General features: G+C 36.6%; 51 protein-coding genes (2 of these 51 only partly in view). 23 read left to right on the top strand and 28 right to left on the bottom strand.

Going from position 1 to position 57,671, the window contains the following annotated elements; genetic code table 11:
• Positions 1-302 carry the final stretch of an OmpP1/FadL family transporter gene (locus OQZ33_RS11995; RefSeq protein WP_265799262.1) on the top strand. 1,222 nt of this gene lie to the left of the window's left edge, so the window shows 302 of its 1,524 coding nt (coding positions 1,223-1,524); its start codon lies off the left edge, out of view; it ends in the stop codon at positions 300-302.
• A 49-nt stretch (positions 303-351) separates the two neighbouring features.
• Here the strand turns inward: OQZ33_RS11995 and OQZ33_RS11990 are convergent, their stop codons facing one another.
• The 3 genes from OQZ33_RS11990 to OQZ33_RS11980 all read right to left on the bottom strand — a co-directional run bounded on the left by OQZ33_RS11990 (position 352) and on the right by OQZ33_RS11980 (position 5,242).
• The gene (locus tag OQZ33_RS11990; RefSeq protein WP_265799261.1) at positions 352-2,688 is read right to left on the bottom strand and encodes a hypothetical protein; all 2,337 of its coding nucleotides are present in this window, start codon (positions 2,686-2,688) and stop codon (positions 352-354) included.
• A gap of 132 nt (positions 2,689-2,820) precedes the next feature.
• Positions 2,821-4,656 carry a UbiD family decarboxylase gene (locus OQZ33_RS11985; protein ID WP_265799260.1) on the bottom strand — a complete coding sequence of 612 codons (1,836 nt, stop codon included), beginning with the start codon at positions 4,654-4,656 and terminating at the stop codon, positions 2,821-2,823.
• Positions 4,657-4,762: 106 nt separating this feature from the next.
• Positions 4,763-5,242: a Dps family protein gene (locus tag OQZ33_RS11980; RefSeq protein ID WP_265799259.1), complete on the bottom strand. Its 480-nt coding sequence runs from the start codon at positions 5,240-5,242 to the stop codon at positions 4,763-4,765.
• Between the two features lie 282 nt (positions 5,243-5,524).
• Between OQZ33_RS11980 and OQZ33_RS24215 the strand changes: the two genes are divergently transcribed.
• Both OQZ33_RS24215 and OQZ33_RS11960 read left to right on the top strand, forming a co-directional pair.
• Positions 5,525-7,066 carry a LysM peptidoglycan-binding domain-containing protein gene (locus OQZ33_RS24215; protein WP_322975046.1) on the top strand — a complete coding sequence of 514 codons (1,542 nt, stop codon included), beginning with the start codon at positions 5,525-5,527 and terminating at the stop codon, positions 7,064-7,066.
• 2 nt (positions 7,067-7,068) lie between these two features.
• Positions 7,069-7,713 (top strand): uridine kinase family protein, encoded by a 645-nt coding sequence (locus tag OQZ33_RS11960; protein WP_416338750.1) that lies wholly within the window; start codon positions 7,069-7,071, stop codon positions 7,711-7,713.
• A 57-nt stretch (positions 7,714-7,770) separates the two neighbouring features.
• Here the strand turns inward: OQZ33_RS11960 and OQZ33_RS11955 are convergent, their stop codons facing one another.
• The 4 genes from OQZ33_RS11955 to OQZ33_RS11940 form a co-directional block, all read right to left on the bottom strand.
• Positions 7,771-8,430 (bottom strand): CoA transferase subunit B, encoded by a 660-nt coding sequence (locus OQZ33_RS11955; protein WP_265799257.1) that lies wholly within the window; start codon positions 8,428-8,430, stop codon positions 7,771-7,773.
• Between the two features lie 46 nt (positions 8,431-8,476).
• Complete coding sequence (locus tag OQZ33_RS11950) at positions 8,477-9,181, bottom strand: CoA transferase subunit A (RefSeq protein WP_265799256.1); 705 nt, start codon at positions 9,179-9,181, stop codon at positions 8,477-8,479.
• Between the two features lie 473 nt (positions 9,182-9,654).
• On the bottom strand, positions 9,655-12,033 hold the full coding sequence (locus OQZ33_RS11945; RefSeq protein WP_265799255.1) for an endonuclease MutS2: 2,379 nt from the start codon (positions 12,031-12,033) through the stop codon (positions 9,655-9,657).
• A 1-nt stretch (position 12,034) separates the two neighbouring features.
• Positions 12,035-12,592, bottom strand: coding sequence for a DUF4296 domain-containing protein (locus tag OQZ33_RS11940; protein WP_265799254.1), 558 nt, complete (start codon positions 12,590-12,592; stop codon positions 12,035-12,037).
• A 70-nt stretch (positions 12,593-12,662) separates the two neighbouring features.
• On the opposite strand from OQZ33_RS11940, the gene OQZ33_RS11935 reads away from it, so the two are divergent.
• The 4 genes from OQZ33_RS11935 to OQZ33_RS11920 are packed head-to-tail and all read left to right on the top strand — an operon-like array spanning position 12,663 to position 16,311.
• Positions 12,663-13,361 carry a YggS family pyridoxal phosphate-dependent enzyme gene (locus tag OQZ33_RS11935; protein ID WP_265799253.1) on the top strand — a complete coding sequence of 233 codons (699 nt, stop codon included), beginning with the start codon at positions 12,663-12,665 and terminating at the stop codon, positions 13,359-13,361.
• Complete coding sequence (locus OQZ33_RS11930; protein ID WP_265799252.1) at positions 13,361-13,828, top strand: GNAT family N-acetyltransferase; 468 nt, start codon at positions 13,361-13,363, stop codon at positions 13,826-13,828. Before OQZ33_RS11935 ends, OQZ33_RS11930 begins: the two co-directional genes overlap by 1 nt.
• Before the next feature lies 1 nt (position 13,829).
• Entirely contained in the window at positions 13,830-15,110 is a 1,281-nt protein-coding gene (locus OQZ33_RS11925) for an aspartate kinase (protein ID WP_265799251.1), read from the top strand.
• A gap of 16 nt (positions 15,111-15,126) precedes the next feature.
• Positions 15,127-16,311, top strand: coding sequence for a class I SAM-dependent methyltransferase (locus OQZ33_RS11920; protein ID WP_265799250.1), 1,185 nt, complete (start codon positions 15,127-15,129; stop codon positions 16,309-16,311).
• A gap of 63 nt (positions 16,312-16,374) precedes the next feature.
• Here the strand turns inward: OQZ33_RS11920 and OQZ33_RS11915 are convergent, their stop codons facing one another.
• From OQZ33_RS11915 to OQZ33_RS11900, 4 genes are all read right to left on the bottom strand, one after another.
• Complete coding sequence (locus OQZ33_RS11915) at positions 16,375-16,572, bottom strand: cold-shock protein (RefSeq protein ID WP_056849985.1); 198 nt, start codon at positions 16,570-16,572, stop codon at positions 16,375-16,377.
• Positions 16,573-16,780: 208 nt separating this feature from the next.
• Positions 16,781-17,416, bottom strand: a complete 636-nt coding sequence (locus OQZ33_RS11910) for a peroxiredoxin (protein WP_265799249.1) — start codon at positions 17,414-17,416, stop codon at positions 16,781-16,783.
• A 157-nt stretch (positions 17,417-17,573) separates the two neighbouring features.
• Positions 17,574-18,722: a S1C family serine protease gene (locus OQZ33_RS11905; protein WP_265799248.1), complete on the bottom strand. Its 1,149-nt coding sequence runs from the start codon at positions 18,720-18,722 to the stop codon at positions 17,574-17,576.
• Entirely contained in the window at positions 18,683-19,249 is a 567-nt protein-coding gene (locus OQZ33_RS11900) for an RNA polymerase sigma factor (protein ID WP_265799247.1), read from the bottom strand. The genes OQZ33_RS11905 and OQZ33_RS11900 overlap by 40 nt, the downstream gene beginning before the upstream one ends.
• A gap of 202 nt (positions 19,250-19,451) precedes the next feature.
• Between OQZ33_RS11900 and OQZ33_RS11895 the strand changes: the two genes are divergently transcribed.
• The 5 genes from OQZ33_RS11895 to OQZ33_RS11875 all read left to right on the top strand — a co-directional run bounded on the left by OQZ33_RS11895 (position 19,452) and on the right by OQZ33_RS11875 (position 22,467).
• A complete protein-coding gene (locus OQZ33_RS11895; protein ID WP_265799246.1) occupies positions 19,452-19,649 on the top strand; it encodes a hypothetical protein in 198 nt (65 codons plus the stop codon).
• A gap of 132 nt (positions 19,650-19,781) precedes the next feature.
• Complete coding sequence (locus tag OQZ33_RS11890) at positions 19,782-19,979, top strand: hypothetical protein (protein ID WP_265799245.1); 198 nt, start codon at positions 19,782-19,784, stop codon at positions 19,977-19,979.
• 138 nt (positions 19,980-20,117) lie between these two features.
• Positions 20,118-20,315, top strand: a complete 198-nt coding sequence (locus OQZ33_RS11885) for a hypothetical protein (RefSeq protein ID WP_056849980.1) — start codon at positions 20,118-20,120, stop codon at positions 20,313-20,315.
• 166 nt (positions 20,316-20,481) lie between these two features.
• Positions 20,482-21,828 carry an adenylosuccinate lyase gene (gene purB / locus OQZ33_RS11880; RefSeq protein WP_265799244.1) on the top strand — a complete coding sequence of 449 codons (1,347 nt, stop codon included), beginning with the start codon at positions 20,482-20,484 and terminating at the stop codon, positions 21,826-21,828.
• Between the two features lie 87 nt (positions 21,829-21,915).
• Positions 21,916-22,467, top strand: coding sequence for a NifU family protein (locus OQZ33_RS11875; protein WP_010601945.1), 552 nt, complete (start codon positions 21,916-21,918; stop codon positions 22,465-22,467).
• A gap of 70 nt (positions 22,468-22,537) precedes the next feature.
• Here OQZ33_RS11875 and OQZ33_RS11870 read toward each other — a convergent pair whose 3' ends face one another.
• The 6 genes from OQZ33_RS11870 to OQZ33_RS11845 form a co-directional block, all read right to left on the bottom strand.
• Entirely contained in the window at positions 22,538-23,329 is a 792-nt protein-coding gene (locus tag OQZ33_RS11870; RefSeq protein ID WP_265799243.1) for an inositol monophosphatase family protein, read from the bottom strand.
• Positions 23,330-23,389: 60 nt separating this feature from the next.
• Positions 23,390-24,538 (bottom strand): prolipoprotein diacylglyceryl transferase, encoded by a 1,149-nt coding sequence (locus OQZ33_RS11865; RefSeq protein ID WP_265799242.1) that lies wholly within the window; start codon positions 24,536-24,538, stop codon positions 23,390-23,392.
• 433 nt (positions 24,539-24,971) lie between these two features.
• Positions 24,972-26,294 carry a tRNA (N(6)-L-threonylcarbamoyladenosine(37)-C(2))-methylthiotransferase MtaB gene (gene mtaB / locus OQZ33_RS11860; RefSeq protein WP_265799241.1) on the bottom strand — a complete coding sequence of 441 codons (1,323 nt, stop codon included), beginning with the start codon at positions 26,292-26,294 and terminating at the stop codon, positions 24,972-24,974.
• 123 nt (positions 26,295-26,417) lie between these two features.
• Positions 26,418-26,990, bottom strand: coding sequence for a UbiX family flavin prenyltransferase (locus OQZ33_RS11855; RefSeq protein WP_265799240.1), 573 nt, complete (start codon positions 26,988-26,990; stop codon positions 26,418-26,420).
• A 375-nt stretch (positions 26,991-27,365) separates the two neighbouring features.
• Complete coding sequence (locus tag OQZ33_RS11850; RefSeq protein ID WP_265799239.1) at positions 27,366-27,995, bottom strand: Crp/Fnr family transcriptional regulator; 630 nt, start codon at positions 27,993-27,995, stop codon at positions 27,366-27,368.
• A 187-nt stretch (positions 27,996-28,182) separates the two neighbouring features.
• Positions 28,183-28,377 carry a hypothetical protein gene (locus tag OQZ33_RS11845; protein WP_265799238.1) on the bottom strand — a complete coding sequence of 65 codons (195 nt, stop codon included), beginning with the start codon at positions 28,375-28,377 and terminating at the stop codon, positions 28,183-28,185.
• Positions 28,378-28,632: 255 nt separating this feature from the next.
• Here OQZ33_RS11845 and OQZ33_RS11840 point away from each other — a divergent pair, with 255 nt between their 5' ends.
• Positions 28,633-28,830: a hypothetical protein gene (locus tag OQZ33_RS11840; RefSeq protein WP_265799237.1), complete on the top strand. Its 198-nt coding sequence runs from the start codon at positions 28,633-28,635 to the stop codon at positions 28,828-28,830.
• A gap of 11 nt (positions 28,831-28,841) precedes the next feature.
• Here the strand turns inward: OQZ33_RS11840 and treY are convergent, their stop codons facing one another.
• The 4 genes from treY to OQZ33_RS11820 form a co-directional block, all read right to left on the bottom strand.
• Positions 28,842-32,885: a malto-oligosyltrehalose synthase gene (treY, locus tag OQZ33_RS11835; protein WP_265799236.1), complete on the bottom strand. Its 4,044-nt coding sequence runs from the start codon at positions 32,883-32,885 to the stop codon at positions 28,842-28,844.
• Positions 32,878-34,752 carry a malto-oligosyltrehalose trehalohydrolase gene (gene treZ, locus OQZ33_RS11830; RefSeq protein ID WP_265799235.1) on the bottom strand — a complete coding sequence of 625 codons (1,875 nt, stop codon included), beginning with the start codon at positions 34,750-34,752 and terminating at the stop codon, positions 32,878-32,880. The genes treY and treZ overlap by 8 nt, the downstream gene beginning before the upstream one ends.
• An 11-nt stretch (positions 34,753-34,763) precedes the next feature.
• A complete protein-coding gene (locus OQZ33_RS11825) occupies positions 34,764-34,997 on the bottom strand; it encodes a hypothetical protein (RefSeq protein WP_265799234.1) in 234 nt (77 codons plus the stop codon).
• Between the two features lie 172 nt (positions 34,998-35,169).
• Entirely contained in the window at positions 35,170-36,033 is an 864-nt protein-coding gene (locus tag OQZ33_RS11820) for an OmpA family protein (protein ID WP_265799233.1), read from the bottom strand.
• 434 nt (positions 36,034-36,467) lie between these two features.
• On the opposite strand from OQZ33_RS11820, the gene OQZ33_RS11815 reads away from it, so the two are divergent.
• Positions 36,468-36,788 (top strand): RNA recognition motif domain-containing protein, encoded by a 321-nt coding sequence (locus tag OQZ33_RS11815; protein ID WP_056849966.1) that lies wholly within the window; start codon positions 36,468-36,470, stop codon positions 36,786-36,788.
• Between the two features lie 75 nt (positions 36,789-36,863).
• Here OQZ33_RS11815 and galK read toward each other — a convergent pair whose 3' ends face one another.
• Positions 36,864-38,015 (bottom strand): galactokinase, encoded by a 1,152-nt coding sequence (gene galK, locus OQZ33_RS11810; protein ID WP_265799232.1) that lies wholly within the window; start codon positions 38,013-38,015, stop codon positions 36,864-36,866.
• A 156-nt stretch (positions 38,016-38,171) separates the two neighbouring features.
• Between galK and OQZ33_RS11805 the strand changes: the two genes are divergently transcribed.
• From OQZ33_RS11805 to OQZ33_RS11780, 6 genes are read left to right on the top strand one after another with little or no spacing between them, the layout of a single operon-like run.
• Positions 38,172-38,873 (top strand): NUDIX hydrolase, encoded by a 702-nt coding sequence (locus OQZ33_RS11805; protein WP_265799231.1) that lies wholly within the window; start codon positions 38,172-38,174, stop codon positions 38,871-38,873.
• 47 nt (positions 38,874-38,920) lie between these two features.
• Positions 38,921-39,598 carry a response regulator transcription factor gene (locus tag OQZ33_RS11800; RefSeq protein WP_265799230.1) on the top strand — a complete coding sequence of 226 codons (678 nt, stop codon included), beginning with the start codon at positions 38,921-38,923 and terminating at the stop codon, positions 39,596-39,598.
• Complete coding sequence (locus OQZ33_RS11795) at positions 39,598-40,947, top strand: HAMP domain-containing sensor histidine kinase (RefSeq protein ID WP_265799229.1); 1,350 nt, start codon at positions 39,598-39,600, stop codon at positions 40,945-40,947. Before OQZ33_RS11800 ends, OQZ33_RS11795 begins: the two co-directional genes overlap by 1 nt.
• Before the next feature lie 56 nt (positions 40,948-41,003).
• Positions 41,004-42,275: a TolC family protein gene (locus OQZ33_RS11790; protein ID WP_265799228.1), complete on the top strand. Its 1,272-nt coding sequence runs from the start codon at positions 41,004-41,006 to the stop codon at positions 42,273-42,275.
• Positions 42,276-42,280: 5 nt separating this feature from the next.
• Positions 42,281-43,378, top strand: coding sequence for an efflux RND transporter periplasmic adaptor subunit (locus OQZ33_RS11785; RefSeq protein ID WP_265799227.1), 1,098 nt, complete (start codon positions 42,281-42,283; stop codon positions 43,376-43,378).
• Between the two features lie 26 nt (positions 43,379-43,404).
• Positions 43,405-46,533 (top strand): efflux RND transporter permease subunit, encoded by a 3,129-nt coding sequence (locus OQZ33_RS11780; protein WP_265799226.1) that lies wholly within the window; start codon positions 43,405-43,407, stop codon positions 46,531-46,533.
• A gap of 275 nt (positions 46,534-46,808) precedes the next feature.
• Here the strand turns inward: OQZ33_RS11780 and OQZ33_RS11775 are convergent, their stop codons facing one another.
• Positions 46,809-46,964, bottom strand: a complete 156-nt coding sequence (locus OQZ33_RS11775; protein WP_265799225.1) for a hypothetical protein — start codon at positions 46,962-46,964, stop codon at positions 46,809-46,811.
• Positions 46,965-47,232: 268 nt separating this feature from the next.
• Here OQZ33_RS11775 and OQZ33_RS11770 point away from each other — a divergent pair, with 268 nt between their 5' ends.
• From OQZ33_RS11770 to OQZ33_RS11760, 3 genes are all read left to right on the top strand, one after another.
• Positions 47,233-50,160, top strand: coding sequence for an ATP-binding protein (locus tag OQZ33_RS11770; RefSeq protein ID WP_265799224.1), 2,928 nt, complete (start codon positions 47,233-47,235; stop codon positions 50,158-50,160).
• A 122-nt stretch (positions 50,161-50,282) separates the two neighbouring features.
• The gene (locus OQZ33_RS11765; protein WP_265799223.1) at positions 50,283-50,660 is read left to right on the top strand and encodes a hypothetical protein; all 378 of its coding nucleotides are present in this window, start codon (positions 50,283-50,285) and stop codon (positions 50,658-50,660) included.
• Positions 50,661-50,670: 10 nt separating this feature from the next.
• Positions 50,671-51,621, top strand: a complete 951-nt coding sequence (locus OQZ33_RS11760; protein ID WP_265799222.1) for a cytochrome-c peroxidase — start codon at positions 50,671-50,673, stop codon at positions 51,619-51,621.
• A gap of 52 nt (positions 51,622-51,673) precedes the next feature.
• On the opposite strand, the gene msrA is transcribed toward OQZ33_RS11760, so the two are convergent.
• The 5 genes from msrA to OQZ33_RS11735 all read right to left on the bottom strand — a co-directional run.
• Positions 51,674-52,165 carry a peptide-methionine (S)-S-oxide reductase MsrA gene (gene msrA, locus OQZ33_RS11755; RefSeq protein ID WP_265799221.1) on the bottom strand — a complete coding sequence of 164 codons (492 nt, stop codon included), beginning with the start codon at positions 52,163-52,165 and terminating at the stop codon, positions 51,674-51,676.
• 22 nt (positions 52,166-52,187) lie between these two features.
• Positions 52,188-52,982: an SDR family NAD(P)-dependent oxidoreductase gene (locus tag OQZ33_RS11750; protein ID WP_265799220.1), complete on the bottom strand. Its 795-nt coding sequence runs from the start codon at positions 52,980-52,982 to the stop codon at positions 52,188-52,190.
• An 83-nt stretch (positions 52,983-53,065) separates the two neighbouring features.
• Positions 53,066-55,144, bottom strand: coding sequence for an FUSC family protein (locus OQZ33_RS11745; RefSeq protein ID WP_265799219.1), 2,079 nt, complete (start codon positions 55,142-55,144; stop codon positions 53,066-53,068).
• A gap of 128 nt (positions 55,145-55,272) precedes the next feature.
• Positions 55,273-56,337 carry a metallophosphoesterase gene (locus OQZ33_RS11740; RefSeq protein ID WP_265799218.1) on the bottom strand — a complete coding sequence of 355 codons (1,065 nt, stop codon included), beginning with the start codon at positions 56,335-56,337 and terminating at the stop codon, positions 55,273-55,275.
• A gap of 30 nt (positions 56,338-56,367) precedes the next feature.
• Positions 56,368-57,671, bottom strand: partial view of an FAD-binding and (Fe-S)-binding domain-containing protein gene (locus OQZ33_RS11735; RefSeq protein WP_265799217.1) — the final stretch only. It continues 1,522 nt past the right edge of the window; 1,304 of the gene's 2,826 nt are visible here — the last part of the coding sequence; its start codon lies off the right edge, out of view — the gene reads right to left on this strand; the stop codon is at positions 56,368-56,370.

Below are 57,671 nucleotides of genomic sequence, written 5' to 3'. Positions count from 1 at the left end.
AAGAAGCTATAAACTATAGAGTTGGTGCAGAAGTTAAAGTAAGCAATGAAGTAAGTTTGAGAGGCGGTTATGGTGTAAATGGAAATGGTATTCAAGGTGGATCGAATTCTTTTTACCAAGGCCAGTTTTTAACAGGCGGTATTGGTTACCGCGTTGATAACTACTATTTCGATTTAGCTTATCAAAATTATAAAACGAATTTCAACTCTAGTCCTTATTTACTAGATGATTATTCTGAACCTGTTGCAGATGTTAAGAGCAATAGAAACAATGTATTCTTAACTTTCGGAGTTAGATTTTAAGAATAGATAACATTTATTAAAAGCTCTCGATTTGCATCGAGAGCTTTTTTTATGGCCGCTTGATGGTGATGTAATGCTCACCATAAATTGGACCATTGGCAGTAACACCTTGAACTACAATTTTGAAACGGCCGGTTAAATCACCAGTTGTAAAATTTAGAACAGCCTTTCCTTCAGAATCTAAAACTTGTTGGTAATTCCAAAATATAGTTGACATGTTAATAGGTTCATCCTTATTATCCAACTCGAATTTATAAAACTCCTTCCCGAGTTTTATCCCCCTTAAAATAGAAATATTGGCATCTTTCTTATGCTCTACACAACCATGATAAATGGTAACTCCACCGTTTTGATTCCGATACTGACCTCCCTCTTTAGGGCTTTTGTTCTCAGAATTTCCAAAATGGTTTACACAATTTAAAATGTTATTAGGACAGACATAATCACCACAATTATTCATATAACCATTATTGGCAAAATCAATTTTTTCGCCTTTATCACTCTTGATCACTACTTCTTTTAGATTTATACCACGAGGATCAGTAAACGCTTGATTAATTACTGGTTTTGATAAGTTAGCAACTACTTCTTCATAATGCTGCGCTTTGATATTTTTTTTCAGCTCTTCAGCCGGATCATGAATTTCTAATGTATAATCGGATGCGTTTTTACGGTTAAGGTTCACCCATACGTCGTCTTTATCATCGGTAATTAAATTCGAGTAAGGGATTTTGAATTTCCCGGTACTATCTGATGAAATGGTATGAACACTACTCTTCGCTATGGTAAATAATTCCATAGGTAGCATTACGTTTTTCTTCCCTTTTCTGATCTGGCCGCTAACTTCCTCATTAATTATTTTCTTTTGCGCAAATAAGCCATCCCTTAACAGTGGCCAATGATACCGCCTCCACCCTTTCACCAGGAGAATATTATTTAAATACTCACGATCCGTAACTTTGATTCCCATCGGGTTAGCTGGTAAGTGTATCAATTCCCTTTCTAGCAATGCATAGTCTACAATATTTTTATTGTCTAATTCAGAGAATCGGTTAGCTTGTGTACACGAAATGGATACCAAACCTTGGAGGGAATTTTTGCTTCTAGTAATCGTATGGATATCCAATCTAACACTATCCCTCGTACCATATACATCCTTATCAGTTGAAATTTGCAATTGGTTCGTTTGATCGTAGTGGCTAAAAAAAATCCGTTCGGCAAGAGGCTTGAAATCACTATCTAATAAGGTTATGGCATTTAACCCCATCGGTACAGAATCTAGATCAAGTCTAACATTTTGAGTGACACCATCCTTCAAGGCGATCTCACTGTGCAAATAGAGATCGTTATAATTATGAACCACAACATGAACTGGAGTATCAAAACTACTTTGCAATTTTAAACGAAAGTCCTTTTCAGCGATTACATTATTGGCATGCATCGCCACACCCGCACTCAAAATAGGTGGCAAATCATAATGATCTACTTCAATATCATCAGTTAATATTTTTAGGCTGTATTTGAATTTGATATTGGGTATGATAGAGAAAAAACCAAGCCCAGTAGAATTCGTACTAACTGTATCGATAGCTTTCTCATTTTCATACAAAACTGCCGTTGTAAGAAGAGGAGTACGGATTAGGTCTTTAATTTCAATCCCCACTTTACTAAACAATCCATTAACCAAATAGCCACTTTCAGGATAGAAATTAATTTGAAATTTTTTCCCGTTGATTATTGGCAATTCGTGCTTGAGGTATTTAACCTGGTCATCTTTTTTTATAGCAATGCTTAATAAATTGTTCTTCGCGTTAATTTTGTTTACCGGGAAATCAATCATTAGTTCTCCAATCACGCTCGTTTTTGACGAAGCTTTTTTCCAAATCGAATCACGACCAATGGTGTACTTCACTTCAGCATTTTCAACAAAACGATTATCACTCGTCAAAACTTTAAGCAACATGGTGCCATTTTGAGTTTTATCATTGTGAGATTTAAAAAGGGAAATACTGGGTTGCAAAAGACTTTTTGTGGTCGATTTTATAGTAATGGGCTGAATAAAATCAGAAACGTTAAAGCCAGCTACCCTAATATTGGTATTCACTACAAAACGGTAAGATCCTCCGGGCAGCGAATCTGGCAAAACTAAATCTCCGAATGCAAAACCTTCATGAATCAAAAATTTCTTTTGAAGGACCACCGAACTATCAGCATTGTTTACTAATGTAAGATGTAAAGTATGGTAATCGCCTATTGGTGCAATACCTTCGAGTAAATATCCGGTAAACCAAACCTGATCGTTATTGGAATAAACGTTTTTATCAAAGTGAACAAATATGCTGGAGGTCGCATTTCTCTTTCCATACTGACGAATTACCTTTATCAAACTATCAACCTGTTGAGCGGACAACCTCATCGAGCAACAAAGTATCAATAAAGTAATGGCGAAGGCACGCGAAAGTTGAGGTAAAATGCAAAACATGTACCTAAAAATGGCTAAATATTTTCAAATATTCAACTAAATTATTCCATGTAGCGGCATTCCTGGCTTAGCCAATGTATCAATCTTTTCCTCCACATTTTTGTCTTTAAGAAGTTCAGGAGCATGATGAGGTTTTTTTCTTGCATCAATAATCATTGGGCCTTTGCAGCCCCAGTGTTTATTGATAGTAAAATCATTAACGCCATAAATATCGGCAGCGGGATTACTTCGGGTAAAAGTAATCCAAACTAAATTATCAATATTTGCTGCTGTAAATTCAGAATCATCGGCCAGTACAATCAATGGTAATCCGGAAAGATCCTGATCAGTTAAGGTAATGTTTAACAAAGCAATTTCTGCCGCTGTTTTTTCCGCACTGATATATTTGTCGCATTCAATAACTAAAACACCAGGGATAGCCAGATGAGATTGATAGCAACCATCCCCTAACTTTAAGCCTTCAGGCTTTTTATTCCACAAATTTCGCTTCTTCTCCCCTGCTGCCGCAATAACAACCTTCGATCCACTATTTAAACCATCGCCACTGTAATCCAGGGTATCGATTGTGGTGTTGGTATAGAAATGGATATCTCTGGTTAAATCTACCCTTTCCAAAATATGAGTAATAAAATCCTGAATGTGATGTGTACTTAATTTTTCATCATCCTCTTTAGCGGCGATGAAAACATATTTAGCTAAACTGAGTTGATTTTTACCCAGGATATGGTTGGCTATCGTTAAGATTTCCTGTGGTCTTCGCTCCTTTAAATATGGCGTGTAACGTTCGCTTCCGATTGCAAACAGCAAAGGATGAACACCTGCTGCATCAACAGCATGTACCTCTTTCAATCCATGAATTTCTTGTGGAATGGCCGATCCTGTAATTTCGTGAATTAATGCACCAAAGCTTGTGTCTTCCTGCGGCGGCCTTCCGACAACTGTGAATGACCAGATGGCGTCTTTTTTATGGTATACGTTATGCACCTTCATCAAAGGAAAAGGGTGCGTAAGGCTATAATAACCTAAATGATCGCCGAAAGGACCTTCTGGCTTATTTTCATTTGGATAAACAGTTCCCGTGATAATAAAATCGGCATCAGCAGAAATGCAAAATCCTTCATCATCGTAAAAGTAGCGGAATCTCCTATCGCCTAATGCACCGGCAAACGTCATTTCTGATAAACCTTCTGGCAATGGCATTACCGCAGCCAGAGGATGAGATGGAGGACCACCGACGAAAATGCTCACCTTAAGTGGTAAACCTGCTTTATTTGCTTTAGATTGGTGAACACCAATGCCCCGGTGAATTTGATAATGGAGACCGATCTCCTTGTCTTCAATATAATCGTTCCCGCCCAATTGAATGCGGTACATCCCTAAATTTGCATTTAGAACTCCAGGCTTATCAATGTCTTCAGTATAAACTTGAGGCATCGTTACAAAAGGGCCTCCATCCATGGGCCAGTTTACAATTTGTGGCAATTTACTGATAGAGGTTTTCAGAAAGTTATTTTTCGCAGATGGTGTTTTCATGGGCAACGACGACAATGCCGACATTGCTGATCCTGCATACTTGAAAGGATTTTTCAATGCTTTTATTGGATCATTTCTCAAAGAAACCAATTGCTGCACTTTTGGCAAGGTGTCTCTGAATATGAATTTCGACCGCTCCAAAGTTCCAAACAAATTAGAAACCGCCGGAAAGGGACTACCCTTCACATTCTCAAACAACAAAGCAGGTCCTTGTTTCTCATAGACCCTTAAATGGATGGCGGCCATTTCTAAATGAGGATCTACTTCTTCTTTAATCCTTATTAGATGACCGTGTTTTTCAAGGTCGGAAACACACTCTGCTAAACTTTTATATGCCATGCCCAAAGATAAATAAATAGCTATTCTATACCACAAAAAAGCCTCAGATAAACAGATTTGACAATTCATCCATTTAACTGAGACTTTTAAAACCTACTTCAAAGTATTATTTCTTTCCAGCGAAAGAACGTAACATCCAGGTATTTTTTTCTTTAAACTGCATGAACCGATTTACCATATCATTCGACCCATCATCGCCAGCTTTATCCGTAGCTTCTAATAGTTCTCTTTCAATTTCAATCAATTTAGCCATATCATCCAATACCGCATCAACCATATCTAAATCTTTCATACCAATTGTGTCGATTTCTTTGATTTCAGATTCACTTATATAATCTGCAAAACGACTATGAGGTGGTTTACCTAAGGTTAAAACACGCTCGGCAATTTCATCAATGGTGAGTTGTGCATTGGTATATAATTCTTCAAACTTAACATGAAGCGTAAAAAAATTCTGACCTTTTATATTCCAGTGACAACCTCTTAATTTCTGATAATGAATATGATAATTTGCCAAATAATCGTTCAAAAGATCAACCACTGGTTTTACTTCTTTTTCATTTAAGCTTATTTCTTTAGCGTCCATTTTATTAATTTTTATGTGATGTTAATGTGTACGTAACAACCCAAATTTATAAATGTTTTAATCTAAATTCCCATCTGTACAATACCTTATTTATTAGTTCGTTTATTAATCAACACGAAGCCAATTGTTTTCTTTCACAAGATATTGTGAATGAATATCATGACCATTTTTTTGAAATAAAGTTATCTTATTTTTACTCAAAAACGGGTTGATTAACTCGACAGGGTTAAATATTTTATTCGTATAATTGCTTCCTTTGACTAAGAAATTTATAGAAAATAAATGCACAAAATATACTTATCTGCTTTTGTTCTATTTGCTCTAAATATCGCAAATGCTAAAGCAAACACACTTAGAGACTCTATCGGCGTTGAAAATAATAACGGAAAGAAACTTATCGTTCATCAAATTGTAGCCAAAGACACGTATTATTCTGTTGGAAGAAGATACAACGTTTCGCCAAAAGATATTATGAGCTACAATGAGAACAAATACCTTCAAGTTGGCGTCATTATAAAAGTTCCAACCAATATTCCCTGGGGAACAACAAGCAGCACACCCCTTGTTTCTTCGGGCAAAGACGGCGGCATCATTGAGCATACTGTTAAAGCAAAAGAAAATTTAAATATGCTCGCCGAAAAGTATGGAACAACTATTAATGAAATTAAAAGGCTGAACAACCTTACCGGAAATAACTTAAGTATTGGGCAGGTTTTAAAGATCGCTACCAAAAACAATACAGATGTTCCTGCTACGAGCGAGCCAGTAAAACCAGCTAAAACTACGGTAACCACTCCTGCTATTGAAAGTACTGTTGCAGAGCAAACCATGATTGAGCATACCGTAGCGCCTAAAGAGTTTCTTGGGAAAATAGCAGAAAAATATGGCACTACCGTAGAAGAGGTTAAAAAGGCAAATAATTTATCAAACAATAATCTTAGAATTGGTCAGAAATTAAAGATTCCGGCTACAAAGAATGTTGATGAAAATAAAGTAATCAGCACTGCTGAACAACCCACAACCGAAGCAGCCAAAACCCCAGCCGAAGCAGCCAAAACTTCAGATGCTGTAGGTACCCATACGGTTTTGCGTAACGAAACCATCTTTACGGTTGCCAAGCAATATGGTATTACTGCTTACCAATTAAGGAAATTAAATAATTTGCCAGATAATGCGATTACGATTGGGCAAGTATTGAAAGTGCCCGGAGGAATAGTTGCTGAAGTAGAAGTGCCGAAAGAAAAACAAGCTGAACCGGTTAAAGCCTCATCTGCTTCACCTTCAAAAGAAGAAAGTTTTATTCATACTGTAGCAACTGGAGAAAATATTTTTAGCATTGCGAAGAAGTATAATTTAACGGCTTATCAAATCAGAACAGCTAATAAATTGGATGATAACGCCATTAAAGTAGATCAGAAATTAATTATTCCTAAGCCACCTCAACCAAAATCTGTAAATGAGGCATCTAAAGAAGAGCAGGAAAGTGAACCAGATAGCACAATGGTTAAAGATCCAAAACTTCGTCGCGACCCAAGCGTTTATGGCCTAAGCCAAATCGAAGAAAAAGGTGCAGCCGTTTGGATTGCTGACGCAGATTTAGACGGCTCGAAAATGCTAGTTTTACACCGTACAGCACCAGTAGGCAGAGTAATAAAAATTACAAACCCAATGACTAACAAAACAACATTCGCAAAGGTTGTTGGTAAATTTACAGAGAACGAATCCACAAAAGACGTTATCATTGTAATGACTAAAGCGGTAGCCGATTCATTAGGTGCTTTAGACAAACGTTTTTTCTGCAATCTAACATATAGTGCTCAATGAGTTTGAATAAAAAACCTTTTATAATTGGTATTGCCGGTGGAAGTGGATCGGGTAAAACATTCTTTTTAAACTGCTTTTTACATTACTTTAAGCAAGATGAAGTAACTTTGGTATCCCAGGATGATTATTACATTCCTGCAGGCGATATGACCCAGGAAGAAAATAAACTATACAATTTTGATCTTCCATCAACCATTGATAGTGAGCAGTTTTTAAGGGATATAAAACAACTTACAAGCGGAGAGGTTGTCTATAAAAAGGAATATAATTTCAATAATCCCCTTGCTGTAGTTAAAATTTTAGAAATTAAATCAGCACCTATAATCATTGTTGAAGGCCTTTTTATTTTGCATTTCAAAGAAATTGCAGCCTTGCTAGATCATACCATTTTTGTTGATGCTGATGAACAAGTTGCTTTAGATCGCCGGATAAAAAGAGATGGCCTGGAACGTGGATACCCCGAAGATGACGTACTTTACAAGTGGCATAACCATGTGGTTCCTGCCTACAAGGAATATTTGTTACCTTATCGAGAGCAATGTGATAAGGTGATTATGAATAACACCAATGAGCCTGATGAAATCATCGCCATCACCGAGAATATTTCAAATGACTTGAGGAACAGTATTCTTGTTGATATAAATTAAAATAATAGTTATCAACAAAATGGGGTCAAGCTTTAAAAACTTGACCCCATTTTTATTTTAATCCAATCGCATTTCCGGAATATCGCCTTCAGCAATTAATCTTCCTGCTGTAGATTGTTTAATAAAATCAACGCTCACCCCGGGCGCTCGTTCTAAAAGTTTGAAACCTCCTTCGGGCAGAATGTCTAAAACAGCTAATTCAGTAACAATTTTTTTAATACACTTTACCCCAGTCAATGGAAGCGTACATTTGGATAGCAACTTGCTCTCTCCCGCTTTATTTACATGCTGCATGGCTACAATGATATTTTTTGCTGATGCCACTAAATCCATTGCACCACCCATTCCTTTAACCATTTTGCCAGGAATTTTCCAATTGGCAATATCGCCATTCTCAGAAACCTCCATTGCACCTAAAATGGTTAAATCAACCTTTTGCGCCCTCATCATTCCAAAGCTCATTGCCGAATCGAAAATTGAGGAGCCAGGTAATGTAGTGATGGTTTGCTTACCCGCATTAATTAAATCGGCATCTTCTTCGCCTTCAAATGGAAATGGTCCCATTCCAAGCAGTCCATTTTCGGATTGCAATACAACATTTATTCCCTTTGGAATATAATTGGCCACTAAGGTTGGTATACCAATGCCAAGGTTAACATAATAACCGTCTTTTATTTCTTGCGCTATACGTTGCGCTATTTCTTCTTTAGTAAACATATATATTTGATGTGATATTGAGAGGATATACTACAGACTAACGACTTCAGACTCCGGACTTTCTAACCGTTCTTTGCTCAATTCTTTTCTCGTAATCTTTACCCTGAAAAATTCTGTGAACATAAATTCCTGGTGTATGAATATAATCTGGATCCAGTTCACCTGCCTCAACCAATTCTTCCACCTCTGCGATGGTTATCTTGCCAGCCATTGCCATTACTGGATTAAAGTTTCTACTGGTCGATCTAAAAATCAAATTCCCTGCGGTATCGCCCTTCCAAGCTTTTACAATAGCAAAGTCAGCATCGAAGGCATATTCCATTAAATAATCTTTACCGCCAAAGTTTCTGATTTCTTTTCCTTCTGCAACTTCTGTTCCTACTCCTGCTGGTGTAAAAATAGCAGGCATTCCATATCCAGCCGCTAAACATCTTGTCGCTAAGGTTCCTTGCGGAATCAAATCGACCTCTAATTCACCACTTAGTAATTGCCGTTCAAACTCTGCATTTTCGCCGACATAAGAAGAGATCATTTTTTTAACCTGACGCTGTTTTAACATCAATCCAATGCCAAAGTCATCAACCCCAGCATTATTCGAAATACAGGTTAAATCCTTTACTCCTTTTTCTACTAAAGCGTTTATACAATTCTCGGGAATTCCGCAAAGTCCAAAACCACCAAGCATTAAGGTTGCGCCATCTGATACATCATCAATCGCCTCTTTAGCGCCTGATACCACTTTATTAATCATTTTATGAATTTTTGGTTAGTTCGCTAATTTACAAATTGCGGTTACAAACCTAGCATGAAATCAGTTTAAATCTTCTACGAATAACTTTTAATTGGAATTGATCTAAACAAGCATTACCTTTGTACTGCAATGATTTACGAGAGAGAAGAAAACAATTTTATCCTACCTACCGATCCTGAGTTTCAAAAGGGAATGGGTTTCATTTTAAGCTGCACTGCGGAACATAAGAAATGTTGTGAGAAGTTTAAAAAAGGTAAACGTTGTAAGAAATGTCCTGGGAATAAAAAGTAATAATTTTTCATTCCATCATTTACAAAGCTCAACTTAACAATCCTTCCAGCAATTCACATTAGCGTGAGCATACCAAAAATATCAGCGATGAAGAATCGTAAAATGTTTTCGTAATGACGGCAAGAGAGTGGTATTAAAACTTCAAAATCTACCTTCTTCATATAAGAAATTTAAGAGAAACCTTAATTCAGATAAACATAGGTTATCCCATCACCGCCTCTATCTGCGTGTTCATCTTCCATCCTATTCACCTGACTATATTTCCTCAAATACTCCCGAATCATTTTCCTCAATATCCCATCTCCTTTACCATGAATAAGTTTGATAGATGGAAAGCCCAACATAATCGCTTTATCTAAATATTTCTCTACTTCGAATAAAGCATCTTCCGTTCTTTTTCCGCGAAGATCTAATTCAGCTCTAAAGCCCGACACAGCATCATTCATTCTCCCCGCAAACGAACCAGCACTGCTTTGAATCACTTTTTTCGCTTCCTTATGGCTGATTTTTTGAACACGATTTTTTTTCACGTTCGAGCGTAAATCGCCGATAGCCAAAACAAGTTCGTTTCTGTTAATTTCCAGCACTTGCCCGGTTGTTTCGCTGTCCGTAAATTTCACCCAATCTCCAACCGTAATTTCGCCACCAACTATTACTTGAACAGGTTTTGGCTTTTCTTTTGGAACGGTGTTCTTAACTAACTCCTGATGCAAATTTTGCCTTAGTTGTTTGGTTACTTCTTTATCAGCCTGCTTTTCTTTAATTTCAGCAATCGTATTTTCTACCAGTTTATTGGCATTTTTAATGATGTTTTGCGCTTCTTGCTTTGCTTCTTTGATTAAAACCCTTCTGTTTTCATCCAAAAAAGCTCTTAATTTTTCATTTTCGGCAACTAAATTTTTAGCCTTATTTTGTTGATTCGCCAGGCTCACTTTTGCATCGTAAATCGTTTTCTTTTCACGCTCTAAATCTACCAACATGGTATCGACGCGATTTTGATTCGAACCGGTTTTTTCCCTGGCAAGCTGAATCACTTCTTTAGGCAAACCGATGTTTTGAGCAATTTCAAACGCGTAAGAACTTCCGGGTTTGCCCATCTCTAGAATGTACAAAGGTTTCATTTTAGCGTTATCGAAAAGCATTGACGCGTTTTCTAAACCAGGCGTGTTGCCAGCAAAAAGTTTCAAATTAGAATAATGTGTGGTAATTACGCCACGCACTTTTTTATTGTTGAGTACTTCCAATACTGCCTCGGCCATTGGTCCTCCAAATTGTGGATCAGTACCCGTACCGAATTCATCAATCAAAACCATCGTTTTTGGCGAAGCATGCTCAACGAAATAACGCATTTTCTTTAAGTGGGCACTGTAGGTACTCAAATCACTTTCTATCGATTGATCATCACCAATATCAGCAAATATATTTTCAAAAATACCCACTTCACTATTGGCATCAACCGGGATTAGTAAGCCCGTTTGCAACATAATCTGGAGTAAACCAACCGTTTTCATGCAAACTGATTTACCTCCAGCATTTGGCCCAGAAACTAAAACTACACGTGTTTCAGCATCAATATGGATATTTAATGGCGTTACTGTCTTTTTTTCGGCTGCGAAAGAAATAGATAATAGCGGGTGCCTAGCATTTATTAATTTGGTTTTTGGTTCTTTTAATAAACCAGGCATTTCGGCCTCAATATCCAAAGCAAACAAAGCCTTGGCCCTAACAAAATCAAGTTTGGTTAAAAAACCATGATAGGAAAGCAATAGTGGCGAATAAGGACGTAATTCATCAGTCAATGAAATCAGAATTTTAATAATTTCTCTGCGCTTATCAAATTCCAAATCACGAAGTTTATTGTTAAGGGTAAAAACTTCTTCTGGCTCGATATAAACAGTTTGACCAGTGGCCGACTCATCGTGAATAAATCCCTTAAGCTTCCTTTTATTTTCGGCTAAAACAGGAATACACATTCTGCCATCGCGAATGGTTAAGCTACCATCGGCTACCCAATTATTGGCAATAGCTTGTTTGTAAATCGAGTCCATCCGCTTGCGCACATCTTGCTCGGCTTTAGCAATAGATGAAGTGATTTCTTGCAATTCTTTAGATGCATTTGGCTTAATTTTACCTTTCGCATCAATAACTGTCTCTATCTTTCGAAGGATATTTTTCTCAATTGGCAAATGTTCAAATAAGGCCTCGAGTGTTGGATACACTTCTGCTCTTTCCTCAAAAAAACGCAAAACAGAAAAAACGGTCTGCAGGGAAGTATAAACCTGAAACCACTCATCTTCCAAAAGGTAAGTGCCTTCCACTCTAATCTTTTCGACAAGCGATTTGATATCAAAAAAAGTATTGATTTGTAGCGGTTCCTGATGTTGCAGGATGCTTTTAAATTCGTTGGTTTGGCGTAAAAATTTATCGATCTGGTCAAAACGACTCATCACCTGCATCTTTTGCACCATTGTCTGACCCATTGGGCTTAAGCAATGTTTGCTAATCAGCTGTCTTATCTCTACAAATCCTAAACGTTCTAAACAATTATCAGGGTATAACATATTATTGTACTGCAGCGGGCGCTAGTTGTAACGCTCCGCTAAAATTTCTTTTTGAGTTTAATACCGAATCAGCCTTCGCTTTCTTCTTTTTAATTTGGTTTTCTGCTGACGCTTTCGATGCAGAATCCGGTTTCATTTTTTTTCTGATGGCCACAGAGTCAGCTTTGAAGGCTTTAGTAATTTTAACAGAATCTTTTACAAAGGCTTTTCGTACCATTAACGAGTCTACTTTTTTTAAGCTTACTTTTTGATTCTCCAATTTTTTTGAAATCGCTTTATAGATCTCCTGCAATTGATCGGGGTTGCTGTTGTAATAATTTAAGCTTTTCGTATATTGAACAGAATCCGTATTGTACTTTTTATAAATGCCGCTATAATACGCTGCGCCAACTTTTCTTGCTGAATCTTGTAAGTAAATGGTCGATAGATAGCCATCTACCAAATGTACATCATACAATATCTGCTCCATCGTTTCTCTATCAATAATGCCCTCTGGCGCTTTTGGCTTGCAACCGAACATAAAAAACAGGACTACTAAAGTCCAGACTAATCTCCTCATTATTAATTTAACATTATTTTTTTGCCCAAATTGCAGCAAGGTTGTTAATTTTACCCAAAAATAGTTATAAATGAGCATAGCTGATAATCTTAAACAATATAAAAGCGAAGTAGAGTCTGGTGGAGTTAAGCTAATTGCTGTTTCAAAAACCCAAACGGTAGAAGTTGTCCAAGAGGCTTACAATGCTGGACAACGTATTTTTGGCGAAAACCATGTACAGGAAATGGTGGAAAAGGAAGAAAAACTTCCAAAGGATATTGAATGGCATTTAATTGGTCATCTCCAAACCAATAAGGTGAAATATATTGCACCCTTTGTAAAGATGATACACGGTGTGGACAGTCTTAAACTTCTCCAGGAAATTAACAAGCAGGCTTTGAAGAACAAGCGAGTAATTGATTGTTTATTACAAGTTTACATTGCTGATGAAGATACTAAATTTGGTTTGGGCTATGATGAAGTGATTGAACTATTGAGGTCTGATGAATATCAGCAGCTCAAAAATATTCGCATAGTTGGTTTGATGGGTATTGCTACAAATACCAAAAACGAGAAACAGATCACCATCGAATTTCATGAACTTAGGGTCTTTTTTGATGGCCTTAAGGCTAGTTTTTTTCCGAACGAAGATTCTTTTAAGGAGATCTCGATAGGCATGAGCGCCGATTACAAAATTGCCATACAAGAAGGGAGTACAATGGTTCGTATAGGAAGCAGTATTTTCGGTAAAAGAATAATCAAGCATTTTAAAAATATCTCACCAAACTAATGAACTTAAATATTAGAATAGCCAAAGCAGATGATTGCCCAAGGATTTTGGAATTGATCCATGAATTGGCAGTATATGAAAAAGCTCCTGAAGAGGTAACCGTAAATATCAATCACTTTATCGATGCTGGTTTTGGAGAAAATCCTGTTTGGAAAGCTTTCGTTGCAGAAGTAGATACGGAAATCGTAGGTTTCACCTTATTTTACACGAGATACTCTACCTGGAAAGGCTGTAGATTGTACTTAGAAGATTTTATCGTCACAGAAGAAATGCGTGGCAAAGGTATAGGTAAAGTACTTTTTGAAAAGGTGATTGAAGAAGCCAAAAGTGAAAAATATACCGGAATGGTTTGGCAAGTATTGGATTGGAATGAGCCGGCAATAAATTTTTACAATAAATATGCAGCACATTTAGAAGGTGGCTGGTTAAACGCAGCACTTTCTAAAGAACAAATAAAGGCATTTTAATATGGATATTTTTAAGTTTGGGGGTGCATCGGTTAAGGATGCAGCAGGAGTAAAAAATTTGGCCAATATTGTTCGCGATTATAGAAAAGGGAACCTTTTGATTGTGGTTTCTGCAATGGGAAAAATCACCAATCAACTGGAAGATTTAACCAAAGCCTATTTAGCACAAAGTGATGAAACACATGCTATTTTCGACGAGATAAAAAATTTTCACTTTCAGATAATAGAAGCGCTTTTTGAAGGCAAAGCAAATCCGGTTTATGATGACGTAGCAAATTCTTTCGTAGAAATTGATTGGTTGATTGAAGATGAACCAGATAATGACGTCGACTATATTTACGATCAGATTGTTTCCATTGGCGAGGTGGTTTCAACTAAAATTGTAGCGGCATGGTTAAATGAAACCGAGAATAAATCACTTTGGGTGGATGCCAGAAATTATATTCAAACCGACAACACCTATCGGGAAGGAAAAGTAGATTGGCTGAAAACGAATCAAATTATCCAGCGTGACTTGGTGCCGATATTAGCGGATAATATAGTGGTTACCCAAGGTTTTATCGGTGGAACAAGCGAAAATTATACGACCACGCTAGGTAGGGAAGGCTCTGATTATTCTGCTGCAATTTTTGCATCCTGCCTTGATGCCGCTGCACTAACCATTTGGAAAGATGTACCTGGGGTTTTGAATGCTGATCCTAAATGGTTTGATGAAACAGAGAAAATTCCGCAATTGTCTTATCATGATGCGATTGAACTGACTTATTATGGCGCAACTGTTATTCATCCAAAAACCATTAAACCATTACAAAATAAAGGGATTCCTTTATTGGTTAAATCATTTATTCAGCCGGAAGGATTAGGTACTGCGATTACGGGCGAGAACAATCCCCTACCCATCCCCTCTTTTATTTTCAAAGTAAATCAGGCGTTAATTTCCATATTTCCGAAAGACTATTCATTCATTATTGAAGAGAATTTGAGCAACATTTTCGAACTCTTTCATAAGCATAAAATCAAAATCAACACCATGCTGAATTCCGCTATTAGCTTTTCTGTTAGTGTTGATGATCATCCGGCCCAGATTGAAAAACTGATTAAAGACCTATCAGCAGAATTTACAGTAAAATATAATAAAGGCCTGGAATTAGTTACCATCAGATATTACAACCAAAATACGATTGATCGGGTTACGGTTGATAAAGATATTTTATTAGAGGTTAAAAGCCGTCATACCTGCCAAATGGTAATGAGGGGCAAAAATAAAATTGACTCAATTTAAGTGCTACTGAAAAAGAATGAACAAGAATATTTTAGATGATGCAATTCAAAAATACATCGATGCAAACCTGAATGCTGATGTAAATAAAATTGTTTTGGCTAAAAGTAGTTTTGAAAAAATTTCTTCCGTTGAATTGGCTCAACAAATTAGTGCAAAGAAAAAAGCACAAAAGAAATTGTCTACCTGGTACAACACACCAAAAATTTATTATCCAGCGCCACTCTCGATTGAGCAAACCTCATCTGAAGTTACCGCCAAATACAAATCAAAACTTGCAAAAGGCAATACTTTAATCGATATAACTGGAGGTTTTGGTGTAGACGTGTATTACTTTGCGCAAGAAATCAAAGAGGTAACGCATGTTGAATACAATGAAGATCTATCGCAAATTGCTGAATACAATGCCTCGATTTTAAATGTTAGAAACATCGGTTTTTATGCTGGAGATGGAATCGAATATTTGAGAACAACGCCAAAAAGTTTCGATACCATTTATGTAGATCCAGCAAGAAGAGCTGATAGCGGCAAAGTTTTCATGCTGAAAGATTGTACGCCTGATGTAGTTAGCAATATTGATTTATTGTTATCTAAATCATCAAGGATTATCATTAAAACCGCTCCACTGTTAGACATTTCTGCAGGTTTATCAGAATTAAGAAACGTAAGTGAAATACATATTGTAAGTGTAAAAAATGAGTGTAAAGAATTGCTTTGGGTTATCGACAGCAACTCGGATAAAGAAGTAAAAATCCAAGCTGTGACAATAAACGATACTGAAAAAACCTTTTCTTTTCTAAAACATGAATCAAACATCTCCGCCACTTTTATCGAAAGTGTTTTACCACAAGATTATTTATATGAGCCTGATGCCGCATTACTTAAATCAGGTGCCTTTAATCTGATAGGAGAAAAATATGGCTTAAAAAAGCTTCATCCGCAAACACAACTCTATACCTCCGCAAAACTAAACACTGATTTTCCTGGAAGAATATTTATGATAAATGAAATTTTATCACCCAAAGATTTGAAAAAAGGCGCAAAATTAATTGGAAATATTATTGTAAGAAACTACCCTGCAAAACCGGAAGATTTAGCTAAAAAGTATAAAATAAAAGCGGGAAAAGATGAGTTTCTTATTTTCACTAAAGATATCTTAGGAAATAATATTATCCTAAAATCAACTATTCTTCAATACTACTAAGATGCAAAAAGCCTCTCCATAGAAAGGCTTAGTTTGAGGATGATTAAGTTTATATATTTTCGCTTAAATCTTTTTAACGTTTACTGCTTGTAAACCTTTTCTGCCTTCAGCTACTTCAAATTCTACTGTGTCATTCTCTTTGATGCTTTCAATTCCGCCCAAAACATCTTTAAAATGGACAAATAAATCTTTATTGTCTTCTTGAACAATAAATCCAAAGCCCTTTTGTGTGTTGAACCATTTAACTTTTCCGGTTGCCATAAAAAATAAAAAATTGTATAAAAAATAAACCCTTATGCTTTGATTCACCTCTTAATTAATCATTTTTTATCAAAAAAAATAAGCAAACAACCAGATTAAGCGCCAATTCCGAAACAAAACTATCAAATATAATGATTCACAACTTCAAAACAACCTACCTAGCGCAAATCAACAAAAATGTTGCGAACAAAATCACCGATTTTCAAAATTACTTATTAGGCTGAGGTGTTGTACGCAAATAAGGCTTAATCACCTGGTGTCCTTTGGGAAATTTTGCCGGTATATCTTCCGTTTTTATACTGTTTACCACAATTACATCTTCCCCATCTTTCCAATCGGCTGGCGTTGCCACACTATAATTTGCAGTTAGTTGAAGGGAATCGATTACCCTCAACACCTCGTTAAAATTTCTACCCGTCGAGGCTGGATAAGTAATGATGAGTTTAACTTTTTTATCAGGGCTAATGACAAAGAGAGATCGAACGGTTAAGGTTTCTGATGCATTGGGATGAATCATGTCATACAAATTAGCAACTACTCTTTCAGGGTCAGCAATAATTGGAAATTCAACAGAGGTATTCTGCGTTTCATTAATATCACTAATCCATCCTTTATGCGATTCAGCAGTGTCTACACTAATAGCCAAGACTTTTACATTACGTTTTTCAAATTCATCTTTCAGTGCTGCTGTGCGCCCAAGTTCGGTAGTGCAAACGGGTGTATAATCTGCCGGGTGAGAAAACAAAACACCCCAGCTATCGCCCAGGTAATCGTAAAAATCTATTTCACCAATGGAAGTATTTGCTTGAAAATTTGGTGCGGTATCGCCTAATCTTATACTCATAATATTCTTATTTTATAGTTGATTTAAACAAATCTAAACATTACTATAGTAAATGCATAGACTTTATATTATTTTAGTACACTCAAATTATAAATGCAACAAAAAACCCTGAAGAGGTAATCAACAGGGTTTCAAGAATATTAATTTGTTTGGGTAATTAATTATAAACTTTAATCATGAACACATAATCTTGCAATTTTTCAATCTGTTTAATACGTTTTAAACCAGAAAGCAAACTTTTTTTACTACTTGCCGATAGTTTATTGGTACCTAAAGAATCTTGAGGGATTGCTCTCATAGCTTCTAAGATATATTTTGACTTGATAGCAAAAGCAGCACCTTCAGTTTGGTCTGGTTTGCCACTGATAATACCAACCAAGTTGCCATTATTATCAAGCAGCGGTCCGCCACTGTTACCTGGATTCACAGGGATAGATACCTGATATTGCGTAGTATCGCCAATAAATCCATTTTTCGAACTCACATATCCCTCACCTAAAACAGCATCATCTTTCGGATAACCTAACGTATAAACCGTTTCGCCAATACTACTTGTTGTTTTTTTAATCGAATACGGAATAGAAGAAAGATGGCTAAAGTTTTTATCGCTGATTTTAAGGATAGCGATATCATTTTGCGAATCGGTGTAAATTGATTTCACTTTGAAAGATTCGCCTTTATTGTTTTGAACATATAAAGAATCTGCGCCGTTGATAACATGAAGATTCGTTAAAATGTAACCATTTGTAGATATGGCAAACCCAGTACCACCAAAGCTATTTTGTACAGCAGGTTTACCAGCGGTGTTGGTGGTATTATTAATTTTTCTAATTAAATTATTTTGCGTTTTAATCGCTTTATTAACCTGGTTGCTTAATAACACAAGTTGTTCTTTCTGTTTCGAGTTATGCTGAATAGAATAAACAGAAACCAGCGACAATACTAAAAACGAAGCGGCTACAGCAATGGCAGATTTATGTTTTCTCCATAATTGAACCACTTTTGACGGATGAGGCCTCAAAGCAGAAGCTAAACCTTCTACATCGATCTCACTATGAATGTTATTCAACTGATCTTTTAAGCGTGATTGCACAGCAAACACTTCCATCGATTCTAAAAAGAATTTATGAGAAACAACCTTATGATCAACTGCTGCATCGTTGCGACGCAAAGTTTCAAAGGCTTCCGTTTCTTGTGGATTAAGTTTACCTAAAAGATAATCTTCAATAATTGCATCTAACTCCAAATCGTTTCTCATTTCAATTACTATGGTTGAAAAAATATTTTCTTTAACCTTTGCAGACATTTATACTTTTGTGTTTTTGCGTTATCAGTATTAGTATAACCAAACTTTTCGCAAATATCCTGCATGGATAAATTGTGGATATAAAAATCCTGAATAATGGTTTTACAGGGTTCGCCTAAATGATCGAGAGCCGATTGCATTTTAACAAATTGCAAATCCTTTTCCTCGTGCTCCTCCACATCTTCCTCAACAATTAAAACATCTTCGTAATCAGTGACGTTGCCAGCTTTTTTACTATTTAGGCTTAACTTTTTAAGCCAAATGCGCCTGCAAACTGAATAAATATATGTTTTAAGCTTACTGCTGAGTTCAAAATTACCTTCCTTAATTTTGTTATATAAAATTATTATAGCCTCCTGGTAAACATCTTTTGCATCATCCTCATCTCCATTATTATTGAGAATAAACTGCAAAACCATTGTATAATAAGCCTTGTATAACTTGTTAAGTGTATCTTCTGAGTTATTTAGAATACCTAAAATAACCTCTCTATCTGTTGGAACTGAACTCTTTAAACTGTTACTCACTAGTTAATACATTTTTCTAAAAATAGTAACCCAATATTAGATAAAAAATTATTTATAGCTACTATCAAAACTTAATACAATCTCCACAAATGTGGTAACCCAAACCGGATAAAAAATATTTTCAATTTTTTGAAAATTGTTGGGTTACCTTTTTACCTTTGCGGCATTAACAAGAAAATTAATTACTTAAAAAAATTCAAAAATGAAAAATGCATTCAAATTAGGCTTTTTAGCTATCGCTTTATCTTTATCAGTTGTTGCTTGTAACTCAGAGAAAAAAGCTGAAGGCGCAGATACTTTAGGTGCTGATACTACTATCACTGCTGATACAACTGTTAAAGCTGATACTACTGTTGCTGATACAGTTGTTAAAACTGATACTACTGTTGTAAAACACTAGTTAATAGTCTAATAAGATATAGAAAAGCTTCAATCCTTTAGGGGTTGAAGCTTTTTTTTATTTTCACGGGTTACCTTTTTAGGTTTCGCGTATTAACAGTAAATTAATTAATCACTAAAACGAAATTTCAAAATGAAAAATGCATTCAAATTAGGCTTCTTAGCTATCGCTTTATCTTTATCATTTGTTGCTTGTAACTCAGAGAAAAAAGCTGAAGGTACAGATACTTTAGGTGCTGATACTACTATCACTGCTGATACTACTGTCAAAGCTGATACTACTGTTGCTGATACAGTTGTTAAAACTGATACTACTGTTGTAAAACACTAGTTAATAGTTTATAAAATATAGAAAACTTCAATCCTACTGGATTGGAGTTTTTTTTTATTTAAATTAATTTTTCTGGGTTACCTTTTTCCTTTTTAGGTATTAAGGGTAAATTGATTAATCACCTAAAACAAAATTAAAATGAAAAATGCATTCAAATTAGGCTTCTTAGCTATCGCTTTATCTTTATCAGTTGCTGCTTGTAACTCAGAGAAAAAAGGCGAAGGTACTGATACTTTAGGCGCTGATACTACTATCACTGCTGATACTACTGTTAAAGCTGACACTACTGTTGCTGATACAGTTGTTAAAACTGATACTACTGTTGTTAAAAACTAATTAACGGTTTATATAAAAAAGCTCCAATCGTAACTGATTGGAGCTTTTTTCGTTTATATCTTCGACCACAAAAAATGAAATAATCCTGTAGGCTCAAATTTTATTTCATTCAGTCTATTTAATCCATCAATTGTAGTAAATTTGCGGCAAAATTATAATCCGCATAATGAATTTAACTTCGCTACAAGCAATCTCACCTATTGATGGTCGTTACAGAATAACTACCGAACGTTTATCTAGCTATTTTTCTGAGGAAGCGCTAATAAAATATCGTGTTTTTGTTGAAATTGAATACTTTATTGCCTTATGCGAAATTAATTTACCCGGTTTAGAAAATTTCGACAAATCGTTGTACACTAAATTAAGAACGATACACGAGAATTTTTCAGAAACTGATGCGCTCGCAATTAAGGAAACTGAAAAAGTTACCAATCACGATGTTAAAGCTGTGGAGTATTTTATCAAAGCAAAATTTGATGCACTTTCCTTACAAGACTATAAAGAATTTATCCATTTCGGCTTAACGTCGCAAGACATCAATAATACAGCCATTCCATATTCAATAAAACTGGCCTTAAACGAAAGTTATTATCCAGCAATTGATTCACTAATTCAGAAAATAAACGAGCTGGCTACTGAATGGAAGGATATTCCAATGTTGGCGCACACGCATGGGCAACCCGCCTCTCCTACTAAATTAGGAAAGGAATTTTTAGTGTTTTCAGAAAGATTAAGTATTCAATTAGAAAGCCTGAAGGCCATTCCAAACAGCGCAAAATTTGGTGGCGCAACAGGAAATTTTAACGCACACCACATTGCTTACCCTCAAGTTAATTGGGTTGATTTCTCAAATAATTTCGTAAACTCAGTGCTAGGCTTAACAAGAGCGCAACACACCACCCAAATTGAACATTATGATCAGTTTGCAGCACAGTGTGATGCTTTAAAGCGCATTAATAACATTATTATTGATTTAGACCGCGATATCTGGACTTATATATCGAAGAATTATTTCAAACAAAAAATAAAGGCGGGTGAAATTGGTTCATCAGCGATGCCACATAAGGTTAATCCAATCGATTTTGAAAATGCGGAAGGAAACGCAGGAATCGCAAATGCCTTATTTGAGTTTTTTGCAGCAAAACTTCCCATCTCAAGGTTACAGAGAGATTTAACAGATTCTACTGTATTAAGGAATGTAGGTGTTCCCTTTGGGCATACTTTAATCGCAATCAATTCTACTTTACGTGGTTTAAATAAAATTTTATTAAACGAAGCTGCTTTACACGCAGATTTAGATGATAATTGGGCTGTCGTTGCGGAGGCTATCCAAACAGTGTTACGTAGAGAAAACTTTCCAAACCCATACGAGGCATTAAAAGAATTGACCAGAACAAATTCGAAAATTAATGCAGCAAGTATTGCAGAATTTATTGAAGGTTTGGCAGTTATTGAGGACGTTAAAGTACAGTTAAGGACTATAACTCCATTTAATTACACTGGCGTTTTTTAGCAAAATTAAATTGACGCTAAACAGACAGCAGTGAAAAGTATTATTGGCCACTAATTGTTAATTTTGTTTATTCAAATTGATTAAGACATGACGATTAACGTATATACAGAGCAAACTCCAAATCCGGCGACCATGAAATTCATGGTTAATAAGCTTTTAATTAACGGTAGTGAAGATTTCGCAACTAAAGAAAGCGCTGAGCATTCTCCTTTCGCAAAGGAATTGTTCAAGTTTAATTTTGTTTCTGGTGTTTTTTTCGCCAGTAATTTCGTAACCATTACGAAAACTGACGATGCAGATTGGGCTGATATCGAAGCTATTTTAAAGGAATTTGTTAAGGGTGCGGTAGAATCTGAATTAAAGATAAAAGAAGCAACAGCCGAAGAAGCTCCAGCATTCGAAGGTTCGGAAACGGAGATTAAAATTCAACAAATTTTGCATGATTACGTTCGCCCTGCAGTTGAACAAGATGGTGGTGCGATCACTTACAAATCTTTTGACGAAGGCGTGGTAACTGTAGAATTACGTGGATCTTGCAGTGGTTGTCCTTCATCAACCATAACGCTTAAATCTGGTATTCAAAATTTATTACAAAGAATGGTTCCTGAAGTTACTGATGTGGTTTCTGAAGCTTTATAACCAAGCATATTTATCAAACAATAAAGGCTCACTTTTTCAAGTGAGCCTTTATTGTTTATGTTCTTTTTATTTAACTGAAATGCATTTTTATTGCTTCTAAAATTTCTTTGGTCAACTTGCGGTTAGTGGCTAGAATTTCTCTTTTTGTGAAGTATTCATCTCCGCCCGAAAAATCATAAACCTCTCCGCCAGCTTGCTGAACGATAAAACATCCGGCAGCAAAATCCCACTGTTGTAAATTGTATTCAAAAAATGCATCGAAACGGCCGCATGCAGTATAAACTAAATCTATCGCCGCCGCTCCTATCCTTCGGACACCGTGGCTTTTTTGCATCATTTCTGCCAGCAACTTCAAATACTGCGCTTGCTTATCGAACTGATAATAAGGAAAACCGGTAGCTAAAAGACTGGATTTTAAATCAGGGTTTACAGAAACCTGAATCTCTTTCTTATTTAAAAAAGCTTTTGCACCTTTATACGAGTAAAACATCTCGGCTCTATTAAGTTCGTAAACTACACCAATAACAGGCAAACCATCTTCGTAAAGTGCCACGCTTATTCCATACGCAGGTATGCCATGAATGAAGTTGGTAGTTCCATCTAAAGGGTCAATAATCCAGGTATGGCTTTTACCTTCTCTGGAAATGGTTTTCTCTTCGGTGAGAAAGCCAGCATCGGGAATCAATTTTTCAAGGTTTTGAACCAATTTCAGCTCCGCAGTTTTATCAACGTAGGAAACCATATCATTTAACCCTTTGTATTCAATTTTTGTAGCATCAAATTGCATCGACTCTTTACGGATAAAATTTCCGGTAAGCCTTACAATTGATATTACTTTATTGCATAGTAATTCGTAATTCATAGCTGTTTAACAAAAACCTAGCGAGGTTGTTGGATTTAAAATGAATTTTTGGCAAGGAATTTAGGCTAGTTTATTCTTATTCCTTAAAGCATAAATACTTAAGGCAATACCGCCAACCACTAAAAAGGTAGAAATCATTTCAGCCTGAGTAAACCTCAAACCGAATACATGATATTTTGAATTTACACGAATCAATTCAATACAGAAACGTTCTATTCCATTCAAAATCATATAAATACCGAACATTAATCCTGGTGCTTTTATTTTATCACGGATGCTCCATAGAAATGCAAAAAGAATAAGACAAACAATTACTTCATATAACGGTGTTGGATATACTCCTTGTGCAAGCTCGCTACAAAATTTGCCAGTACAGCCCGGAATCGGAATCCCTTCCCCCACCACATTGTTTGGGTAAGTATAAGACCACATCCAGTCTGGCAACCAAGAAAATGGTTTCGGATTTGAATTTACAATTCCCCAATCGCCATCGCCAGATAAATGACAACCAATACGGCCAACAGCGTAAGCCAGCATCATACCCGGCCCGCCAACATCCAGCATGTGTAAAGGTTTTATTCCATTTCTTTTGGCAATGATAAGTACTGCTGCACCGCCACAAATTAAACCGCCATAAAAGGTGAGGCCACTAAAAGATAACAATCTCTCAATTGGATTTTTAACAAAATCATCCCAATACTCTAAATTATCGAAAAATTTAGCACCCAAAAAACCCCAAATGGCAGCCCAAACAATTAAATTACTCATTAATTGATACGGATGAACCGTAACCTGCGTCTCTTTCGGCTTACCTAACTTGTTTTTATCCTTCTCTTTATAATCCCAGTAAGCAAACAGACAAGCAAAAAATACCCCCCCAATAATGTTCCCCTTGGTAGACATTAAAATAGATTGAGCATCACTTACAAAAAGTGAATAATTTAGAAGTGCATAAACCAGCTTATAACCGATAATGAAGCCAAAAAGTGCATTCATTACAATTTCTGATGTGGTAGCGGGTGTACCAATAACAATGGTTTTCTTTATTGGATGAAGAATTCCCAGTGCTTCTTTGCGTTTCAATTCTTTAGTGAAAGCCCAATAACCTGCTATAAATGCAATGGCAACAAAAACGCCAAAAGTGTTAAATGGCAATGGCAAATTAATACCAAATAGATATTCTAAAAAATGCGAAACGGTAGGAAACATAAAAATAATTTGTTGCGAAGATAGGAAAGAAAGACCAAAGCTGAAAGGTATGGCGTAACTCTTAATTAGCAATGTTAAATTGAAAGATTCTGTTACTACATTGAAGATTTGTTATGATTTGGAAAGCAACCTTCGGCTCAAATCGGTTGCCTCTGTCCTGCTCTACACTTTATTCGCCAGCAGCCAGAAAAAGGCTGTTGCTCATGTTCGCTTCGATCACGTTTAGATTACGTAACCAAGTAATTCTTGGCTTAACGAGGGGATCATACCAGAGTTTATAGCAATTTTTTGGGTGTATAGACCGGATAGCAGCGATATCCTTTTTGTTTCATTCACTTATATTAATTACTGAAAATTTGCAAAAGATTTAGCAGATAGCCCGGGTAGCGTTAAAAGCAGCCTATAGATTGCTCTCTAGAAAATTAAATTCAGTTTAATGATGTGCGTATGTAGTTTCCAGTTCAGCCACTTCAACTTCTCCATCAGCTGTCATTTCCAAAAGCTTGACAGCCTTAAGTTCATTAACCATAATGGGATCGTATTTGGCACGTACTTTAACATAGTTTTTGGTAAACCCATGCATGTAACCCATTTTTTGATCAGCTTCAAAAAGCACTTCAGCCTCGCTTCCAATTTGCGATTCGTAGAAAGCTCTGCGTTTCTTATCAGAAAGAATATGGAGCATTTTACTCCGTTCGTTTCTTTGACTTCCGGGAACAACACCAGCCATTTCAGCAGCTACTGTTAATTCACGCTCAGAGTAAGTAAAAACATGCAAGTAGCTAATATCTAACTGGTTCAGAAACCGGTAAGTGTCGAGAAAGTCCTCTTTTGTTTCTCCAGGAAAACCTACAATAACATCAACGCCGATACAGCAATGAGGCATTACTTCTTTAATTTTAGCAACACGCTCTACATACAAATCTGTACGGTAGCGACGGCGCATTAGACCTAAAATTTTATCAGAACCAGATTGTAACGGGATATGAAAATGTGGAACAAAACGTTTCGAAGTAGAAACAAATTCAATAATTTCATTACTCAATAGATTCGGTTCTATAGAGGAAATACGAATTCTTTCAATACCATCGACTTCGTCCAAAGCTTTAACCAAGTCAAAAAATTTATCTTCGCGTTCGCCATTACGGATACCAAAATCGCCAAGATTAACGCCGGTCAGTACAATTTCTTTAACACCACTTTCTGCTATCATCCTCGCTCTACTTACTACATTTTCAATAGTATCGCTACGACTAGCGCCACGAGCTAATGGAATTGTACAATAAGTGCATGGATAATCGCAACCATCCTGAACTTTTAAGAATGTTCGAGTTCTATCTCCGATAGAATATGATGCAATGAAGTTATGATTTACCTTTTCAATGTTTTGTTGGTGAACTATAGCTTTAGGATTTTTCGTTAAGTCGGTGATGAAATCAACAATTCTAAATTTTTCCGCAGCGCCCAAAACCATATCAACACCTTCAATTTCGGCAATTTCCTGCGGTTTCAGCTGTGCATAACAACCAACAATCGTCACGAATGCATTTGGTGAATATTTTAAAGCTTCTTTAACAACTTTACGGCATTTTTTATCAGCGTGTTCGGTAACAGAGCAAGTATTGATTACATAAACGTCGGCCTGATCCTGAAATTCGACAACAGCATAGCCCGCATCGGTAAACAACCGACCGATTGTGGAAGTTTCAGAGAAATTTAATTTACAACCTAATGTATAAAATGCGACCTTTTTCATTGAGCCTGCAAAGATAGGAAAATAGATTAGAGTATTGGAATATGAGATTTGAGATATCAAGTAAATTACAGTGAATCAACATTCGACAGCAGGCTGCTCCCATAAAAATCAAAACATCAAATTCTATTGTTTTTCATTCCAGCGGTAACTTTTTTGCTCAAAACCGGCCAAGTCTAGCACCCGGCTAATTACAGTTCCAGCTACTTCTTCAATTGTTTTTGGAAGGCTGTAAAACGATGGATTTGCCGGACATATGATTCCTCCTGCTTCTGTAACCACTTTCATGTTATTGATATGGATTAAGCTGAATGGCGTATCCCGAACCACTGCAATTAGTTTTCTTCGTTCTTTTAATACCACATCTGCAGCTCTCGAAATTAAGTCATTCGAGATGCCGTGAGCGATTCGACCTAATGTACCCATTGAGCATGGAACAATTATCATAGTATCGTATTTTGCTGACCCAGAGGCGAATGGTGCATTAAAATCGTTTTTATTATAAAAAGTAAAGTCTTGATAGCTGCTGTAATCTTGGTTTCCGAGTTCGAACTGCCAAACCTCTTTAGCATTATCGCTCATCACTACCCCAACTGCTGCAATCTGATCGCTTAATTGTGCCAGCTTATCAAACAATACCTTTGCATAAATTGAACCGCTTGCTCCTGTTACCGCAACTACAACTTTCTTTTTATTCATAGTACAAAATTAGCGTTTTATAAATAGAATTAGCGACTATAAAAAAGGGCCAGAACAACGTTCTGACCCTACATCTACCTATGAAAAACATACCCTCGAAAGGGTAAGAACAAATATATATAAATTTTTAAAAAAAGATAATCAAGAAGTATTAAATGGTAAAAATCAGATATTTGAGCTTGGACACATCTTAACAAACTGAATTATAACAGTTTATAGAAATTTAATTCTTATCTTTTTAACGATCAGCGTATTTTTCTTGCACAATTGCAACATTGGAAGTAAAAATTAAATGGATTAAGGCTTAAAAAAACGTATAAATACTTAAAATATCGGCTGAATAAATAAGACTATAAGAAGGACTGATTAGCTTTATTAACTTTCAGCTGAGATTTTAGTCCTCAATCTACTTAAAGTCTCCAATCGCATGCACAGAAAAGATGCAATATATTTTAGTGGTACACGATTGACCAGTTCAGGGTAGCTCTGCGAAAAACGCTTGTATCTCTTTTCAGCTGACTGCAATCTAGATATATAAGCCCTTTCGCAGGCAGATAAGTAATGGATTTGTGTCATCTTTCTTCCTACATAATTGGCAATTTCGAAGTTATTATAAAGTTGCCTCGACATCGCATGCGGAACAGCAATAGCCTCTACGTCTTCCAAAGCTTGTACATACTCTTCTGTTGGCTGCTGCTCATCCCACAAGTTTCTGATGTTGCCCACAAGTTCATGTTCCTTTGCAATCCAGGTGGTTATTTCTTTATCTTCCTCCTTCATATACCCCCTGGCAACTCCCTTTAACAATAAAAAGATGAATTTATTACGATGTAATGGAGATGAAATAAATTTGTTTTTTTTAAAAGCTACCGGAAATGTTTGCTCGTTTATGATCTGTTCAATTTCGGGAGACAAAACGTGAAAGGTACGAAAGACAGTAATTAAAGGTGAAAATCCGCCATACGCTAACCACTTATCTGCATTATAGATTTCTTCGGGATTCATTTTAAAAATTTAGGGACGTGGAAAATGTTTTGAGCCGTAAATTAGATATTAGGGAATAATGAATAACAATAATAAGAAAAAGTTTTAGAATGTGGAGTTCATAATATCAGGTTTGATGAATTGCTGTTAAAATCCTTTTCGATTTAGAAATATTTGAGAGTGGAGAAGAGATATAGAAACTATTTATCTAAAGAATTGAGATATTGATGGCTTTTAAACTATCGTCTAATGTAATTTCGAAAGAAACCTGATCATCCACCTTCACAAAGTCATTAACGAATTCCATACTAAATGTAATATCTTGAGCATTCTCGTCTACGATTACGCCCGATTGTTTCTCGCTGTCAATGTAGACAATAGTTCCTACTCTCAATTTACTCATTTATATCATCCTAAAAATTCGACGAAAATAATTAAATATGTAGAATTAAAAATACATTATATTTGATTTTGAACAACTTTAGCTATAATAAGATGTCAATATGCAAAGAGATAAAAAATTACCGAGAGCAATTAACCTGAAAAATTTCGAAAAAAGTTTCACAGGGCACAATAAATAGACAAAATAATTACTAACTTAGAATTTAAAGCTACATTTCTTAATTATTGTTTAATAAATACTAAAAAAAATGTTATTATGAATAATTCACCTTCAACAACTAACCAAAAAACAGAAATTGTAAGTATTTCCGAAGAAAAAGATCTAATTTATTGGACCATTAGGCTTGGAATCACAACGGAAGTACTTAAATCAGCGATCAGAGCAACCAGATGCGTTACTTTAAATGATATTTTCGTTTACCTGGACAAGAAGGACATCAAGCACTTTGCGTGAATGTATCCACGTTATTTTGTTCTGCCGTAAGTTGAAGTAATATCTGCAAGCCAATGTTTGATTGCTTTGAGCTTTTCCAGATCCAATCGCCATAACCAGTTGCCATTTGCGTTACCTGGAATATTCATTCTTGCTTCTTCATTTAAACCTAAAACATCCTGGATCGGCACAATGGCTATTTTAGCAGTCGATGAAAATGCAAGTCTGATAAATTCCTTATGAATTTCCTTTTCATCAATTTGGCGATCAAAATATCTTGTTATGCGCTCTTTTGTTTGTTGGTCTACATCTTTCTCATACCAACCAACTAATGTATTATTATCATGTGTACCAGAATACACGATACAATTTTGGCTTGTAAAGTTATGCGGAATATGCGAAGATGCAGAAAGATCACTTCCAAAAGCGAACTGTAGTACTTTCATTCCAGGCAATTTAAATTCATCCCTAAGCTGCTCTACTTCGGTGCTTATTTCCCCCAAATCTTCGGCAATGAAAGGCATGTCTGGAAATTTCGCTTTAATTACCTTAAAGAAATTTTCGCCCCCTCCTTTTTCCCATTTCCCGTTAATAGCATTTTCTCTATCTGCAGGTATTTCCCAATAGGACGAAAAAGCAATAAAGTGGTCTAAACGGAGCAGATCGAACATTTCCATATTCTTCTGTAACCTTTTAATCCACCACTCATAATTACTACTTTCCAGTACAGTCCAGTTAAAAACAGGCATCCCCCATAATTGGCCATTCTCATTAAAGTAATCTGGAGGAACACCAGCTACAAACGTGGGTTTCAAATTAGCATCCAATTTAAAAAGCTCGGGATCAGACCAAACTTCCACAGAATCATAATCTAAATAAAATGGCAAATCTCCAATTATTTTAATACCCTTTGAGTTTGAATAATCTTTGAGTTTATGCCACTGCTTAAAAAATACATACTGCTGCCATTTTACCTCGTCAATTTCTTCAGCAAATTCACTACGAAAAACATCGATTTGTTTCGTTTCCCTTTTTTTAAATTCTGCCCGCCAATTATACCATTCTAATTGTTGATGATGATTTTTTATAGCGGTATATAAACCAAAATCGTCAAGCCATTCTCTTTCTTTGGTACAGAAGTTGAAAAATTCTAAGTCAGTATTTTCCGTTTTGTTCTTTTTAAAAGCTTTGTAAGCTTTTTTGAGCAACTTGAATTTTGCCTCCTCGACTTGAGAAAATTCAACTTCATCTTCGAAAGGCAAAACGGAAGCGCTCAAATCATCAACCGTAAGCCCACCTTCGTCTACCAATTGTTCTAAATCAATTAGTAAAATATTACCCGCCTTAGCCGAATTGCTTGAGTATGGACTATAGCCATTTCCAACTTTCGTGGGATTTAGTGGTAATATTTGCCAGTATTGTTGGTTTGTTTCTGCTAAAAAATCGACAAATCTATTGGCTTCAGATCCAAAATCACCAATTCCGTATTTAGAAGGCAAGGAAGTAATGTGCATCAGGATACCAGCAGATCGCTCAATGGGTTTGCTTTTTAACTCAATTAAACCAATTTGCAATTCACCAAATAACTGGTTGACCAAAAAATTTTCATTTAGGATATCTTTTACTTCATCTTTTTCAGTTATAATATTGCGCCAGCTAGTAGGAAACTCTTTCGGAAGTATAATCTGGGTATCTAACCAATTAAATTCCACAATTTCTTCAGCTTTGCTTATCGTTGCTAAACCTAAAGGAACCGCAATAACAACATATCTATCCTTGTATTTACGAGCAAAAGCTAAAATATTATCGTGATAAGTACCTTCTACTTTTAACGGAACATAATCCCCTTGAGTGAAAAGATCCTGATTTTCTTTTCTAAAATTGATGAGTTTTTTAGTTAACCATAATTTGATTTTCCCGGAATACCTTGAAGACCAAAGTTCTTTTAGTGATGATTCTTCTTGTATAAACTGATTCCGTTTTTCATAATCAACCGGCCTGCGATTGTCTGGATCAACCAAGCTCAAGTCCCAAAGTTCTGTTCCCTGGTAAACATCCGGAATACCTGGACAAACGAATTTCAAAACCAGTTGAGACAAACTATTTAGAATTCCAAAATCTGCAATGCGATAGAGAAGTTTCGAAATTATGGCGAAGCTTTCTTCATTTTCATCAATTAACAGAAGTGCGAAATCCTGTAATAGTTTTTCATATTCTTCATTCGGTTCTGCCCAATCAGATCTTTTCTTGGCTTCTCTTAAGGCCTTTTCTATAAACTGAACCAAACGATTATCAAACTCATCTGCATCCTCGCCGGGATAAGGGATAGCGCCTAAAATAGTCTGAAAAATAAGATAAAAATCATTGTTGTGGATTAACTTATAGATTTCGTTTAGTTTTTCGGAGTTTTTTATCGCTGAACTGAAATCCTGAATGGCTACCTGCCATACCTTAGGAAGATCAGTAAGTACATTTATTCTAGCTCGAAAGTCTTCTCCCTTCTTGGTATCGTGAGTAGAACTTCCGTTTAACGACAATGGCCAATGCAACTGTCGATCAACCATTTTCTGATGGAATTCGGTGACACTGAAACCAAATGCATCGGGTGCATCGCCAACTTCCGAGTGCCCAACAAAACGATTATAGGTAAACATTACGGTATCTTCTACCCCTTTAGCCATTAACGGCCCGCTAAATTGCATTAACCGCTGGTAAAATTTGCTCAGTTTGCCATTATATTCAGCATCCGAATGTAATGGTACCGCTAAAAACATCTGTTTTAAAGCTAAAGTCGCTTCTTTTAAGCCTTCCTGATTTGCAGCGATATCCAATAACGCTTTTAAATTTTCGCTATCGTTGTCTGGAAGTGGAAAATTGTAATTGTAATAGCGATAAACAGGCATTTGAATCAATAGCTCTGCGATTGCCCGTTTTAATTTTTCAGGTTTAACCCTGTCAATTTCTTCAGTTGAAAGAAGCTTTAAATCAGTAAATAAATCAAATAAATTGTTTAGCTCTCCTTGCATGTATTGAAACAGGAAAGTTTCTTTTTTTTCATTTATTAATATTTTTGGATCAAGATTTTTGCCAGTGATTTCTTTATAAATTTCATCGAACTTGCCCCTATTCGTTTGGTTGGTGAATAGATTATTTGTCATGGCCAAAAAGTCATATCCTGTGTTGCCTTGTACCGGCCAATCGGACGGCAATTGTTCATCTCGTTCCAAAATCTTCTCTACAACAATATAAACTTCATCACCAACAACCTTTCTCAATCTTTCTAAATAGCCTTTTGGATCATAAAGTCCATCAATATGATCAATGCGTAGACCTTGAAAAATATCCTTTTTAACTAGCTCTAAAATGTATTCATGGTAAATGTCGAAGTTTTCCTGATCCTGAATATTCAAACAGATTAGTGCATTTACCGTAAAAAACCTTCTGTAATTGATGGTATGATTTGTTTCTTGCCAGTTATACAGGCGATAAAACTGCTCATTCGCAATTTCTTTAATCAGCTTCTTGTCGATGATTTCATCCTCATTTTTACCAGCAAGCCTTTCCTGACTAACTATATTTAAAGGCCAGTTTGAATCTCCATTGTTGAGAAAGTATTCACCTTTAATTTTGATTAATTTTAACGCTGAGCTTTCAATAGCATCTTCCAGATCTGAACCTAAAAAAGGTACCATCAGTTTTTGGTCATTCGAAATATCGATATCAAAAAAAGAGGCATATTTTGACATGCTCCCATTTTTCAAGACATCCATTAACCATTTATTTTTTGGTGAGAATGCCATATGATTAGGAACAATATCCTGAATCCAGCTAATTTTGGCCGCCTTTAGTCCTGTGGAGATTTCTAACAATTCATCCTCGGTACCAATTTCTGGGTTCACCCGAAGTGGATTTACAACATCATAACCATGAGTGCTACCCTCAACAGCTTCAAATATCGGTGAGGCATAAATGGTATCGATCCCTAGTTTTTGTAAATACGGAATGATGTTATTTAATGATTTAAAATTAAACTCTTTATGAAATTGAATGCGATATGTTGAAGTTGGTTTAAACATTTTGGCTACTAAAAATTAGGATCGATTCTGGAAAAATAGTGAGCTTATTATCAGTAAAATCTACATCGTTATTGTCGTTTCCTCCCCACTGATTGGCTGCAGAATTTAAAACGAGGTTATAATCCAATCCATTTGAGACTGGCAAAACTTGCTGTTGCTTTGAAAAATTTAATGCGCATAATACTTTTTGTTTTTGATGCCATCGGATCATCGTTAAACAATTTTGATCTCGATAAACATCAACTTTTAATTGTTGACGGTCAAGATGGGCCAATGCAGGTGAGGACTTTCGCAGCTTTATAATTGCCTTGTAAAATGCATGCATGATCTGATGTTTGCCCTGAATCTGGCTTTGCCAATTTAGTTTTGAATGATTAAATGTTTCCTCACTTTGCGGATCAGGAACTTCTTCACCGTTATGGAATGCGGCAAATTCTCTTTTTCTCCCTTCCCTTACCAGCCCAACCAGTTCTTCGTCAATATGTGAGATAAAAAACATAAATGGATTTTCTTCAGCGTATTCTTCACCCATAAAAATGAGTGGTAAATAAGGGCTCACAAACACAGTGGCAGCCATCAGCTTTAGCATTTCAAAACTTACCAGCTGGCTTGTACGCTCACCAAGCATTCTATTGCCTACCTGATCGTGGTTTTGAGAGAAAACGATAAATTGCTTTCCAGGATTGTCTTTGGCTTTTGTTCCAAAGCACTTTTCTCGATGAGTCGAAAACTGACCATCATATACGTAGGCATCAGTTAAAGCTTTACCCAAATGCTCAATTCCATCGAAATCAGAATAATAGCCGTATTTCGCTTGACCGGCAGTTACACGAAGCGCATGATGGAATTCGTCGATCCATTGTGCATCCATGCCGTAACCACCCTGCTCTATTGGATTGATGTATTTATTATCATTTAAATCAAGTTCAACTATAAGGTTGAAATCCCTGCCAACAGTTTCAGAAAGAAGGTTTACGTTTTCCTTAATTTCTCTTAAAATGTGCTTGGCACTTCCATCTTTAATCGCATGAACGGCATCTAGTCTCAATGCATCAATGTGAAAATCGCGGAACCACATCAATACGTTTTCGATATAATACTGCCTTACGGGATCGCATTTTTCATCATCAAGATTGATTGCGCTGCCCCAGGGAGTATGATATTTATCGGTAAAATAGGCACCAAAATCGCTGAAGTAATTTCCTTCCGGTCCTAAATGATTGTAAACTACATCCAAAATCACTGCAATGCCCTTTTCGTGACAAAGGTTTACCAGATGCTGTAATTCTTTTGGTCCGCCATAGGTATTTTGTACAGCAAAGGGATATACACCATCGTAACCCCAATTTCGGTTGCCAGGAAATTGTGCCACAGGCATGATTTCGATCGCATTTATGCCCAAATCAACTAAATAATCCAGCTTGTTTTCAATGGATTTAAAATCTCCATCAGGAGTAAAAGTACCAGTGTGAAGCTCGTAGATAATATAATCTTCTAACGAAACACCCTTCCAATCTGTATCTGTCCAATGGAATGATTTCAAATTTAACGCAGTTGACATTCCGGAGATGCCATCTTTTTGGTAAATTGATGCAGGATCTGCTCTTGTGATGGGTTTTGCAGCAGAAAGATCGTCTTCCGTTTCACCCGATTGCCAGATTTTAAAAGAGTATTGATCACCCTCGGAAATATGGGATGAGAGCGCATACCAATAACCAAAATTTTGTTTCAATAATGGTATTTCTAACTCTTTTTCTGGAATAAATAACAATACATTATTAGCATTTGGAGCCCAAAGCCAGATTTCGACTTTATTACCTTCCAAAAAATTCAAACCAATGCTTCGCTTTCGGATATCTATTTTCATAATACCTGATGTTATTGGTTTAGCGCAAAGCTGTAAAGTTCCTTTCCTTCGGGGGTAACAAAATCAATTTTTGCTAACGTGATTCCATCTACAATTCCTCCAATATGAGTTTTAAGATCAGTCGAAATCTGATCAACATCTTCCATTTCCCCGATAACTATTTCCACCTCGGCAGGTCCTTTGCTTCGCACTTCTTCAACCCTGTTTCCTAAATATTTTTTTAATTGATTGATTAGCTCTTCCATAATTTTGTATATGAACAATCGCTAAAGGATAGAAAATGTTTGAAGGAATTTTGAAGCAGATGAAATTTTTTATTGAGTAGGTTGCAATAGTTATGAGTTTGATAGAATTTGTGATAAAAAAAGAGCCTGCACTTCAAAATGACCAGGCTCTTAATTTAACTGATTCGTTATTTTATTTTTGAGATGCTTCGGGTGCTTTCCCAATCAGATCCATGAATTGATCTAATTTAGGGGTAATGATAATTTGAGTACGTCTATTTTTAGCCTTACCAGCTGGTGTGCTATTATCAGCTACCGGATTGTATTCTCCTCTACCACCTGCTGTCAAGCGTTTTGGATCAACAGAATATTTATTTTGCAATACCTGAACAACAGAAGAAGCACGTAAAGCACTTAAATCCCAATTGTTGCGAATATTAGGCTGCGAAATTGGAACATTATCTGTGTTACCTTCGATTAGTACATCATAAGAACTGTAATCCTGAATAATTTTAGCGATTTTACTTAGGGTTTCTCCTGCTTTATCGCTTACTTCAAATCCACCTGATTTATATAACATATTGTCGGCCAGAGAGATGTACACTACGCCTTTTAATACTTGAACATCAACATCACTCAATTCTTCCCTACTTAATGAGCGGGTTAAGTTATTTGTTAACACCATGTTGAGTGAGTCGCTTTTGTTCTTCGCATTCACCAATTGTTTGATGTATTTATTTGAACTATTGATTTCATCAACCAATTTCGAAATGTTAACATTTCCCTGGCTGCTTGAACTTAAACATTTGTTCAATGCATCTTGAAGGGCCGTTACATTTGCTTTTTCTGATGCAATTTGCTCTTCTAAACTTTTAACCCTGCTGGTTGCGCCAGTTAATTCTCTTTGGCTATCCTGATATTTATTACTCAGCTCCTGGTTCCGTTCTCTGAGTTTAGCATAAGTATCCTGCAACTCTGTATATTTTTTGTTGCTAACACAACCAGATACCAGTACAATTGCCAGAAGCACTAATGGGAATGATTTGTATATTTTCATAATCTTATTTTTTCCTAATCCTTAACAAATTCCTTGCCGTAATATCAAAAACCCACTTTCAAGCCGATTGAAGCATGCTGGCTCTTAGAGAAAGAACTCATTCTTCTTGAAAAAGTAATCTAAAGTTCATCTATTCTGATTAGAAGCGGCGATCGATTATAAATTTTAAATATCTGGGGTGATAGTCAATACCAAATAAAATGATTAGTAGTAAAGCGTATTTAAAGAGATGTTGAACCTTCAGCACAAATAAATCGCCTTACTGATTTTTCAAACAATATTAAACTACTATAATTCAATAAGTTTTGCAAAAAAAGAGGACAATTACATTTGTTTCTGCTTTAATATTGCTTATTTTGCAACATTATTAATATAAAAGGTAGTTATCAAGACATATTAATAATTAAAATTATCCTTAAATTAACTTTCTTAATATGATTAAGCTTTTTGTCGGTGGTTTAGCAGATAATATCCAGGAAATGGATCTGGCAATTTTTATCAGCCTACATGGTAAAATTGAAACCATAAAAATTGTTAGAGATAGAGCAACCGGAAAATGTAAGGGTTATGCGTTTATAGAAGTGCTCAATCAATCAGATGCTAGCAATATTATTTCTATGCTAAATGGTGAAACATTTAAGGGAAATGTAATTACAGTGAAACAAAGCGCTGAAGAAGCACCAAAGAAAGTATTTAAGCCAAAACCTTCTGGTTCACAGCCTCAAAAAAGTAAAAGGCCAAGAATGCAACGTTAAAATTGCAGTGTTAAATTGATTACAGACAGAATAAATAAGGCCTATTTTATTTAAACCTTATTTATCACCTAAAATTTAATTCACCAACTCAGATCCATTATCTGTTTGTACCACGTAGGCATCAAGTTCCAAATTAAATCTCTGTTTGTAGTCTATTTTCGCCCGATCAATCAGTTCGTCAATAGCTTCATCTTCTACAATGTTGATGGTACAGCCTCCAAAACCGCCCCCCATCATTCGTGCGCCGAGAACAGCATTATCATTTTTTACAAGTTCTACCAGAAAATCAAGTTCAGCGCAGCTCACCTCATAATCTTTGCTCAGGCCTTCATGGGTTTGGAACATCAGATGACCTAAAGCGGCAAGATCGCCATTTGCAAGTTGATCAGCGGCTTTCACTACCCTTTCAATTTCCTCTACTACGAAGTTACATTTCTGGAAAACCTCCAAACTTTTTGGCTTTACGTATTGCTCAAGCATAGCCCGATTAACATCCCTTAAGCTTGTTACACCCGCAACAAATTCGCCTACCCAAGCTACCCCTTGTTCGCATTGCGATCTTCTGGTGTTGTATGCAGAGTCGGAAAGTGAATGTTTAACATTCGTATTTAATAAAACCAATTTATAGCCATCTAATTTCAAGGGGATGTAAACGTATTTCATTGAACGGCAATCCAGCATTACAGCATAGTCTTTTTTACCAAAAACGGAAGCAAATTGATCCATAATCCCGCAGTTCACGCCTGCAAAAACATGTTCAGCTTTCTGTGAGATTAGCGCCCTATCCATTTGAGAGATACCGAGGTTGTTGAGATAATCGATGGCAAATACGGTTGCACATTCTAATGCAGCAGAAGAAGACAAACCGGCTCCCAAAGGTACGTTACCATCCAGATAAAGATTAAATCCACCAAACTTATAACCTCTCTTCTTTAGCTGATCTGCAACACCTAAGATATAGTTAGCCCAGCCTTTGTCTGATTTTTCAATGCTTTCAATACTACAATTATGAAATTGCTGATAGCTTTCTGAATAAAGATGGATCTCGTCATCTATTCGTTTAGAAACAGCAACATAAATCGCTTTATTTATGGCAGCAGGCATCACAAAGCCTCCATTGTAATCGGTATGTTCGCCAATAATATTGATTCTACCAGGCGATTTTACAATTATTGATTCAGTATTAAAAGTTTTTACAAATGAGGCTTTTAAAGATTCTATGTCCATAACTATTTCTTTGTGTTTTGAATTGAGCGTATTTTCGTTAATCTAATAATAACAAAGCTATATATAATATATTAAATGTCAAAACGACAATTAATAATTTTATTAATATTTTATATTTTAGTGGAAATTTAAATCATCACCCGATAATTATTAAAAATGTTAGAATATTCTAGTCAACCTCATTATTTAGTCGCTGTAGATTGCATTGTGTTTGGATTTGACGGAGAACACTTGAAAATTTTACTCGTGAAGCGAGGCTTGCAACCAGAAATCAACAAGTGGAGTTTAATTGGAGGCTTTGTGGGCAGTAATGAAAGTCCGGATGAAGCTGCTCAACGTGTTTTAAAAAAGAATACTGGCTTGGAAGGAATTTACCTGGAACAATTGCAAATCTACGGAGAGCCTGCCCGCGACCCGATCGAGCGAACGCTTTCCGTTGGTTATTTTGCATTGATTGATATTAATAAATACAAAACGCAACTAAATGATGATTACCATGCAGAATGGTTTTTAATCAGTGAGCGACCTAGACTCATCTTCGACCACGACAGGATGGTTGCAGATGCGAGAGAAAAATTACGCTATAAAGCAGCCTTACACCCTATTTTGTTCGAAATGTTACCTAAAAAATTCACCATTCCCCAGTTACAGATTCTATTTGAGGAGGTAAATGATACCAAGATCGACACCAGAAACTTCAGCAGGAAGATCAGCTCAACGGGCTTACTGATTAAGTTAGAAGAAAAAGACAAATCCGGTTCTAAAAAAGGGGCCTATTATTTTAAACTGGATAAGAAAAAATATCAGGCAAACCTTCAGGCGTTTTTAAACCTGATTCCAAACCTAAAACCCCTTTAGTACTATCCCTTTAATACCGTTTTAAGATCATATCACTATTTTTGTAAATGCTTAAAATAGGAATAGCTGAAGATGATCCAAAAATTGCGGCGTTGTTACAAACTGCATTGGAAGAAAACGGCTATCAGATAAATGTTGTTTCCAACGGAATTGATGCGCTCGATCACTTCGGTCAGGAACAATTTAACCTGCTAATTATCGACATTATGATGCCGGGTTTAAGTGGCATCCAGGTTTGCAAACGCCTTCGCGAAAAAAAAATCCAAACTCCTATCTTGATGCTTACCGCTATGGGTACCGTTGATGATAAAGTTACTGGCTTAGATGCTGGCGCTGATGATTACCTGGTCAAACCTTTTCATTTAAAAGAACTGCTGGCCCGTGTTTCAGCACTTCTAAGAAGACAAACTTCTTTCGAAAATATTCCAAATCATCAACTTATTTTCGAGGATTTGACAATGGATACCTTAAGCAAAGAGGTAAGCAGGGCCGGGAAAATCATCGACCTCAGTGCCAAAGAATTTGTTTTATTAGAGTTGTTTTTACGAAATCCCAACCGTTTATTATCGCGTCGGTATATTTCTGAAATGGCCTGGGATATTAATTTCGATACAGGGACGAACGTAATAGATGTTTATGTTAATTTCCTGCGAAAGAAAATAGACAAAGACTTCGACAGAAAATTAATTCACACGAAAATAAACATGGGCTACATTTTTAAATAATGAAAATAAAAGATCGCATTGCGTTGTATTTTACTTTGATCAGCACTTCTTTGCTTTTCGCGGTGCTTTGCGTAGTGTATTTTACTTTCATGAAATTTCTGCAGGCTGATTTTTTTGAGCGCCTTACAGATAGAACAATGGTCACGGCGAAATTGTATCTGGAGGCCGACGAAATTAGCAGAGATGCCTTAAATGAGGTGCGGCATAAATACCTGCAAAAGTTAAATGGTGAAGTTACCCGTATTTACGACTATAAAAACCGGGCAACCTTTATTGGCGATTCCGCACAATATTGGACAAAAGCTACAATAGAAAAAGTTAGAAAAAACAAACGCCTAAAATATACCGATGGAGAGCGGCAGGTTGTTGGCATTTATTATAAGGATAATCAGGGCGATTTTGTTATCCTGGCTTCGGCAACCGACCAGGGCTCTCATGACAGGCTTGTAAAGCTTTTGAAAATTATGTTTTTTGTTTTCGTAATGATTTCCATTATCGTTTTGCTTTTGAGTAGATGGATTGCTGAAAAAATGCTGCAGCCATTAAAAAAGTTCATGACCGAAGTGAAGCAAATTGGCTTGAAAAACATGGAATTTAGAGTTGAAGAGCGCAACACTGAAGACGAAATCAGTCTTATCGCAAAAAACTTCAATCAATTGATGAACGAGTTGGAACAGGCTTTTATCCTTCAGAAAACTTTTGTAGCGAATGCTTCGCATGAGTTGCGCACACCTGTTACGAGGATGATGATGGCTGCAGAACTGGCGCTATCTAAAGAGCGTGATAGTGATTCCTATCAAAAAGCGATTCAATCCATGCTGTACGATGCGGAAAAGATGGACCATATTATTACAGGATTATTAGCCCTGGCAAAAATGGATGTCGAATTGATTCAGTCACAGCTTTCCCTTGTTCGGGTAGATGAGCTGTTGATAAAAATTCAGCAGGAATGGCAGCAGCAAAAAAATCTCGAGATTGAAATAATAAACAACTTGGCTAGCAAAAAACCCCAAGTGTTGGCAAATATTGTGTTGTTACAAATGGTGTTTGATAACATTATTTCAAATGGTTTTAAATTCTCCGACAACAAAAAGGTAACTTGTATACTGGAACGAAATGCTAAAAATCTAGTTGTCGAAATAAGTGATCAGGGAAAAGGAATTTCTGCTTTGGAGCAAGAAGAAGTTTTTAAACCATTTTATACCCGCTCTAAAGAATTAGGGAAAACCGGTGAAGGAATGGGCTTATATATGGCTCAAAAAATTATACACCTATTTAAAGGAAAAATTGAGATTTCAAGCTCAAGCACTCAAAAAAGTGCTTTTATTATTATCCTGCCTTTATTTTAATCCGCTTTTAATTTCGATTTAATTCCTGTTTAATTCGGCAAAGATAGTTTTGCCACATGATGAGAATAAGTATTTTTCTACTTTTTATAATTACTATTTCTACCAAGCTAAGCTTAGCACAAACTAACACTTTAAAGCTCAATTTGAAACAGGCCGAAGTTCTTTTTCTAAAGAATAATTTTGACCTGTTATCCCGTAATTACGAAATAGATGCCGCCAAAGCCGAAGTAATTACGGCAAAGCTTTTCGATAATCCGGAGCTTGAATACGAAAATCTTTTTTACAACCACGAAACAAAGAAATTCCTGCAAACATCCTTTAAGTATGGGCAATATGCGGCTTCAGTTTCTCAATTAATTAAACTCGCCGGCAAGCGAAACAAAAACATTAAGCTTGCCCAAACAGGCGTAAAATTGGCGGAACTGGAATATTTCGATTTGATACGCACACTTAAGTTTGAGTTACGCAATACTTTTTACAAGACTTACTTCTCCAACCAAACGATAAAGGTTTATGATGAACAGATCAAATCGACTGAAAGCCTATTAAAGGCTTACGATTTGCAGTTGAAAGTGGGTAATGTTGCACTAAAAGATGTAATCAGAATAAAATCATTAATTATTGGTTTAAAATCAGAAAGGGTAAACCTGCTGAATGATTTAGAAGATCATTACAAAGATTTAAGGTTATTGTGTGGCCTGGAACCCAATTCTTCCCTGGTTTTAGAACTTCCAGAAAAAGCGGAAAAGGATATTTCCTTAAATCAAATCCGCTATTCCAATCTGCTCGACTCTGCCAGAACACACAGGGCAGATTTAAAGCTTGCCAAAACTGATCTTGAATATAACGAACTCAATTTAAAGCTTCAAAAAGCAATGGCCATTCCTGATGTCGAAATCTCATTGGCTTACGATTTAAAAGGCAATTATCCGGAAAAATATACGGGTATTGGCCTCAAGATTCCTATTCCCTTATTCAATAGAAACCAGGGAGAAATTAAAAAGGCTAAAGTTGAAATTGATGCTGCTACTTCGAATATAAGAAAGCAGGAGATATTACTATCGAACGAGGTTTTTAACAGCTATCGCACTGCGTTGAGAAATGAAAAACTTTCTTTAGAAATCGATCCTGCCTTCAATGGCGAATTTGATAAACTGATCAATGGGTTAATCAAAAACTTCAGAGAAAGAAACATTAGTTTGATCGAATTCCTCGATTTATATGAATCCTACAAGGAAAATATCCTGCAAATAAACAATCTGAAATTCGAAAGAATGAGTTCGAGAGAGGAATTAAACTACGTTACCGGCACCAACATTTTTAACTAATTATTATGCAAACCATCCACAAAAATATCATTAAGGCACTTCTATTAATAGCAGTAAGTTTCGGCGTTTGCTGTAGTGATAAAAAAGCAGTGCCTCCATCTGAAAAATTCGCCATTACAGATTCGCTGTTGAACAGGCTTACTATCGACACTGTTCAGCAGGCAGATGGCAAAGCAGACATTATATTTTCTGCTAAAATCACAGCCAATGAAGATAGAAAATCAGAGCTCTTCCCCATGGTTAGCGGTTCGGTAAACCGAGTAAATGTGCATTTAGGTGACCAGGTTAAGGCTGGACAAATCCTGGCAACAGTAAACAGTGCTGAAATGGCTGGCTTTGATAAAGAAGTAATTGCCGCCGAAGCTGAACTTAAAACCGCAGATAGAACTTTTAAGCAAGCCGAACAACTTTATGAAAGTGGTTTATCATCGGCTAAAGAATTAGAAGAAGCGAAAAACGATTATCAAATTAAGAAAGCGGAGCTGAAAAGGGCCAATTCTGTTTTAAAAATAAACGGAGGTAGTAGCACGGGTTTATATGCCATAAAATCGCCATTGAATGGCTTCGTGATCGAAAAAAAAGTTAATGATAATATGCAGTTGCGTGGAGATAACGACAAAAGTTTATTTACAGTTGCTGATCTTTCTAATGTTTGGGCAATGATTAACATTTACGAATCGGATATCTCAAGAGTTAAAGCTGGCGATGAAGTGAATTTGTCGACCCTATCCTATCCGGAGAAAACTGTTAAGGGAAAAATCGACAAAATTTATAACCTGATAGATCAAGATAGCAAGGTTATGAACGCAAGGGCTATCATTGCAAATCCTGATTTTTTATTGAAGCCAGGTATGCTCGGTACGGTAAGGGTTTCAGCTAGTTCGGATGTAAATCTACCTGTGGTAAACGCTAGGGCGGTAATTTTTGATGAGAATAAAAATTATGTTTTACTATTAAGCAGCGATAATAAGGTCCGCATTCAAGAGATCGAAATTGGCCGCAAAACTGCCGACAAGATCTTTATCAGCAAGGGTGTGAAAGCTGGCGATCGTGTAATTGCGTCGAAACAAGTTTTCTTATTTGAAAACCTGAAAACCCAGTAAAATCCCTTCATCATCAAACTTTAATCATGAACAAATCCATTAAAAGTATCATCGGCTTTGCGCTGAAAAATAAATATTTTATATTTTTCGCCACGTTCATACTCGTCCTGGCCGGTTATTTTAGCTTCAAAAGCACCACAATAGATGCCTTTCCTGATGTTACCAATACCAACATTACTATTATTACGCAGTGGCCAGGCAGAAGTGCCGAAGAGGTAGAGAAATTCGTAAGTAGGCCACTGGAAATTGCGATGAATCCAACCGAAAAAAGAACCAGCATTCGTTCATCATCCTTATTTGGATTATCGATAGTTAAAGTGAGCTTTGAAGATGATGTTGATTACGCCGAAGCGAGGGTTCAGGTAAACAACCACCTGGATGAAGCCGATTTGCCTGAGGGAATCCAGCCTGAGGTGCAGCCGCCATACGGACCCACGGGAGAAATTTTTCGCTACACTTTAAGCAGTGATCAGAAATCGGTTCGGGAGTTGAAAACATTGCAGGATTGGGTGATCCAGCGTGAACTCCTATCCGTATCAGGCATTGCTGACGTAGTTAGTTTTGGCGGAGAGGTAAAAACCTACCAAATCACAGTTGATCCTCAGAAATCAATTCAATATGGCGTAACGGCTACCGAACTTTTTGAAGCTGTTTCAAAAAGTAACATCAACGTAGGCGGCGACGTTATTGTTCAAAGCGGGCAGGCATACGTGGTGCGTGGAATCGGTGTGCTCAACAATATAGATGAGATTAGAAACGTGGTAGTGGATAACGTAAACGAAACTCCGGTTTACGTAAAAACAATTGCCGAAGTTGCGGAATCGGCTTTGCCGAGATTAGGTCAGGTAGGTAGAGATTATGATCCAGATGTAGTTGAAGGTATTGTGGTGATGCGCAAAGGTGGCAATCCGAGTGAAGTAATTGCCCGTTTAAAAGAGAAAATCAATGTAATTAACGGCTCGATCCTGCCCGACGATGTGAAGATCAAGCCTTTCTACGACCGGGAAGATCTGGTTAACTATTCTGTACACACAGTAATGGGAAACATGCTCGAAGGAATCCTATTTGTTACGTTAATCGTTTTCCTCTTTATGGCCGATTGGCGAACCACGCTAATCGTATCAATCATCATTCCGTTAGCGCTTTTATTTGCGTTTATCTGTCTTAAAATGAAAGGAATGCCTGCAAATTTGTTATCTATGGGGGCGATCGATTTCGGGATCATTATTGATGGTGCAGTGGTAATGGTCGAAGGAATTTTTGTTACCCTGGATATGCGGGCAAAGAAACTGGGCATGGATCGTTTTAACAAAATGAGCAAGCTCGGGTTCATCAAAAAAGCATGTATGGAAAATGGTAAGGGAATCCTTTTTGCCAAACTGATTATCATTACGGGCTTGTTGCCGATCTTCACTTTTGAAAAAGTAGAGGGCAAAATGTTTTCTCCACTCGCCTGGACACTGAGTTTTGCGCTGTTAGGTGCGCTTATTTTAACCTTTACATTGGTGCCTGCGATGGCGAGTGTATTGCTGAAGAAAAATGTAAAAGAAAAACATAATGTTTTTCTGGAATGGATGACCAAAGCCACCCTAAAATTTTACGATACCTGTTTCAGCAATAAAAAATTGGTTTTTTCCACCTCTATTATCGTGTTGCTGATGGGCGCAGTTAGCTTTAAGTTTTTAGGCACAGAATTTCTGCCGAGCTTAGACGAGGGCTCTATTTACGTTCGGGCAACAGGGCCGCTGAGTATTTCTTTAGACGAAACCAAAAAGCTTTCTAATGATATGAGAAAGATCTTTTTAAGCTTTGAAGAGGTTAAACAGGTCATGTCGCAAACTGGCCGACCGAACGATGGTACCGATGCAACGGGATTTTACAACATGGAATTTCACGTCGATATTTATCCACGGAAAGAATGGAAAAGAGAACAGAGCAAAGAGCAACTGATTGAACGGATGCAGGAGAAGCTCAAAACATTTCCAGGCATCAGTCTCAATTTTTCGCAACCCATTTCTGATAATGTGGAAGAAGCCGTTTCCGGCGTCAAAGGATCTATTGTGGTAAAAATGTTTGGTGAAAACTTCGAATTCATCGAACAGGAAGAAGAAAAAATTGAAAAGATTTTAAAAACAGTTGAGGGCATCGAAGACCTCGGAATTTTGCGCAATCTTGGTCAGCCAGAGTTACAAATTAACCTCGATCAAAAGAAAATGGCACTTTATGGGGTGAGCACTGCTGATGCAAATGCGGTTATCGAAATGGCAATTGGCGGTAAAGCAGCCACGCAAATTTATGAAGGTGAGCGAAAGTTTGACCTTATTATTCGCTATCCAGAAGATTTCAGGAATGATGAAAGTTCGATCTGCAAACTAAGGATACCGACTTTATCAGGTTCAAATGTACAACTTGGTGAAATATCGAGCATCAGAAAAATTACCGGACCGAGCATGATTTACCGCGATAAACACAAACGTTACGGCGCCATTAAATTTTCCATCCGTGGTCGAGACATGGGCAGCGTAATTGCGGAAGCACAACAAAAGGTAAATGCACAAATAAAGCTTCCTAAAGAGTACAAACTAGAATGGGCTGGAGATTTTGAAAATCAGCAACGAGCCATTTCCCGATTATCGCAAGCCATTCCAGTGAGTTTGTTGTTAATCTTCTTCATTCTGTTTGTCCTTTTCGGAAATATCAGAGATGCTTTGCTGGTATTAAACAATGTTCCGTTTGCCATGATTGGTGGAATTTTAGCTTTGTTGTTTGCGGGAGTAAACTTTAACATTTCTGCAGGTATCGGCTTCATTGCTTTGTTCGGCATCTGTGTTCAAAATGGAGTAATTCTGATTACCCGTTTCAAAACCAATATCGCCGAACTGAAACACCATGAAACCTGGACATTTACCGATGCTATGAGAGATGGTATTGCAAGCAGATTCAGACCAGTTTTAATGACTGCTTTAATGGCAGCGATTGGATTGATGCCCGCTGCTTTATCTATAGGAATTGGGTCTGAAGCTTCGAAACCCTTAGCCATTGTTGTAATTGGAGGTTTAATTACCAATACACTTTTCAACCTTTTTGTTTATCCGATTGTATTCTATTGGTCGTACAAAAAGAAAGTTGAAAAGGTTAATCCTGCACATGCATAAAAGCACAAAGCCTTTCGGAATCCGAAAGGCTTTGTTGATTAAAATAATTTTTATTGTGGTGGCTTTGTACGGCTAATCGCAAATAAACGGTTGTTTGTCCGCGGTGGTGCGTTTTGATGTTCAAACCCGTTTTCAAAAGCTTGTTCTCTTGATAGCTCAAGGCGATCAAAAAGTTTCACTTTTTCATTCAATTGTATGGTGCTTATCTTTTTAATAGCGGCAATTACAAAATCGTAACTATCTAAAACATTTTTGGTAACGGCAACTTTAGTTTTTTAGCTGTTTTTTTCCAATTCATCCATTCCTGCTGGAGATTTTGTACCTAATGCAGCCGCTGTAAAAACATCGTTATCTGCTGCTAAGTGTAACATTTGATCGGCAAAAGACCTCATTTCTGGTGTTGGCTTAAGGTCATAATCTTTTTCGGGCATGGCATCCAAATACTCTTTTGTGTAAGCTTTTGCGCTCCCATTCTTTTACTACATCTGTAGTAGTAGTTTGTGCTTTTGCATTACCGAGTACAGCAACTAGCAAACAAGCTGGTTAATAATTTTATTGTTTTCATGTGATTTGGTTTTATCGATGTAAAATTAACATTTACAATCTGATATTTAATTGGCTGATGGCAATGAAAAGAATATGTTTTTATCAATAATTGAATAATATTATTTAGTTTAGAACAAACAGCCTCAACACTTTATGAATTTTCCAATTGTCATAAATCTCACACTTATTAACAATCGACCTTGGCTTATAATTTTATTTTGTCTTTTTTCAAGTGCAAAAATTTGCGCTCAAAATCAGGTTATCAACATAACTGCAGATAGCATAAACACTAAGAATTTCGAGTTTAACCTCAATAAATCTGCATGGACTTTCATACCCGATAGTAGCCAAAAATGGAAAAATCCAGAAGTTAAAGACAGTTTATCGGCGAAAGTTAACCCGTTATTCAATACAAAAAATATTATTGGAGGATGGAAAGGAAGTGGCTGGTTTAGATTGTGGATTGCCGTAGATAGTTCGTTGATTGGAAAAACACTGGGGCTAAGAATCAATCACGATGGTGCATCTGAAATTTATTTTGATGGTGTTTTTAAAACAAGGTTTGGACAAATAGGAACGACAGCAACCGATACAAAAGCCGAAAGAGCACCATTTGAAGTTATTCCATTCGAAGTAACCGACAACAAGCCGCATTTAATCGCCATAAAATATGCCAATTATAACCCAATCTATCCTGATTTTGTAGGTTTTCAAATTTGGACAGGAGAATACACTGAAATGCAGGCAATCAACAAGAAAAACAAAGGTCTTTTCGAATACATGTTAATGCCTATTGCAGTTCAGTTTGCATTAGGCTTACTTCATCTCTTCTTCTTTCTATTTTATCCTAAACAGAAATTAAACCTTTATTATTTCTTTTATTCGGTACTTTTTGCGGCAACTTCTTGGTCGGTTTGCATGTATAGTATTACATCGAACCCCGAAATACAAAAACTATCTGATCCTGTATTTTTTGTGAGTTCGATTATTGGCAAAGCCATATCGTGGGTTTTATTGTATAAGGTAGGCAACCTCACTATCCCAAAATGGAAAAGCATTGTAGTGGCATCTATAACCATTCTTTACCTCATAAAATATTTCATTTTTCCATATCACGATGGTTTCGATGGATCGGATATCGTCTTTTTGATCATTATGATCGATAGTCTTTGGAGATTGTTTAAAACCATTCGAAGTCAAATTCCTTATGCCTGGATTGTTGGAGTTGGCATGATTATGATTTTATTTTTCTACTTTTTTGTTGGCGCCGATGTTTTTAAATTGTGGCAAAACTATCCATTGCGATGCCTTACGATGGCTATTGGGCTACTCTCTTTTCCATTTTGCTATTCTATTTATTTAGCGCTTGATTTTGCCCGAACCAATCAAAATCTTTCTTCGCGGTTAATTGAGGTAGAACAATTATCAGCCAAAGCAATGGCACAAGAAAAGGAAAAGCTGGAATTAATTACCCAACAAGCCGAAAAATTGGAAATTACCGTTGCAGCAAGAACCTTCGAAGTACAGCAACAGGCAGATCGATTGCGAGAGATGGACGCAGTAAAATCGCGATTTTTTATCAATCTAACACATGAATTTCGTACCCCACTTACTTTAATTTTGGGTCCCGCAAAACAGATTATGCTAGATGGTAAATATTTAATGATTACCTCTTACGCGAAAACAATACTACAAAATGCAGAAAGATTATTGGGTTTGATAAACCAATTGCTTGATTTAAGTAAGTTGGAATCGGGCCAAATGCAAACCAAAAACCAAGATACAGAATTGGTTGCCATAGTGAAGCATAACGTTCTATCTTTTGAATCTTTGGCTCATGAAAAGAACATTCAATTGAATTTCAAGTCTGATTGGGAAAAACTTTGGTTATCAATTGATCAGGAAAAGTTGGAAAGAATATTGATAAATCTCATTTCGAATGCAGTAAAATTTACCAAACAGGACGGCAAAATAATTGTAAATATTTCCGAAGGTGAAGAAAGCGACTTTGAAATTAGCATCATGGATAATGGAATTGGAATTCCTGAAAGCAAGTTGCCTTACATTTTTGATCGATTTTACCAAGTAGATTCTTCTGATTCGAGAGCACATGAAGGTACAGGAATTGGTTTGGCCATTACAAAAGAGCTTGTAAATTTAATGGATGGTAAACTTTTTATCAGCAGTATAGAAAATGAAGGAACGACAATTAGAATTCATTTTAAGACCGTAACAAGCGAAAATATGGATACTGATCATTTCATTTCGTCGCCAGAAATTTTAAGTAAAGTAACCAATACCAATCAACCTGTCAGTATTCAAAATGATGGCTTACCCTTAATTTTGGTAGTTGAAGATAATGCTGAGATTCGAAATTACATTACACAGTTACTTTCCCATCGTTACAGGATAGAAACTGCTGAAAATGGATTGGTTGGCATTGAAAAAAGTAAAAAGTCCATTCCAGATTTAATTATTACCGATTTAATGATGCCGCAAGTGGATGGTTATCAGGTTTGTGCCACAGTAAAAGCAGAAGCTAAAACGAGCCATATTCCGGTAATTATTTTAACTGCAAAAGCAGATATCGATAGTCGTGTTGCTGGTTTTGAGCAAAATGCCGACGCTTATCTAAGCAAACCATTTGATCAAAGAGAGCTGCTCTCCATCATTCAGAGCTTAATTAATACCCGAAAACAGCTTCGCGAAGCTTATGGAAAAAACAATCTTTGGCTTTCCAACCATACTGATCTCCCATCAATGGAGAAAGTTTTTTTAGGGAAGGTTAAAAGTACGGTTGCACTACATTTGGATGATGAGCAGTTTAGCGTAGAAAAATTAGGAGTAGAAATTGGTTTAAGCAGAACACAATTACATAGAAAATTAATTGCTTTAATTAATCAAAGTCCAGGTGATTTAATCAGAATAATTAGAATGGAGCATGCATTAAAGCTGTTAAAAAATAAGGTTGGTACAGTTGCAGAAATTGCCTACATGGTAGGTTACGGAAACCCACAGAATTTTTCTACTGCGTTTTCGAAACATTTTGGTTTTAGTCCTAGTGAGGCGCAAAAAAATTAAATAAACTCTTTATTGGCCTCTTGCAACGTTTTCAGATCAAATTGCAACAACATCAAACTCAATTTTGCTACGCCTTAAGTTACTTTGTGGTATCAAATAACGATATCATTAAACTCAAGGTCATGAAAAAAAAATTAGCCTTTATTGCAATAGTACTTGCCATTTGCAGTTTCAAATTAATTGATGAACCCAACCCATTATTGGGAAAATGGGAATCCAAAACAGTTTATAAAGAAGGTCCATTATCGATTCTGTTGCTTTTCAGAGCGGATGGCACCTACGATGGATTTGCAAATAAAAAAACCTTCGTTAATGGAACCTATCATGTAAGCAAAGACACTATTTTCATTGCCGATCCCATTTGCAATTCAAAATATAATGGAAAGTATAAATTAACCATTTTTGGGGAACGAGATTCAGTGAAATTCGATGTGATTTCAGATACCTGTAAAGCTCGAGTTGCCGGTGCTAACGGTTTTACATTTAAAAGAGTAAAATAGTTAGATGACAATGAAAAAGCTTGGTTATTTAATTTTTATCTGCGCTTTTGTTAGCTTAACAGCACATTTTGGCTTTGTGGAGGCAGAACCAAAAACAACTGTTGAGTTAGGCAAGATTCTTTTCAATGACCCAATTCTTTCAAGCAATAAAAAAATCAGTTGTGCGAGTTGCCATAAAGAAGAATTTGCCTTTGCCGACACCGCTACATTAAGTTTGGGGGTAAATGATCAAAAAGGAACCAGAAATACGCCTTCATCAATGAATTTGGCATTGCAGGTAAGTTTCTTTTGGGATGGAAGAGCAAAAACTTTGGAAGATCAGGCATTAATTCCGATCGAAAATCCTGTAGAAATGAATCTTCCCATACCAGTGGCGATCAAAAGGCTGCAAGCCAATAAATTTTATCTCAATGCCTTTAAAAAGATTTTTAATGAGGAACCTAATCGGAAAAATCTGGCGCAGGCTTTAGCGGATTTTCAACGCACATTAGAAACCACAGATACACCCTTTGATGATTGGCGAATGAATGATAATCAGAATGCTGTAAGTGAATCGGCCAAAAGGGGGTTTTTGTTATTTAATGGAAAAGCAAACTGCGTTCAATGTCATTTCGGTCCCGATTTTAATAACATTGAATTTAGAGCAATTGGTTTGTTTGATGGGAAGAAATTGATTGACAGTGGAAGAGCTGTGGTTACTAAAAAACCATCCGACTTGGGGAAATTTAAAATCGGTCCGCTTAGGAATATTGCCATTACTGCACCCTATATGCACAACGGTATGTTTAATACGTTAAGGGAAGTTATCGATTATTATAACGATCCCGATAAAATTGTTCCGAATCCAATTTCACGAGATTCGCTCTTAGCCAAACCTTTAAACCTAACTGAAACCGAAAAAATGGATCTGGAAAACTTTCTGATTTCGTTGACCGATAAAAGGTATTTAGTTAAAAATTAAATAATCAATGCTCAAAAAAAAATGAGTTTGCACCTGCAAGCTCATTTCTTTTTTAATCCAGTTTCCAATCCTGTCTTTCAAAATGGCAGGTATAACCATAAGGAATCTTCTGAAGATAATCCTGATGATCTTCTTCGGCATTCCAGAAATCACCGGCAGGAACAACTTCTGTAACAAATTTTCCAGGCCATTTGCCCGAATTTTCGAGTTCCTGAATCAATTCAAGCGCAGTATTTTTTTGCTCCTCACTGAGATAAAAAATCGCCGAACGATAAGATGTACCTACATCATTTCCCTGACGGTTTTTTGTTGTCGGATCATGAATTTGAAAAAAATACTCCAATAATTTTCGATATGATATTTCTTCAGGATTAAATACAATTTCTATTCCTTCGGCGTGGGTGCCATGATTTCGGTATGTAGCATTCGGCACGTTGCCGCCAGTATAACCCACTACTGTTGAAATTACGCCTGTTTGATGACGGATCAATTCCTCTACCCCCCAGAAACAACCTCCTGCTAATATGGCTTTTTCAGTATTCATAATTATATTCTAATGTGTTATGTTATAAAATTGAACGGATTAAGCCGCCTTCTACACGTATTGCTGCCCCGTTTGTGCCAGAAGCCAATGGACTTGAATAATAAGTTACTGCATTGGCAATCTCACTTACATCCAAAAACCGTTGGATTAACGAAGTCGGACGCATATTTTTAAAGAAATCCTCCTCAACTTCGGCGATGGTGATATTTCCCTTTTTTGCTAAATCTTCAATAAAGCCTCCAACACCTTTTGATTTTGTGGGTCCAGGCAAAATTGAATTTACGGTAACATTTGTACCTTTGCTTAGCTCAGCTAAACCTCTGCTCACACCCAATTGGGCGGTTTTTGTCATTCCATAATGGATCATTTCATCGGGAATGAACACAGCAGACTCACTGGAAATGAAGATAATCCTACCCCAATTGTTTTCCAGCATCTTTGGAAAAATATGACGTGATAAACGAATTCCGCTCATCACATTCACTTCAAAAAAGCGAAACCAATCTTCATCATTAATTTCTTCAAATGATTTTGGTTCGAAGATCCCGGCGTTATTTATTAAAATATCAATCTGTGGCAAAGCAGCGATTAAATCATTCACCTCATCTACCTTTGAAAAATCTGCAGCAATTCCACTTACCGAGTTACTTCCAGTAGTTTTTTTCAAGTCTTCTACGGCAGTATCAACAGTATCTTTCGATCTTCCGTTGATAATTACATTGACCCCTTCTTTTAAAAAACTTTCGGCAATAGCATAACCAATACCAGCTGTTGAGCCGCTGATAAAAGCTGTTTTATTTTTTAGATTTAAATCCATTTTGTATCTCCTTTAAAAACGTAATAATAACAAATACGTATTGAATCTGTTTATGTGAAAATGCATATTGATGTAAAAATCAATTAGCTGATTTTGTAGCACTCGTTAAGGTTAGCAGATAAGGATAGAATGATAAGTAATTTTTGATACAATGCATTATTGGCAACTACTTCGCCGATGGACTGTTGATTAGATTCAAGTCTATTAACAGAACTTTCCGAACTTAAGTTTAGATTTAAATGGATCTCGTTAAATATTTGATCATTAAAATTTTGATTTACTCTTTCTCCTGATAAAAAGATAGAAGTAACCATAGCATTAATTTTATAAATGATCACCTGCAACTCGTAGAAGTTCTTCAAATCTGTTGACGATTGCTGAGGTTCCTGACTGGCAGATTCGATAGACTCAGACAAGCTTGAAAGGCTAAGGTTTGCATTCTTGCGTGCGAGTCTCGCCGTATTTTCACCCTGATTAGATTCCGTTGTGGCGATCATGAAGTACTTCAAGCTGGCATCTGCTGCTTCCTTTATCTTTTGATGTAGGTTTTTGCTATCCCAGATGGGAAAAAGATAAGTAGCCATAATCGCTATGGCACATCCGATAGCGGTATATAAGATTCTAGCATGCACAATATGATCAAAATGACCATGATAACTCCCTAAAGTAAGAATAACTGCAGGCGTAATAAAAAGCACGCTAATGGTATAATTGATTCTGTTGAAAGCATAAAAACCAAGCAGACAAATTGCAGAAGTACACAACAGAACTGCCGAACTTTTAATGATGTAAACCAACACCAAACCAATTACAATCCCCCCTAAACTGCCTTTGAGTCTTTGAAAATTTCGTTTCCAGGTGATGGAAAATTTTGGGCGGGCGACAATTACCAGGGTTAGAAACAGCCAGTAGCTATATTTACTATCTTGAAATTGACTGATTAAGATAAAACCAAAAAGAAAGCAAATCGCCATCCGCAAAGAAAAGCGAAAAATCGGTGATTTTAAAGTGAGATGATCACTTAAGGCAAAACGGTCGGAACTTAAAAAACGAGGAAAAGCAATTTTTTCACGACCAGCTTTGTGGTGCGCAGTAAAAGTTTGTTTATTACGAATGGAAGCTATAATACTGCTGATCTCGTCGACATTTGCTAAGACATTTTTGACAAATTCTGTTTGAGTTTCAGTAAGCGCTGGAAGTTTTTGGATCAAAAGTACTCTACTTTCTAAAAACCTGCTCACCTCTTTTGATGAACTTGGTCGATTATTCTTTGAACGGATCTGCTGCTCAAGCGCTTCAATTTCTTCTGCAAGTTCAGCTATCAAACTGGCAATCAACGGCAGCACATCAGTTCCCGCCAAGGTTTGCCTCACGTTTTCGTAATCAAAATGCACCGCGTTAAGTTGCTCATACAAATCAATAAGAAAGCCGGCCCGGGCCAGCAAAATTTGTCCGTTGTTATTCTCTGGATCCATTGCATAGCGATCAGTTAAAAGCAAATTCCGGATCAGTTCGTGCTTTTGATTAACACGAATATGAAGTTTGATGATCTCCTTTTGTTGATGATCCAGCGGGATACTGGGATCATAATTTTTAGCTTTTGCCTTTAAAAATTCGGCACTAGCCATCAGGCACTCAAAAATAGCATGATTCAACGAACGATACGGTCTGATGACTGTCTGAATCAAACTGATCATGTAATACCAAATTCCTCCAAGTAACATGTATCCACTAAAATAAATTGGCCGTGGCGGATGAAGCCCCATTACAAAGGCGCATACAATAAGCGACATGGTTCCTATCAAACCCATTTTTTGACCGTAAACACTTAGAAGTGAAAATGCGAAGGCCAGAAAGGTAATCACAAGGGCCTTAAAAATAGGATAATCTAACACCTGTGAAACCAAAAAAGTGGTAAATGAGAAAAACGCAAGACTTAATAAAGCCGTTCTAAACTTATTAAAACGGTTATCGGGCAAATCTGTTAAACTAATGAGCAATGCACCTACGCCAATACCGGTTGCAGCTTCCCTATTTCCAAGATAAAAGAAAAATATAATCGGAATGATCACTGTGAGCGTGGTGCGCAGCGCATCTGAAAAATATTCTCCAAGAAAAAAATAGGTGATAGATGAAATTACTCGTTTGCCTTTAGTAATCAAGATGAATATGGATGATTTGTTAGTACCGCAAAGGTAAGGGATCAAAGCAATTTATTAGTCAGGAATGTGTGTTTATAGCTGACAAATTTAGCTTTTCCGATTTCTAAATCTATTACTGTACCGAAATGCTATTGAGCCAACTTTATGGGTTCACGCAAATTCTTATCATCTACAACAAAACCTGCATCGCCAATGAAAAGTGCTGCTTTTGTATTTCCACGATGCTGATCTACATCAACACCAATTACTTTGAAATTGTAATAAGCGGCAATATTTTGTTTTGTAATGGTATGACCAACAAAAATCTGTTTTGCCCCAAACTTTTTCAACGTAGAATCTACAGTGGAAACGGCTACATTATTTTCACCGAAATATCCTCTAAACCAAAATGGGCCTTTGCTACTCATTAACAATGTACCTTCATCATTTAATTGTTTAGTTGGCATACCGTAAAATGCTCTACATCTCTTGTTAAGCTGTGCCAAAGTTAAGTCTGCCGCATTTATTTCCGGAGATATACCAGCATGCAAAAATAAACGATTTCCAATCTTTTCTACCGCATTTTTGCTCCTCAGCCACTTTCCAATTTCGGTGCTTTCTCCAATTAAATCACCATACGCAACTCCAAATAATTGAGCTGAAGCAGGGTACTTGCTGGCTAAATAACGTAAGTCACCAGCCATGTTCATCACATCATGGTTCCCCAATAGTACATGCAAAAAGCCACCCTTCTCTATTGCATCTGCCTCTAATCTGTAGAGCAACCATAAATATGGAATCACGTCTCTACCTCTATCAAACAGGTCGCCACAAATTACTACATGTGCTTTACCAAAAATCCAGTTATAGTTTACGTCCATCACTTTATTGGCGATCATTAGCGCTCTGAACGCTTCAAATTCTCCTTCGATATCAGAAAGAACTAAGAGTTTATCTACCGATTTATAACTTGTTGCTGGTATAGAAATAGATTTACGAAGGCGAAATTTGAAATTCCAATCTGGATTAGCTGCGAAAGAAACGGGGATTGAATCCGTTTCTTTCAAGGTATCGATCTTGACGACATCGTTTACAACTGATCGGGAAATAACTTTATTGCCTTCTTTAACTAGATAAGGACCATCTTGTTCCATTTGTGCACAAGAAGAAAAACAAATTAACAAGCCGATTAAGGTAAAGGCGTATTTAAGCATGGTTTTAAATATGAAAGATCAGAAGATTTTTTAAATACAATCTGCCAAAAGGTAAATAATAGACTCGTAATTTTTCCCAACCGCCTCAGACATTGCTATTTCGCAGGTTTTACCAGATGAATAATAACCTTCATAGTTGTCTTTTTTTACTTCTGTTGCCTCAGGCAGTGTAGCGGAAGCCGTAAGTTCAGGGAAAAGAAATCCACGATCGCCGGCCATTCCGCAACAACCCGAATGAACAGGTAGCAGCACTTCATCAGCCAGTTGCTGGGCGATCTTTACAAACTTACCTTCTAAACCCATTTTTTGTAAGGAACAGACCGGATGAAGCGCAATCTTGTTTTTCTTACGTACCACATTTGCCCTTGGCAATAAATAATCCAAAATATAATCTACACTATCAATTATGGTTAAAGCATCATATTTAACTTTGTTATCCTCAGTTAAAGAAGGGCGACATTCTTGAAGCGTATAAGTACAGGAAGTAATGTCTAGAACAATCGGGTTCTTGCCACCCTCACTCCACTCCCATAATCTATTAACCGTATCATTCACAGTATGTTTGAACGCCTCATTAAAACCTTTTGATGAGAAGATTTGCCCGCAACATGTGTTCTGAATATTTTGAGGAATATGGAAGTTGATATTTAGTTTTTCGGAAACCTGAAGAAATGTTTCGATAATATTTTTTTGATCCGTTACGGCTCCACCCATGGTCCTGCTGATGCAGGTTGGGTAATAAACTACAGCTGGCGCATCACTAACATTTGATTTTGATATCCTGCTTCCTTTTGCATGGGTCGGTTTTATTTGGTTCGACCAAAGCGGCACTCCAGGAATTATCTTTCTGGCGCCCTTGGTTAAGTTAGTCATGGCGTTTGCACCAAATACCGAATTCATTCCGGAAGCAACTTCAATGCCGAATTTAACAATAGAAGTTACCGGCTTAAAATTTTTGGCAACCATCAGGGCCAGCCCGTTAGCAAATTTGCTATGGCTTTCTCTTCTCAAACGCTTTATTAATGAACCTGTATTAATATCCACCGGACAAGCCGTTGCACAAAGGCCATCAACGGCACAGGTTTCCAGTCCGTCATATTCATACTCCTTAAGAAGCTCCTTGTAAGTAGCGTTATCGTTATTTCGCTTTAGCTTAAGTAACTCACGTCTCACTACGATCCGACGTCGAGGGGTTAAGGTAATATTTCTGCTCGGACATTTGTATTCGCAAAAGCCACATTCCATACACTTATCAACCTCCTCTTCAACCTTAGGTAGATCTTTTAAGTTTTTGATATGAGCATGTTTATCTTCATTAATGATTACACCAGGGT

The organism is Pedobacter sp. MC2016-05 (genome assembly GCF_026239735.1).
GTDB lineage: Bacteria > Bacteroidota > Bacteroidia > Sphingobacteriales > Sphingobacteriaceae > Pedobacter.
This window is presented reverse-complemented; position numbering and strand designations above follow the sequence as displayed.

What these genes read in the sequence shown, in the direction of transcription:
- OQZ33_RS11865 (WP_265799242.1), bottom strand. Translation starts at nt 24,538, where the DNA reads ATGTTTCCTACCGTTTCGCATTTTTTAGAATATCTATTTGGTATTAAT.
- purB (WP_265799244.1), top strand. Translation starts at nt 20,482, where the DNA reads ATGAATTTAACTTCGCTACAAGCAATCTCACCTATTGATGGTCGTTAC.
- OQZ33_RS11985 (WP_265799260.1), bottom strand. Translation starts at nt 4,656, where the DNA reads ATGGCATATAAAAGTTTAGCAGAGTGTGTTTCCGACCTTGAAAAACAC.
- OQZ33_RS11840 (WP_265799237.1), top strand. Translation starts at nt 28,633, where the DNA reads ATGAATAATTCACCTTCAACAACTAACCAAAAAACAGAAATTGTAAGT.
- OQZ33_RS11855 (WP_265799240.1), bottom strand. Translation starts at nt 26,990, where the DNA reads ATGAATAAAAAGAAAGTTGTAGTTGCGGTAACAGGAGCAAGCGGTTCA.
- OQZ33_RS11920 (WP_265799250.1), top strand. Translation starts at nt 15,127, where the DNA reads ATGAACAAGAATATTTTAGATGATGCAATTCAAAAATACATCGATGCA.
- OQZ33_RS11940 (WP_265799254.1), bottom strand. Translation starts at nt 12,592, where the DNA reads ATGAGGAGATTAGTCTGGACTTTAGTAGTCCTGTTTTTTATGTTCGGT.
- OQZ33_RS11980 (WP_265799259.1), bottom strand. Translation starts at nt 5,242, where the DNA reads ATGGACGCTAAAGAAATAAGCTTAAATGAAAAAGAAGTAAAACCAGTG.
- OQZ33_RS11910 (WP_265799249.1), bottom strand. Translation starts at nt 17,416, where the DNA reads ATGAGTATAAGATTAGGCGATACCGCACCAAATTTTCAAGCAAATACT.
- OQZ33_RS11925 (WP_265799251.1), top strand. Translation starts at nt 13,830, where the DNA reads ATGGATATTTTTAAGTTTGGGGGTGCATCGGTTAAGGATGCAGCAGGA.
- OQZ33_RS11750 (WP_265799220.1), bottom strand. Translation starts at nt 52,982, where the DNA reads ATGGATTTAAATCTAAAAAATAAAACAGCTTTTATCAGCGGCTCAACA.
- OQZ33_RS11875 (WP_010601945.1), top strand. Translation starts at nt 21,916, where the DNA reads ATGACGATTAACGTATATACAGAGCAAACTCCAAATCCGGCGACCATG.
- galK (WP_265799232.1), bottom strand. Translation starts at nt 38,015, where the DNA reads ATGGACATAGAATCTTTAAAAGCCTCATTTGTAAAAACTTTTAATACT.
- OQZ33_RS11795 (WP_265799229.1), top strand. Translation starts at nt 39,598, where the DNA reads ATGAAAATAAAAGATCGCATTGCGTTGTATTTTACTTTGATCAGCACT.
- OQZ33_RS11775 (WP_265799225.1), bottom strand. Translation starts at nt 46,964, where the DNA reads ATGCCCGAAAAAGATTATGACCTTAAGCCAACACCAGAAATGAGGTCT.
- OQZ33_RS11770 (WP_265799224.1), top strand. Translation starts at nt 47,233, where the DNA reads ATGAATTTTCCAATTGTCATAAATCTCACACTTATTAACAATCGACCT.
- OQZ33_RS11945 (WP_265799255.1), bottom strand. Translation starts at nt 12,033, where the DNA reads ATGTTATACCCTGATAATTGTTTAGAACGTTTAGGATTTGTAGAGATA.
- OQZ33_RS11760 (WP_265799222.1), top strand. Translation starts at nt 50,671, where the DNA reads ATGAAAAAGCTTGGTTATTTAATTTTTATCTGCGCTTTTGTTAGCTTA.
- OQZ33_RS11765 (WP_265799223.1), top strand. Translation starts at nt 50,283, where the DNA reads ATGAAAAAAAAATTAGCCTTTATTGCAATAGTACTTGCCATTTGCAGT.
- OQZ33_RS11785 (WP_265799227.1), top strand. Translation starts at nt 42,281, where the DNA reads ATGCAAACCATCCACAAAAATATCATTAAGGCACTTCTATTAATAGCA.
- OQZ33_RS11740 (WP_265799218.1), bottom strand. Translation starts at nt 56,337, where the DNA reads ATGCTTAAATACGCCTTTACCTTAATCGGCTTGTTAATTTGTTTTTCT.
- OQZ33_RS11905 (WP_265799248.1), bottom strand. Translation starts at nt 18,722, where the DNA reads ATGTCTGCAAAGGTTAAAGAAAATATTTTTTCAACCATAGTAATTGAA.
- OQZ33_RS11930 (WP_265799252.1), top strand. Translation starts at nt 13,361, where the DNA reads ATGAACTTAAATATTAGAATAGCCAAAGCAGATGATTGCCCAAGGATT.
- OQZ33_RS11825 (WP_265799234.1), bottom strand. Translation starts at nt 34,997, where the DNA reads ATGGAAGAGCTAATCAATCAATTAAAAAAATATTTAGGAAACAGGGTT.
- OQZ33_RS11935 (WP_265799253.1), top strand. Translation starts at nt 12,663, where the DNA reads ATGAGCATAGCTGATAATCTTAAACAATATAAAAGCGAAGTAGAGTCT.
- mtaB (WP_265799241.1), bottom strand. Translation starts at nt 26,294, where the DNA reads ATGAAAAAGGTCGCATTTTATACATTAGGTTGTAAATTAAATTTCTCT.
- treZ (WP_265799235.1), bottom strand. Translation starts at nt 34,752, where the DNA reads ATGAAAATAGATATCCGAAAGCGAAGCATTGGTTTGAATTTTTTGGAA.
- OQZ33_RS11800 (WP_265799230.1), top strand. Translation starts at nt 38,921, where the DNA reads ATGCTTAAAATAGGAATAGCTGAAGATGATCCAAAAATTGCGGCGTTG.
- OQZ33_RS11890 (WP_265799245.1), top strand. Translation starts at nt 19,782, where the DNA reads ATGAAAAATGCATTCAAATTAGGCTTCTTAGCTATCGCTTTATCTTTA.
- OQZ33_RS11820 (WP_265799233.1), bottom strand. Translation starts at nt 36,033, where the DNA reads ATGAAAATATACAAATCATTCCCATTAGTGCTTCTGGCAATTGTACTG.
- OQZ33_RS11895 (WP_265799246.1), top strand. Translation starts at nt 19,452, where the DNA reads ATGAAAAATGCATTCAAATTAGGCTTTTTAGCTATCGCTTTATCTTTA.
- OQZ33_RS11885 (WP_056849980.1), top strand. Translation starts at nt 20,118, where the DNA reads ATGAAAAATGCATTCAAATTAGGCTTCTTAGCTATCGCTTTATCTTTA.
- OQZ33_RS11845 (WP_265799238.1), bottom strand. Translation starts at nt 28,377, where the DNA reads ATGAGTAAATTGAGAGTAGGAACTATTGTCTACATTGACAGCGAGAAA.
- treY (WP_265799236.1), bottom strand. Translation starts at nt 32,885, where the DNA reads ATGTTTAAACCAACTTCAACATATCGCATTCAATTTCATAAAGAGTTT.
- OQZ33_RS11780 (WP_265799226.1), top strand. Translation starts at nt 43,405, where the DNA reads ATGAACAAATCCATTAAAAGTATCATCGGCTTTGCGCTGAAAAATAAA.
- OQZ33_RS11950 (WP_265799256.1), bottom strand. Translation starts at nt 9,181, where the DNA reads ATGATTAATAAAGTGGTATCAGGCGCTAAAGAGGCGATTGATGATGTA.
- OQZ33_RS11790 (WP_265799228.1), top strand. Translation starts at nt 41,004, where the DNA reads ATGATGAGAATAAGTATTTTTCTACTTTTTATAATTACTATTTCTACC.
- OQZ33_RS11815 (WP_056849966.1), top strand. Translation starts at nt 36,468, where the DNA reads ATGATTAAGCTTTTTGTCGGTGGTTTAGCAGATAATATCCAGGAAATG.
- OQZ33_RS11915 (WP_056849985.1), bottom strand. Translation starts at nt 16,572, where the DNA reads ATGGCAACCGGAAAAGTTAAATGGTTCAACACACAAAAGGGCTTTGGA.
- msrA (WP_265799221.1), bottom strand. Translation starts at nt 52,165, where the DNA reads ATGAATACTGAAAAAGCCATATTAGCAGGAGGTTGTTTCTGGGGGGTA.
- OQZ33_RS11850 (WP_265799239.1), bottom strand. Translation starts at nt 27,995, where the DNA reads ATGAATCCCGAAGAAATCTATAATGCAGATAAGTGGTTAGCGTATGGC.
- OQZ33_RS11955 (WP_265799257.1), bottom strand. Translation starts at nt 8,430, where the DNA reads ATGTTTACTAAAGAAGAAATAGCGCAACGTATAGCGCAAGAAATAAAA.
- OQZ33_RS24215 (WP_322975046.1), top strand. Translation starts at nt 5,525, where the DNA reads ATGCACAAAATATACTTATCTGCTTTTGTTCTATTTGCTCTAAATATC.
- OQZ33_RS11805 (WP_265799231.1), top strand. Translation starts at nt 38,172, where the DNA reads ATGTTAGAATATTCTAGTCAACCTCATTATTTAGTCGCTGTAGATTGC.
- OQZ33_RS11870 (WP_265799243.1), bottom strand. Translation starts at nt 23,329, where the DNA reads ATGAATTACGAATTACTATGCAATAAAGTAATATCAATTGTAAGGCTT.